The sequence below is a fragment of the Ruegeria sp. CDSC052 genome (assembly GCF_059610685.1).
This window is the reverse complement of record NZ_JBXWOB010000018.1, coordinates 1-57671: the sequence shown is the minus strand read 5'-3', so window position 1 is coordinate 57671 and position 57671 is coordinate 1. Positions and strand designations below refer to the sequence as shown.

Sequence of the window (57671 nt, the reverse complement as noted above, 5' to 3'; positions counted from 1 at the left end):
GTGGCAAGCTGATCGTGATGGACCCACGTGGTGTCGGCATGCGTAAATTTGCTGATGAGATGCTGCAATTCCGCCCCGGTGCCGATGTCTCGATGCTGAACGCGATCATGAACGTGATCGTCGATGAAGAGTTGTATGACAGCCAGTATATCCACCGCTGGACCGAAAACTGGGAAGCCGAAAAAGAGCACCTGCGCGCTTTCACGCCTGAGGCGATGGCCCCGATCTGCGGTATCGAACCCGATCAGCTGCGCCGCGTGGCGCGCATCTTTGCACAGGCCAAGGCCGGGCTTATTTTCTGGGGTATGGGTGTCAGTCAGCATATCCACGGCACCGACAATTCGCGCTGCCTGATCTCGCTGGCGTTGATGACCGGCAACGTTGGTAAACCCGGCGCGGGCCTGCACCCGCTGCGCGGTCAGAACAATGTGCAGGGCGCGTCGGACGCGGGCCTGATCCCGATGTTCCTGCCCGATTACAAAACGGTGACCGATGACAACATCCGGGCACAGTTCACCTCGGTCTGGGGATCTGAGGATTTCTCGAACGAAAAAGGCCTGACCGTCACTGAAATCATCGATCAAGCATATGCGGGCAATATCAAGGGCATGTATATTCAGGGTGAAAACCCAGCCATGTCCGACCCCGATGTAGGCCACGCGCGGGACGCGCTGGCCAAGCTGGAGTTGATGATCGTGCAGGACATCTTCCTGACCGAAACGGCGAACTACGCCGACATCATCCTGCCTGCCTCGGCGCTGTATGAAAAGAACGGCACCGTGTCGAACACCAACCGTCAGGTACAACGAGTGCGTCCGGCTGTGGCGCCTCCGGGTGAGGCGCGCGAGGATTGGAAAATCACCGTCGAACTTGCGCAGCGCATTGGTCTGAACTGGTCTTATTCGGATGTGTCCGAAGTGTTTGCCGAGATGAAGCTGACCATGGCGTCGCTCGACAACATCACCTGGGAGCGGCTGGAGACCGAAACAATCACCTACCCGTCGCTGTCTGAGACCGATCCGGGCCAAGCGATTGTGTTTGGTGATGGCTTCCCTCGTGCCGATGGGCGGGCCAAGTTCACTCCTGCCAGTGTGATCCAGCCGGATGAAGCGCCGGATGAGGAGTATCCGATGATCGCCACCACGGGTCGTCAGCTTGAACATTGGCACACAGGGTCAATGACCCGCCGGGCCACGGTGCTGGATGCGGTTGAACCAGAGGCCAACTGTTCGATGAACCCACGTCAGCTAAAGCTGATGGGAATCGAACCGGGCGAGACCATTCGCCTGACCACCCGTCGCGGCTCGATCGAGATCATGGTGCGTGCCGACCGGGCGATTGCAGAGGACATGGTGTTCATCCCCTTTGCCTATGTTGAGGCGGCAGCGAATATCCTGACCAACTCGGCCATCGACCCTTATGGTAAAATCCCTGAGTTCAAATTCTCGGCCATTCGCGTTGAAAAGATCGAAGGCGTAATCGCGGCTGAGTAAGAGTGTCGGAGTAGAGTTTTTGAGGGCGGCCTTGCGAGGCCGCCCTTTTAGGTTTCCGTAACGTCAACGGGGAAATAGGCATTTCCCACTCAGCTTTGCGCCATTTGCGCCATATTTCTCTGGTTTCAGCAATTTTAAACCTAAGAAAACGCCACCAAGCGCCCATTTTGCGGTCGTGAGGTTAGGTCTTGATTGGGTTTGGAAACGAAATTGGGGAACCGATTGCGCAGGGCCCGAACCTGTGGGCAGTCGGGCCTAGGCGCCGAAGCCGAAATAGATGGTAGTAGTGCGATCAGAGCAACAAGGGCTGAATGAAACCGCAAGACGTGTATAACGATTTGAAACAGGCTGAGCTTTCGTTTGTCGTATTGCCGGGTATGTCGGTTGATGCGATCCTGAGCGAAGTCCTTAGTTTTTTCCTGTCCAGAAACTTCCTGATGTTTCTGCCCGCTTTGATGCTGTTGCTCCTTGGTGCGACGCCGTCATTGTTTGCTGAACCGCTAAACGGGCTGGGGCGATCGATCTATTGGATGTTCGGATTGCTGGGGTATATGGGTTCGGTGGTTCTGATGTTGCTTTTTGAGGCAGTCTGCAGCCGATATCTGGGCATCAAACGGTTTTTCACCCCGCTGACATGTTTTCCCGTTGCGTATGGGGCGATGAAGTTTGCCCAATTCGCAACGACAATGGTTTTCAGTACGTTTCTGTCTTTCAGCTTTGAAAACTCGCCGCTTTTGCTGCCTCAGTACTTTCTCGTCGTTGGAATTGAAGTGATCGTAATCGTTTGGGTTTTTCCACCTTATCTGGCCCGCCTGCGCGCCGGCGATCCGCAACCCGAGGACGAGCCGGATAGCAGAGTGGAATCCCGTGTTCCTGTGGCCAATGGTTTAGTGTCCGCCAATGGGCAAAATTTTTTGGCCAAGGATATCTTGTTCGTTCAGGCTCAGCAGCACTATGTCACCCTGCGTGTAGATGAAAAAGAAGTGCTGGTGCGTTCAACGTTCAAAGGCATCCTATCGCAAATGCCAGAATGCTATGGCCTACAGGTGCATCGGTCCTTTTGGGTTGCTAATCGGTGTGTGGATATTGCTAAAAGCCTGAATGAAGTCGGATATCTGGTTCTGGGCTGCGGCAAAAAGATCGCGATCGCCCGTAGCCGGCACGGCGCCGTGCGTGATTGGCTGTCCGAGATGGCGTCAGCGGAAAGCCCGGCAACAGTTAAAGCTTCACAACAACAAACCTGACATCGTTCGGCGGAAACATCCGGCTTATCGGTTCGTTTAGATAATCCACCTTCCCATCGCTGCTGGGTACAGAATACGCAGTGGATGGGAAGGTGGGCAGTTCAATATTTTTAGTAATGAAAAGATTTGAATTTTGATCTTTTGCTTTCCCCGATTTTGAGTTTTTCCCCCTCTATAATCAGGTCGTACTGGTCAACAAGTCACTCGATAAAGACGCCGCAAAACCAGGCGCTGCCTTCTTTTCCTGCATAGGCACGGACCTGGCAATGAAATTGGTACGAAACGTCAAAAATTCGAAACGAACGGCAATGAAAATTCGTGTCGCACGAAATGAATAGAGCGACTTGTGCATTCGCTGTCATGTTAAGAAATTGATAGTAAAGGGGTTAATGAAATTCCCTGCCTTCCTGTGATTTGGCCCGAAACTGTTGTCACAGATGCAGAGTTTCGCGCAGGATTAGTAGTCGCGCTCGAAAAAGACACCCAATCCCGTTTCCCCCCGCCCGTCAACGGTTCCGCGCATTGTGATATTATCGGTGACGTCCAGATTGAGGTTCACTTCGGTATTTCCTTCGGTGTTCACGTTGAAATCGGTATAGAGATTGTCACCCAGATACGCCCCGGCGCCCAAAATTCCGCCGCTTGACGTTGCTCCGATATCGACTGTGTCGACACCGGTCGACTCCCTCAGACCCTTGGTCGCATCCCCTCCTGCACCGCTGAGCTGCGCCAGCGAAGCCGCCATCTGGGCAATGACAAAGGGCGACAGCTCAGAGAAACGGTTGCCAAACAACAGCATGGCCAGCGCCTCTTCTGCTGGCCGTTCCGGATCCGAGAACACGTTGACCTCGGGGGCGTCCAGCGGCCCGGCGATTTCGATTGTAGCGGTCCCGTCCGAGGTGCTGTTTGATGATTCAAATTCGATATAGGGTGTCAAGTCGCCTTGTAGGGTCACGATCCCTTTTGTCAGGGCCAGCCTGCGGCCCAGAATGTCGAAATTGCCTCGGATTAGAGCGATCTGGCCCGAAGGAATGATCGAGGTTGTTGTTCCGCCTATGTACAGCTGTCCGCCGAGTTCGGCATTCACGCCTCGACCTCGGACAAACACGGCCTTGGGGGCGAGCAGAGCGATGTCCAGCGCAATACGGGAATCGCTTTGGGTGGCATCGTCCTGTTTTACCAAACGGGCACGTTCCCGAGTCCTATAGCTGGCCGCGTTTTCGTTGATATGTTCGATCTCTGGTATGGGCGCAGCGCCAACCGCACCCGAGGCGGCGGCGAGGTTAATATTGGTTTCTTCGAATGTAATTTGCCCGACTATTGTGCTGTTGCCGGCCAAAGCTCCGGTCATTGCGATTTGCCCGTTCAGGATCGTCTCGTACAAAAGCTGATCCGTCAGCACGAGACGATTGAGCGTGGTCGTAATTTGCGCATTGAACGGAGGCGTCAGGTCAATCGGGCCCGCGACGGTGAAATTACCCCCGGCGCGGGTTCCACCATTTAGGGAGATGTTGGCGCGGTTGTTGGCCAACTCGACCGCGCCGCTGATGCCGGTAATGGTCTGACCGGCACCCGGTATCGCCAACGAGGTTCCAGAGGTCGTGATCGACCCGCTGAGCGCCTCAAGCGAGGGTTGGCCATTCAAGCTAAGGTCGTACCGCGCAGTCCCGTCGATTTGGTTGGGGGTGATGAACAGGTTTGCGATACCGATATTAACCCCGCCTTGCGCCTGCAGATCGGCGTTTCCTGTGGTTTCATCGAACGTGCCCGAGATTTCGCCGGTGATCTGTGCCGGACCCTGCGCCGAAGAGTTGATGGTCCAGACGCCTGCCTCGCGCTTTGCGGTCCCATTGGCGGTGATTGTACCTGGAAAATCTGGGGCGAAACGCTCGACCTTGTTTAGCTCGGCGTCAAAGTCCAAGTCTGCCGATCCGTCAGAGCCGACCGACCCCGTCAGCGACGCGTATGAACTGTCCGGCCCACGCAAGCTGACTCTTCCTTCAAGGCCCGAAGCTGTTGGCGCGGCGTTGCCTTCCAGCGTCAGTGGTCCTGACAACGTCTTGGAAATCCGCGCCAGATCGTCCAGCTCTACCGAATAGCTCAGCCCTCCGGTCTCTTTGCTGACCTGACCCGAAGCGTCTGCGGTCAAGGCGGTGCCCCGCAGTTTGAAGTTTTGGACATTCAGACCCTGATCACTGTTTTCGGCATCGACACGCAGCGTCGTTCGACCTTCGATCAGTTTGTCGACGAGGCTGATGCCAATCTGGACGTCCTGCGCATCGACATCGCCGGCTATGTCGAAGGTCTGGCTGGACAAAGCTCCGTTGCCATTGATATCCGCGGTAACCGACCCGGCAAGATCCCGGCCCGCGAGATCCGAAAATAGCGAAAGATCAGGGACAGTCACCTGTGCCTGACCATCAAGAACTAGATTGTCGGTTGGGTCATTGATCGACGCGCTTACTTGTGCTGTCACGGCCCGTCCGTTGATGGTGGCTTTGCGTATGTCGATAAGGTCTCCCGTTTTCGCACCATCCCAGGTGATCACGGTTTTGCCTGCAAGCAGAGGATCGACTTCGGACATACCTGTCTGCAGATCCTGCGTCGTAATGCTGGCCGTGCCATCAAACTCTTGCGTCTGCAGGGTGCCTTTGCCGTCCATTTGTGCGCTGAGCGACCCGCCAAGCTGCCGCTGGGCCAGCCCGGAAAAGACCGAGAGGTCGGGCGCGTTGAGGCTGGCCTGACCGTCGATTGTCAGATTGCCATCAGGCGTGGTCACTTCGCCACTGGCCTGTGCCTGCGCGGCCTGACCGTTCAGTTTGAACTCGCGTATGGATATTCCATCCGCCCCACGACGAGCATCCAGAGCGATGGTGGTCTGGCCGGTGATTACGGGGTCGATATCGTCGCGACCGGTCGACAGGTTGTTGCCCTGAACAACAATTTTTCCGTCAAAGCTGCCCTCAAGCGGAGAGCCCTTGCCCTGAACCTCTGCCGACGCCGACCCTGCCAGTTCCAACTGGGCAAGGCCAGAGAACCGGGACAGGTCGGTGGCGTCCAGCGTAGCCTTGCCATCAACAGCCAATCCGCTGGTCAATCCACTGATCAGCGTGTCCAGCGACAGAGTGTAATCCGACCCGACCAGTTCGAAACCGGACAATGTCAACGACTGGTCGTCACCATACTCAAATTGCCCGTCCAGCGTGATGCGATCTCCGACGGCTGTATTCAGGTTCGGATCGGTCAGATCAATGCCCGTGACGCTGGCTTGCAGATCGCCGTTCACCGTAAATCCAAGGGTCTGATCGAGCACGCCTTGCGCGATAATTTGCATGCTCTCAAGTTCGGCTTGGGGGGATTTGAACTTATCTGCTGTCAGGCTAAGATCCCAGAGATTGCCATTTTTCTGATCAAACAAGGTCGAGATCTGCGCGGACTTGATCGTTTTGTCACCACCGCCAACCGGAAGCGTGACCGCCTGTCCCTGCGGAGGGGTAATGCGTCCCTGCAAGGCGGCAAACTGCAATGTGCCACCTTCGGCAAGGGCCAACTTCCCTTCAAGGTTCAGGGCCTGCGTTGCAAGCTGAAGATCGGACAGGTCCAGCGCCCCTTCGGGCAGGGTCTGACCCTGCACGAACAGCCGCGAGTCCGTCCCGAAAAACGGGTCGATGGCAGGGCCGACGAAGGGTGTCAGGTCTCCGTTCAGATCGGCGGTAAATGCTATGCCTTCCGCAGTGTCGTCAGGGGCCGAACCAAGCCGAACCTGCCCAGCCAGACGCTGCTGCCCGTCACTGCTCAGCCCGATATCGGCGGTGAAATCCGTCAGCGGTCCGGCACCTTTTGCCGTCAGCTCGATCGTTGGGCTGTCGGGAATGTTCAAAGCGGTCGAAATAAGCCCGCCGGATGCCTCGGCCACGTTCAGGTCCAGATTGATCTCGCTTGTCGAGTTGTCGAACCCGGCGGTCAGTGTGATCTCATCTCCGGCACGATCCAGCCGCACCACGTCGAGATTGGTGTCCAGCGTTCCATCAGCAAGCGACAGATTGCCGGTGACGGATAAGTCGGCGGCTACCCCAATCAGTGGCTGCCCCAGCGACAGCTGATCCACGCGGATTTCGCCGATTTCAACTGCGACAGGCAGCTCGGGCAGCTGGAATGTCTGGGTTTCCGCAGAGGGAGGAGGGGCATCTTTGGTTGTGGTGCCCGGCGCACGGGCTACGTCGATCTCTTGCGCTGTCAGCGCATTGACCGAGAACCGCCCACGTATCAGGGCCAGTCTGTTCCAATCCAGTTCGGCATCTTTGATGGTCAGCCAGACGCCCTCATCATCCGATACCGTGATCTCTGCGATTGTGGCCCGTGCGCTGAGGGCGCCTTGCAAGCCTTTGACGGTTACGTTCTGATCATCACCGGACAGGGTATCCTGCAGAAACTGCTCTAGCATACTGCCGCCTTCGTCCTGCGCCAGAACGGGGTAGGGCACCCACAGCAGAAAAGCCGCCAAAACTGGATATGAGAAACGATGTGTCAAAATGCCTGACCAATTCCGATGTAAAACTGCAATCCGTCCCCGGTGCCGCCCTGAACGGGAAGGGCGAGATCAAGACGCAGGGGGCCAAAACCACCGAGGTCATATCTGATACCAAGCCCGGCGCCGGAATGGCTCTCTGCAGCGCTGCTGACAAAAGAGGACGTGTCGACAACGCCATAATCATAAAACCCGACCAGCGATATTGTCTCGGTGATTTTGCCGCGAACTTCGCCAGATAGACCGAGGAAAGACTTGCCGCCAGCAACCTCATTGCCAACAGGAATGCCGAGGCTTTCATAGGGCTGACCGCGCACAGTGCCCGCACCGCCCGAAAAGAACAGGAAATCGGGTGTGACCCCGTCCAAGGCGGGTCCTACAATCGACCCAATCTGGACCCGTCCGGCCAGCACGAGACGACCTTGCGTCCGCAGACTGGTATAGGCACGCGCGTCCGCAAACATCCTGAGGCCTGTTTCTGTGTCGGACAGGCCGACAAATGGCATCACACGGGCATCCAGGTAATAGCCGCTGGTGGCGCTGACCTTGCTGTCCCTCTCATCCCATTCCGATCGGAACGGCAGGATGAAATAGCGGAACTTACGCCCGTCGCCATAGGCGTCATCCGCATCCGACCACTGAAACCCGACGGATGCTTCGGCGTATAGGCGGTCTGAAAATGTGCGTCTTGCACCATAGGCCAGTGACGTCACAGTCACGTTGTAATTATCGGTGTTGCGACGTTCCAGAAGGGCGCTCCAGAACGTGCTGTCATCGGGGCCCAGCCGGTCGGGCTGATCCAGCCGCAGCCCGATGCGCCCGTCCAGATCCTCGGCCCCGCCAATATTGCGCAACGATGCCTCAAACCGCAGCCGTTGGGCGCGGCGGAACACGTTGCGATGCGTCCAGGTCGTCGACAGCTCCATCCCATCGCGCGAGGCCACTTCCAAACCGAAGGTCAGGCGGCGTTTGGGCATGTCTTCAAGATAGACATCGAAATCCAGGGAGCCATCAGGGTTGGGAGTGTCGTGCTCTTCGATCGAGACAATATTAAACGTGCCGGTGCGGCGAAGCCGGGTTCCGACCTTTTGCACCTGCTGGGGGGAATACACCTCTCCGGTTGGGAAGCCGGCGATTTGTTCGACGGACCTGTGGCGAACATCGCTGTCGCCTTTGATGTACATTTTTCCAAAGCTCAGACGCGGTCCCGGGGCGAGGTCAATGCGGGAATCCAGCTTTGCCTGGGCGTGGCGGGCAATGACTTTCTGGCCGCTGACCTCGGCCTTGGCATGACCAGCGTCACGCCATCCCTGCACGCCTGCTGACGCGGCTTGCTGAATGGCGCCGGTGGTGGCCAGTTTGCCCGACGCATAGTCTTCGGGAAGAACCGTTTCGGTCGCGATTGGCCGGACCACCGCCTGGCCAAATGTGAAGGTTGGGCCGGTTTTAACAGCAATCACGATTTTGTTGATCTGATTGGGCACGTTGAGTGAACTGAGTTCCGCCGCCTCTTTCCCGTCCAGTTTAATGCTGACGACGGGACTGAAATAGCCTTCGTCATAGAGGATCTGAACAATGGTGGTATAGTCCGACAGGGCCGCTGACAAAAGTTCAAGCGGCGTGTCCAGCCCGCGGGATTCTGCGGTTGTCACCGATGCGGTATCTTCGATCCGTTCAACCAGCGCTTTCGGAGCGCCCGGTGCCGTGAGGACGGTTTCCAATGCGGCCAGCGATGTGGGCAATGTGGCGACGACTATTCCGAACAGACAATTTCTCACAAAGCTGCATTGTCTTATTCGCTGCATCTATTGGCTCCAGCTGCCCCAACTAGAAATTAATTTCGGCGCCTTTTCGGATGTGGCGGCCCCTTAAGGATAGTTAGAACATCTGTAATCGTGTAGGGGAAGCGTTTATCGTTTGGCCAAGAAAATTAACGGAACAAGTGATGGCTCAGTGCCAGTTCAAAGGCCAGCATTGCGGAACCAGCGAATGATCGCCGCGCGATCTTCCGGTTCCATATAGGTGACATTTGCGGGTGGCATGGCGTGACTGACACCGGCCTGCAGGTAAATCTGTTTCGCATTGCGGGCGATGTCACCTTGGGTTTCCAGAAGAATGCCCTTTGGCGCCCACAGGATGCCGTCCCAAACCGGTTCGCGCGCATGGCACATGGAACAGCGCCCCAGAACGACATCATGTGCCTGTTCGAACCCGTCTGCTTCAGCGTATTTCTGCTCAAAAGCGGTGAGCGGCTGCGCCTCGGCCTCCTCCAGAGGTTTGTACATAGGCGCGGTGGACAGCCACATGATGGCGATGAATAGCAGAGCGGTCACCAGCCACGTCCAGGTCGGATCACCGGCGCGGGCGTGGCGTGTATTGAAGTAGTGACGGATTGTGACACCCATCAGAAATACCAGCGCCGCAATGATCCAGTTGTATTGGGTGGCAAAGGCCAGCGGGTAGTGGTTCGAAAGCATCAGGAAAACCACAGGCAAGGTCAGATAGTTGTTATGAGTCGAACGCAACTTGGCGATCTTGCCGTATTTCGGGTCCGGGGTGCGGCCATTCTTAAGGTCGTCTACGACGATGCGCTGGTTCGGCATGATGATGAAGAATACATTCGCTGTCATGATCGTGGCGGTGAATGCGCCCAGATGCAGCATCATCGCGCGCCCGGTGAATATCTGGTTGTACCCCCAGCCCATCACCACCAGCAGGACAAACAGCAGCACCATCAGTAATGTTGGGCGCTCACCCAGACCGGATTTGCACAGGAAGTCGTAGATAAGCCAGCCCATAGTCAACGAGGCAGCCGAGATCAGAATGCCCTGCCACAGCGCCAGATCGGCCTTTTGGGCATCAATCAGATAAAGCTCTCCACCAACCCAGTAGACGATCATCAACAGCGCAGCTCCGCTAAGCCAGGTGGCATAGCTTTCCCATTTGAACCAGGTCAGATGATCCGGCATCCGCTCGGGTGCGACGAGGTATTTCTGAATATGGTAAAAGCCGCCGCCATGTACCTGCCATTCTTCCCCGTCGGCGGGGCCGGGGATATCCCGGTTCAGGCCAAGGTCCAGAGCGATGAAGTAAAAGGATGATCCGATCCAGGCGATAGCAGTGATTACGTGCAGCCAGCGCACAGCAAATGCCATCCAATCCCAGAACACGGCGAATTCAAACATGAGAGTTCTCTCCAGTAGGTTATAGTCACCCTAGGCAAACTGGCTTTTCTTCGGTATTCCCGTATATTGTCAAACTGTATCAAAAAAAACGATAAGATGTCCTATCTCGACAATATTCGCACCTTCGTTCGTGTCTATGATCTGGGCAGCATGTCTGCTGCCGGGAGGGATTTGCGTGTTTCACCGGCGGTGACTTCGGCGCGAATATCGCAGCTTGAGGATCATTTGGGCGTGCGTCTGTTTCAGCGGACTACACGTAACCTCAGCCCGACCGAGCAGGGACGTGCGTTTTACCCCGGAGCGGTTGCGGTCCTGGATGCCGTAGATGAAGCCGAGGCGCAGGTTGTTCACCTGACCGAAGCCCCCCGCGGGTCACTGTTCGTAGCCGCGCCTTTGGGCGTCGGGCGCAGGTTATTAGCCCCACATGTGCCGGATTTTCTCTCGGAATACCCCGAAATTGATGTGCGATTGCGCCTGACCGACAGGTCAGTGGACCTGACGACCGAAGGATTGGATCTGGCCTTTTTCATTGGTCAGCCCGAGGACAGCACCCTGCGTATTCGCAAGATCGCGGATTGCGCGCGGGTTCTGTGTGCCGCACCGGACTATGTAAAACGCAGGGGGATGCCGCAAAACGGAGCCGATCTTGTGTCCGACAAGCACGAGTGTCTTAACCTGCGGTATCCCGGCGCCGCAGAGTTTCAGTGGATGCTGGAAACTCCAGACGGGCCAAGACGTTATGCCGTGTCGGGCCGGTTTGAATGCGATGACGGAGATGTTTTGACCGATTGGGCGTTGTCAGGGCAGGGGATCGCGATGAAACCTGTGTTTGAGGCAGCGGAACATCTCAAGGCAGGACGTCTGGTGGTGGTTGCAAAGGAGACACCTCCTGTCTCTGTTCAGATGGCGTGTCTCTATACCCATCGACGTCACCAGGATCCCAAGGCGCGTTTGTTCATGGATTTCATGATCGCGCGAATTGGCAAGGTTGTGCAAAACTCGGACATCAACGGTTAGCAAAGGCTCCCGGCCGCGCGTAAATTTTCTCGAAGGGCTGTAACCGTCACTATCCGCGCCGCGCCCAACGGGTGCGGCGCCCGGCTCAACAGGAGGAGGCCCGGCAGGGGCGATCGACGGGCGGAAGGTTCGCCCGGTCAGTTAGCTGCCACGATACGTGGAGTAGCTGTATGGCGAAAGCAAGAGCGGCACATGATAGTGGGCGTCTGCTTCAGACATACCAAACCTGATTGGAATCTCATCCAGGAACAGCGGTTCGTCATCCGCCTGGCCAGAGGCACGCAGATAGTCACCCGCACTGAAAACAAGCTCGTATTCCCCGGTTTCAAAGTTTGCTTGCGGTAGTATTGGGCTGTCTGTTCGCCCGTCTGCATTGGTCAGCATCTCAGCCAGTTTGTGGCGTCCGTCCTGGGTAATCGCGTACAGAGCAATTTTCAGCCCCTCTGCGGGACAGCCCTTGGCGGTGTCCAGAACATGGGTTGTCAGGTATCCTGCCACGCGTTTCTCCTCATATTCCGATCACCGCAACGAGTGGCTGTTGAAAACCGCAAACTGCAATCGAGTATTGTTTGACGCAGTCTGGGGCGAAACCCGAGACTTTGGGAATGCCGAAAGAAAAGGAAACAGCGTTCGGATTGATTTGATAATACTGCATCCAATTCTGCGGTAAAGCGTAGGTAGTGTAACACAACTGAGACGGAACATTCATGCAGCCCCCTCGCTATCCCCGTGACATGATCGGATACGGAGCCAACCCGCCAAACGCCCAGTGGCCTGGCGGAGCAAATCTGGCCGTTCAGATTGTGCTGAACTACGAAGAGGGTGGCGAGAACTGCGTGCTTCACGGTGATGCCGCGTCCGAGGCCTTTCTGTCCGAGATTGTCGGCGCAGCGCAATGGCCAGACCAGCGTCATTGGAACATGGAATCGATCTATGAATATGGGTCGCGGGCAGGGTTCTGGCGTCTGCACCGCTTGATGAAGGACTTGCCCATAACCGTTTACGGTGTTGCGTCGGCGCTGGCACGGTCGCCCGATCAAGTTGCCGCCATGAAAGACGCAGGTTGGGAGATCGCAAGTCACGGCCTGAAATGGGTCGAACACAAGGATATGTCTGAGGCGGAAGAGCGCGCTCAAATAGAAGAGGCTATCCGCCTGCATACCGAGGTCGTGGGGGAACGTCCCTATGGTTGGTATACCGGCCGGTGTTCCGAGAACACCGTGCGTCTGGTGGCCGAAGAGGGGGGCTTTGCCTATGTGGCGGACACCTATGCGGATGATCTGCCCTATTGGATGCAGGTCTCTGGCCGGGACCAGTTGATCGTACCATATACGCTCGATTGTAACGATATGCGCTTTGCAACGCCGCAAGGTTTCAATTCGGGCGATCAGTTCTATTCCTATCTCAAAGACAGTTTCGACGCGCTTTATTCCGAGGGTGAAGCCGGTGCGCCCAAGATGTTGTCGATTGGTCTGCATTGCCGCCTGATCGGTCGTCCAGGTCGGGTCATGGCGCTGAAACGGTTTCTGGATTATGCGCGTGGGCACTCGGATGTCTGGTTCGCGACCCGTCTGGAGATCGCCCAGCATTGGGCAGCGCAGCACCCGCCTGTATCAGGTCCAAAGCCGTCAGAAATGGCGCGGGACGCTTTCGTAGCCGCTTATGGCGGGATCTTTGAACATTCGGCGTGGATTGCAGAGCGCGCCCATGGGCTGGAACTCGGCGCGGCTCACGATACTGCCGGCGGGTTGCACAACGCACTGACGCGCATGTTCCGTTCGGCCTCTGATGAGGAGCGGTTGGGCGTGCTGACCGCGCACCCGGATCTGGCAGGCAAGCTGGCACAGGCCAAGCAACTGACGCAGGAAAGCACGGCGGAACAATCCTCGGCGGGGCTGGATGCGTTGACGGATGCCGAACGCGATGCCTTCACCGATCTGAATAGGCGCTACACCGACAAGTTCGGATTTCCCTTCATTATCGCTGTGCGCGATCATGACAAAGCCTCTATCCAGCAGGCGTTTCAGCGGCGGATAGATCAGGACCGGGACACAGAATTCGCCGAGGCCTGCCGACAGGTCGAGCGTATTGCCGAATTCCGCCTGAGGGATGTGCTGCCTTCATGAAACAGATCCGGACTGTTCCTTTAACGCCTGACGCTTTTGCCCCGTTCGGAGATGTGATCGAGGCATCGGGCGACCCGGACAAGATCATCAACCAGGGCCAGTGCGGGCGTTTTCATGACCGGGCGGCCCTTGATTTCGCGGGCGGCCGCGCCGGGATCAGCCTGTTCAACGCCAACCCCCGAACCCTGCCGTACCAGTTGGATATGGTTGAACGGCATCCTGATGGCAGTCAGGCCTTTGTTCCCATGACCCATCAACCCTTTCTGGTCATTGTTGCACCAGATGTTGACGGGCAGCCGGGCGAGCCGTGTGCCTTTGTCACCCGGCCCGGTCAGGCGGTGAATTATCATCGTGGGACGTGGCACGGCGTTTTGACACCGTTGCATGGCCCTGGATTGTTCGCCGTTGTTGATCGGATCGGCGATGGGCCCAACCTGGAAGAATACTGGTTCGATCCCCCTTTTCAGGTGGTGTCGTAGCCAAATGAAGCCGCAGCATAAGCGGTAAGACCCCCGTGAATCTGACAGAGAGGACAGTAACTCATGGCTGACACTTCAATAGGGACACCCGAACAGCTTCGGGATCCAAATTATACCCCGGCGCTGCACAAGGCAGTTCCGCTGGGCATTCAACATGTTCTGGCGATGTTCGTTTCGAACGTGACGCCTGCGATCATCGTTGCAGGGGCCGCCGGGTTCGGGTTCGGTTCGAACTCCCCCGATTTTCCCGAACTGCTGTACCTGATCCAGATGTCGATGCTGTTTGCCGGCGTCGCGACCTTGCTGCAAACGGTGACGATTGGCCCGGTAGGAGCGGCTTTGCCTATTGTTCAGGGCACCAGCTTTGCGTTTCTGCCGATCATGATCCCGCTGGTTGCTGGCAAAGGCGTCGATGGTCTGGCCGCATTATTTGGCGGTGTCATTATCGGTGGGGTGTTCCATGCCCTGCTGGGCACGGTGATTGGCAAGATCCGTTTTGCCTTGCCACCTCTGGTCACAGGCCTTGTGGTGACAATGATTGGTCTGGCGTTGGTCAAGGTCGGCATTCAATACGCCGCCGGAGGGGTTCCGGCCATTGGAACGCCTGAATACGGCTCGGCGCTGAACTGGTCGGCTGCTTTGGTCGTGGTTGTGGTAACGCTGGGGCTGAAGTTCTTTACCCGCGGAATGCTTTCGGTTTCTGCCGTTCTGATTGGTCTTGCGGTTGGGTATGTCTATGCCCTGATGGTTGGCATGATCACGTTTGAGGCAATCGGAACAAGCTGGAGCCGCGCTGCAACTTTCGCCCTGCCTGTGCCCTTCAAGTATGGGTTCGAGTTCTCATTCGCCGCCATAATCGGGTTCTGTCTGATGGCCTTCGTCTCGGCGGTTGAGACGGTGGGCGATGTCTCGGGCGTGACCAAAGGTGGCGCCGGGCGCGAAGCCACGGACAAGGAAATCACCGGCGCGACCTATGCGGACGGCTTCGGCTCGGCGCTGGCGGGCGTGTTTGGCGGCTTGCCCAACACGTCGTTCAGCCAGAATGTCGGGCTGATCGCCATGACCGGCGTCATGAGCCGCAATGTCGTCACCATCGGTGCCTTGTTCCTGATCCTGTGCGGTCTGGTGCCCAAGGTTGGCGCTATCATTCGCACCGTTCCGATCGAAGTACTGGGCGGTGGCGTCATCGTCATGTTCGGGATGGTTGTCGCCGCGGGTGTTTCGATGTTGTCCGATGTGGATTGGAATCGGCGCAACATGGTGATCTTTGCCATTGCGCTGTCAATCGGGTTCGGCCTGCAGCTCGAGCCGGGTGCGGTGCAACACTTGCCCGATACTCTGGGCATCCTGATGAAAAGCGGGCTGCTGCCTGCGGCTCTGATCGCCATCGTGCTGAATCTGATCCTGCCGGATGAGTTGGCCGATGAGGCAACCGAAGAAGTTTCGGGCGGCATGTCGGGGCACGGGTCGGGCAGCCTTCCCGGCAAGTAACCAAATGAAAATCGGCGGATCGCGTTAGGTCGCGGTCCACCTATGTGTCGGCCATCAAACGAGCGACATCCAGCATGCGGGCTGAAAACCCCCATTCATTGTCATACCAGCCAAAAACACGAACCTGAGTTTCCCCGATCTGCCGGGTTTCTGGCCCTGCAATGATCAGAGATTCCGGCCGCGTCCGCAAATCGGACGACACCAGCGGCTCATCCGTCCAACCCAGAACGGGAGACTCTGCAACGGCTGCACGTAGGGCGGCTTCAAAATTGCAGGCGCTCAGGCCGCGCTTCAGCGTCACAATCAGATCAACCGCGGAAACGCTTGCCGTAGGCACCCTGACCGCCGCGCCCGAGATGCGCCCGGCCAGATGGGGCAGGACTTCGTCTATCAAGTGCATAGCGCTGGTGGTGGTCGGGACCATCGACAGCGCTCCGGCGCGTGACCGTGCCAGATCACCACGCGGAGCGTCGATCATCGGCTGGCTGTTGGTGTAGCAGTGGATGGTGGTCATATGGCCCGACGCGACACCAGCGATCCCGTCCAGAACCTTGACCAGCGGAGCCAGCCCGTTGGTGGTGCAAGAGGCATTTGACACGATCCGCGCATTGCCCAGATGATCCTCATTTGCGCCCAGAACGATTGTGGCCTCGGTCGCGGGCGAGGGGCCGGAAATCAGTACTTTCCTTGCCCCTGCGGTCAGGCCTTGACTGGCAACATCCGATGTCCGGGCAACGCCGGTGCAGTCCATCAGGACATCTACACCGGACAGATCAACCCGGCTTAGGTTGGGGCTGTGTGTAACAGGAATAGCGTGCCCATCGACAACCAGTTGCGCAGTTCCCTGTTCCACTTTGCCCGGATAGGGCCCAAAAGTGCTGTCGTACTTGAACAGATAGGCGCAGGTCTCTAGCGGTGCGATGTCGTTGATCAGCACCAGTTCGATGTCGTGACCGAGCGGCATCGCCAGAAGCTGCCGCAAAATCGTGCGGCCGATGCGGCCGAATCCGTTAATTGCGAGTTTCATGCGCAAGCTATGGCAGTGGCTTGGATCAACCTCAATGCCAGTTTCCTTTCCGAGTCAGTTACAGCTGACCTGTGAAAAGAACTGGCCCGAGATGTTCTGGTACATGCTGGCCACAATCGGCTTGCACCCGGTTGCCTGCTGAATAGCCGCGATGGCCTGAATAGTGCGCAGCCGGGGCGGGGGGCCGAATGGGTTGAGATTGTTGTTATCACGTGTGGCACGGTATACGACCGGAGCTTCCGAAACCTGGGTAATGGCCCAGGTGCGGCTCATGACGTTGACGGTATTTGTCTCTTTGGCGGTTGCAGGGGTCACATCCAGGGCCGTCAGGCCGATTGCAGCCGCCAGTGCCAGCGTTACATTGCGCAGTGCCATCGTACAATCTCCTGAACTAAAACCGTTTGTTATTCCACCAGATTACCGCGCTTGCCCAGTCCCGCCAAGGCCGAATTTATCCTAGCGCCCGCCTGGTGAAAGAGGCATCTGGCGGTTCACATCTTTGTATAGCAGATATCGGAACCGCCCGGGACCGCCCGCATAACAGGCCTGAGGGCAAAAGGCCCGCAGCCACATAAAGTCTCCGGCTTCGACCTCGACCCAGTCCTGATTCAGCCGGTAGACGGCTTTTCCTTCCAGCACGTACAGCCCGTGCTCCATCACATGCGTTTCGGCAAATGGGATCACGCCACCGGGTTCAAAAGTCACGATGTTGACATGCATATCGTGGCGCAGGTCTTGCGGATCCGCGAAACGTGTTGTGGCCCAGCGACCCTCGGTGCCCGGCATTTCGTTCGGGGCGACCTCTTGTTCATTGGTGATGATCGGGTCCGGCTTGGGCAGGCCGGGCACTGCCTCATAAGCCTTTCGAACCCAATGAAACCGCGCTGGCTGCTCCGTATGGTTGCGCAACGCCCATTTGGAACCAGCTGGGATATAGGCATATCCACCAGTTTCCAAAACGTGAACACTTCCCTCAAGCGTCAATGTGACCGCCCCTTCGACAACGAACAACACCGCCTGCGCTGCGGGGTCCGTTTCGGGCGTATCGCTACCGCCACCGGGCTGGACCTCCATGATGTATTGCGAAAAGGTTTCGGCGAACCCGCTAAGGGGACGTGCCAGAACCCACAGGCGGGTGTCTTCCCAGAAGGGCAGATAGCTAGTGACGATGTCGCGCATCGTACCCTTGGGTATAACGGCATAGGCCTCGGTGAACATGGCGCGATCAGTTAACAGGGTGTCCTGTCCGGGGTGTCCGCCATGGGGCGCATAATAAGTCGGGTGTGCCATCAAATGCCTCTGGTTCGTGTTTCGTGCACTATGCGAGGGACGCTCGGCATGGCCTAGCGTCAGAGTCGCAATAGGTTTCTTCGGGATAATTTGAAGGTTGCAGACTAGGGCTTGGCCCAGTGCCTTCCCGGGTATATCCTTGAATGTAAATTGGTTGCAGAATTGCGAGGCGGTATGAGAATTTGGGGATCACTATTAGTTGCAGGTGTTCTGGTGCTGAGCATTGGTGTTGCCGGCAGCGCGAAACCGCTGTCTCGCATCATCGCAGAGTCGGGGTTGAGCCCGGATGATTTCACATTGCTGAGTGCAACCACAGACACCATGCTGGGCAGTGGTTTGCCGCAGGTTGGTGCCGAAAGTGAATGGATCAGCACCGAGACCGGGGCCAAGGGCACCGTCCGTGTGCGCGAGGTCCGCGATAATTGCGTGCATCTGCAGCATTTTATCCGACCTCCGAGTTCCGAGCAGACCCGTGAGATCAGATCCCGCAGGTGCCAGGATGCCAATGGTAACTGGATTTTCACACCCTAATTGGGTTGCTACACCCGCGCGCGACGCAGGTTATTGACGGCTATACGGTCGCCAGTCTCCGGTTACTGCACCCGTTTAATCTCATATGGGGTGGGTGACGTCCCGTCACCCAACTGGACATCATGACGGTGGCTAAGTCATTCTCGGCCCAAAGGTAATGCCCGCGTGTCGGGGCGGAGGAGAAAACTCATGAACATGTCATTCGGCCTGCGCGAGGAAAACCGCGAACTGCTGACCCGCGTAACAGAGATGATCCGAAATGAAGTCATGCCGCTGGAAGAAGAGTTCCATGCTGAAATCAACAAAGGTGACCGCTGGCAATATACCGACCGGCAGGCGGATATCCTTGAAGGGTTGAAAGCCAAGGCCAAGGCGGCGGGATTGTGGAACTTCTGGCTGACCGACAGTGAAAAAGGGCTGGGTTTGACAACTGTGGAATACGCCTTTTTTGCTGAAGAAATGGGAAAGACCCCGCTGGGTGCAGAAATCTTCAACTGTTCAGCCCCAGATACGGGCAACATGGAAGTATTCGAGCGGTACGGGTCCGAAAAGATGAAGCAAGAGTGGCTCAAGCCGCTGCTCGATGGGCAAATCCGTTCGGCCTATCTGATGACCGAACCGGATGTCGCCTCTTCCGATGCCACCAATGTTTCGATGTCCTGTGTGCCGGACGGCGAATCCTACGTTCTGAATGGCGAGAAATGGTGGGCCTCAGGCGCCGGTGATCCGCGGTGCAAGGTCTATATCGTCATGGTCCGGACTGGCGGTGATGACCTGCCTGTTCACAAACGCCAGTCGATGATCGTGGTGCCGGCGGGAACGCCGGGGATCGAAGTGCTGCGCCCGATGGAAGTCTACGGCCATGATGATGCGCCGCACGGGCATATGCATATTCGCTTTACCAATGTCCGGGTGCCTGCCGAGAATATCCTGCTGGGCGAAGGGCGTGGGTTCGAGATCGCTCAGGGTCGATTGGGGCCGGGACGTATTCACCACTGTATGCGTGCTATTGGACAGGCAGAGATGGCCCTGGAGCAGATGTGCAAACGGTCGCTGCAACGCGAAGCATTTGGCAAGAAGCTGGCGCAGCTTGGGGCGAATTTCGATATCATAGCCGAATGCCGGATGGAGATCGAAATGGCCCGGCTACTTTGCCTCAAGGCTGCTTGGTACATGGATCAGGGCGATGCGCGTGCGGCGGCCCCGTGGATCAGCCAGATCAAGGTCGTGGCCCCGCGGGTCGCATTGAAGGTGATTGATGAGGCGGTGCAGATGTATGGCGGGCAAGGGGTAAGTCAGGACACGCCGCTGGCGACCGCGTGGACGCATGTACGGACCCTGCGGCTAGCCGATGGGCCGGACGCGGTGCATCGTCGCCAGGTCGCACGGACCGAACTGAAAAAGCATACACAGGAAAAGGTCTGAGGTCCCAAGTGGTCTTGAAATCTGATATGTCCAGGTTGCCCTATTTCAGACTACGCGCGGACGGGGTTTTTGTCGGCAATGACCCGGCGCGGGGTCCGTGGTCTGCCGAACATTGCCATGCTGGTCCGGTCAGCGGTCTGATCGTGCGCGCCGCGGAATCTGAAATTGGTCCGGACAAGATGCTGACCCGGCTGACGGTCGATCTGCTGCGTCCGCTGCCCCTGTCCGGGTTGCGGGTTGCGGCCGAGACGACGCGGCACACCAGAACGCTGGCGACCACTCGGGTTACTGTGCACGATCTGGACAACACTTTATGTGCCGTAGCCACAACTATGCACCTTGCCCGCCGCGACCTTGGCCCGGTTCCCAATGTCGCTCTCTCATCTCCGCAACTGGCGGACTCGGTGGACGGCCCATTTCCCATCGGCGAAATTCGGCACGATCTTCCTGGGTTCGCGACCTATTCCGATGTCCTCTATCCCAAGGGTGGAAATCAGGGCGTCGGTCCCAAAACGATCTGGATGCGCACGCCTCCGCTGCTTGGGGACGAGGTGCAATCTCCGATTCAGGCGCTGTGTCCACTGGCTGATTGCGGCAATGGCATTTCGTGGAATGCCCCCACAACCGAGATGGGGTTCATGAATACCGATCTGACGGTTCAAGTGCACCGCGAGCCGGTCTCGGATTGGCTGGCCTCCGAGTCTGTCTGCCATTGGCAACCCTCGGGTATCGGCATGTCGCAATCGGTTTTGTATGACACCCAAGGGCCGGTTGGAACAGCCCTGCAGACCCTTGTGTTGTTCCCACCTGCCTGAGCCATCGGCCAGCTTCTGCGCGCCCGGCCCAAATGGGATTGCCGGGCGCAGGCCGACACCCTATCTTTCGCCCATGCGCTGGCTTGTGACCCTAGTGACCTGCTGTTTGCCGATCCCGGCGATGACGCACCCGCATGTCTTTATCGACACGGGGCTGGAATTCGTCGTGGACGCTTCGGGGCAGCTGACCCATGTCCGTGTGACCTGGGCCTATGACGAGTTTTACTCTTTGCTTGTCCTCGAGGACATGAAGCTGGATCAGGATGGCGACGGTATCCTCAGCAAAAGTGAACAGGATCATCTGTCCGGGTTCGATGCACAGTGGGATCAAGGCTATAACGGCGATCTGGTCGTCTGGTCCGAGTCTGAGGTATTGCCGCTTTCTGGCCCACTGGAGCCGAAAGCATTGATGGAGGACGGGCGCATCGTGACCTCGCATCTGCGCAGTGTCGAAGGTGGGCCTGTACCGGCCACCGCCTTATCGGCGAAGGCGTTTGATGAGACATATTATACCGCATATGACCTGACGCGCCCGGTGACGGTTTCGGGGAGTAAGACCTGCCAGATTGACCGCGTCGAGCCAGATGTCGACGGACAGCTTGCCCAAATGCAGGCGTTTCTGCTGACGCTGGATGCCAATTACGACCTTGAGGAAAATGACATCCCGATGGTGGGCGAAAACTTTGCAACCGAGATCCGAATTTCATGTCCAAATACCTGATTGTCCCGTTTGTTCTGGCGGTCGGAGTTCTGCTCTGGTTCTGGTTCAGCGGCGGGTTTGACCAACTTGCGGCATGGGCTGCCGGTGAACAGCGTGCATTTCAGAACCAGATTGCGCGGTCTCTGCGCGCTGCCCGCGCCGAACAACCTCAGGCGGTCATGACTTTGTTGACGGTGTGCTTCGCTTACGGGTTCTTCCACGCCATCGGTCCTGGGCATGGCAAAGTCCTGATCGGTGGCTATGGGCTTGGCCGGCGTGTGGCGTTCTGGCGGCTTTCAGCGATCAGTGTGTTGTCCAGCCTTGGACAGGCCGTAACCGCGATTGTTCTGGTCTATGCCGGTGTGCTGGTGTTCCAGATGTCTCGGGAAAGACTGGTCGACACAACGGAGCAAATCATGGCCCCAGTCAGCTATGGGGCGATCACTGCGATCGGGCTTTGGCTAGTGTTTCGCGCCTTGCGCAGCTTTGCCAAACGCAGCCGGGATCACGGTGCAAATCATCATCACCACGACCACGAAACCTGTTCGGATTGCGGCCACCGGCATGGTCCGTCCGCGGATGAGGTGGCGCAGGTCGGTAGCCTGCGCGAGGCGGCGTTGCTGATCGCTGGAATCGCCGCACGCCCCTGTACCGGGGCGCTGTTTGTGTTGATCCTGACCTGGCAGATGGGCATCGCCATCGTTGGCATCGCCGGGGCGTTCTGCATGGCGCTGGGCACTGCGACTGTCACCACTCTGGTAGGGTGGACCTCTTTCGGTCTGCGCGGCGGGATGCTGGCCTCGGCCTCAGCGACGCGGTTTGCACAGGTGCTGGCCCCAACCATCGAACTGGTCGCCGGGTTGCTGATAGCGGTGATAGCTGGTGGCCTTTTACTGCGCGCGCTTTAGTCGAACACCGGGTTCGGGTAGCCGACCCGCGCAAGATACAACCCCTGCGGCGGACAAACCGGCCCGCAGGCGGCGCGATTCTCAGCTTGCAGTGCCTCTCGCACATCTTCAGGCGTCCAGGGCCCGGCGCCGACACGTTCCAGAGTGCCGACAAAGCTGCGCACCTGATTGTGCAGGAACGACCGTGCCCGGACGTGGAAATGAACCTCGGGGCCTGAAAAGCCCTGCACCTGTTCCACCCGCAACTCATCCAGCGTTTTGACCGGGCTGGCCGCCTGACAGATCGTGGACCGGAACGTGGTGAAATCATGCCGTCCGATCAGCATGTCCGCCGCGGCCTGCATCGCATCAATATCCAACGGGTGATTGACTTGCCAAACTTGCCCCGCGTCATGGGTTGCAGGCGCGCGGCGCATCAGGATGCGAAACAGATATTGCCGTTCAAGCGCCGAGAACCGTGCATGCCAGTCATCGTCCACCCGTGCGGCTTTCACGATGGCCACTGGTTGCGGCTTGAGGTGATAGTTCAACGCTTCGGACAGTCGGAAAGGGTCCCATTCCTTGATCAGGTCGCAATGGGCGACCTGTCCTAGCGCGTGGACACCGGCATCGGTGCGACCTGCCGCAGCGATCGTGTGGTCCCCGGGTTGTATCCGCGACAATGCCTCTTCGATCGCCCCCTGAACCGAGGGCTGATCTTTCTGCCTCTGCCACCCGGCAAACGGCTTTCCGTGATATTCGACTTTCAACGCGTATCTGGGCATGGGCTGCTGGTACCGTGCTGCGCGGCGGCGGGCAAGGGGCCGGAAAGCGCTGGCATGTCGGACGGTGGCTACCTATCTTGAGCGAAACGATAAAAGCGGGGCGACGGCTTGGTCATCTCATCTATGGCAGACAGTCTTGTGCGCGGCATGGAATCCGTGGGCGACAGCGTTTCCGAAGCTCTGTTCGAGCCGGTCATCCGCCTTGGTGTCACCGGGTTGGCGCGTTCGGGCAAAACGGTGTTCATCACCTCGCTTGTTGCAAATCTGCTGGACCGTGGGCGAATGCCGGGCCTTGTTGCGCAGCATGAGGGACGGATCAACGCAGCTTACCTTCAGCCGCAGCCGGATGATACCGTGCCCCGGTTCGACTATGAAAACCATCTTGCTGCGCTGACCGGGCCAAACCCGCATTGGCCCGAAAGCACCCGCGCCGTGTCCGAGTTGCGCCTGTCGTTCAAGGTTCGCCCTGCCGGTCTGCTGTCTGGCCTGAAGGGGCCGCGAACCGTGCATCTGGATATTGTAGATTATCCGGGCGAATGGTTGCTGGACTTGGCCCTGCTGGACAAATCATATGACGACTGGTCAACCGAAACGCTGAACCGCATCACAGAGCGGGCCGAAGCACAAGAGTTTCTGGCGCAGGCCAAAGCGGTCGCGCCAGAGGCAAAACATGATGAGCCGGTGGCGCAATCTTTGGCGCAGGCGTTCTCGGGCTATCTGAACACGGCGCGCGATGCCGGGTTTTACGATTGTACCCCGGGACGGTTCCTGTTGCCGGGTGATCTGGCGGGATCACCGGTTCTGACCTTCGCGCCGCTGCCAGTCGAAGGGGTCGCCACCCGTAAAAGCCTGCACCGCGAAATGGCGCGGCGCTACGAAGCCTATAAAATGCGCGTGGTCAAACCGTTCTTTCGCGAACATTTTGCCCGGATCGATCGACAGGTTGTTCTGGTCGACGCGCTGGGTGCGATTCACAAAGGGCCGAAAGCGGTTGAGGATATGCGCCGGGCGATGGGAGATATCCTGTCGGCCTTCCGTCCGGGGCGCAACGCGTGGCTCAGCCAGTATCTTCTGGGCAAACGGGTCGAGCGCATTTTGTTTGCCGCCACCAAGGCCGATCATTTGCACCACCTGCAGCATCCACGTCTGACCAGCATCATGGAGGCGTTGACACGCGACGCCCGTGACCGCGCCAGTTTTGCCGGGGCCGAGACCTCGGCTGTGTCACTGGCGGCTTTGCGGGCAACAACCGAAGAGATGCGAACCCATGAAGGAGTGCCGCTTGCCTGCGTGCGGGGCACTTTGCTTGATGGCAAGCAGGCGGCCTTCTACCCCGGTGAGTTGCCCGAAGACCCGGCTCATTTGTTGGGGGCAGCCCGCAGCGGAGCAGAAAGCTGGCTGGGCGAAGACTATGGGTTCATGAGTTTTGCGCCTGCGAACCTGACCCTGCGATCGGGTGACGGCCCGCCCCATATCCGGCTTGATCGCGCGGCCCAGTTCCTGATCGGAGACCGGCTATGACCGTAACGCTCCGCCCTGCGCGCAGCACGGATGCTGGCGCGACGGGGAAAATCCTGCATGGTTTTGCTTGTGAAAATGAGTGGATGCCAGAGCTGCATTCCTGTGCCGAAACCATCGCCTTTTGCGGCGTGATGATTGATCGCGACTGGATCACCGTTGCTGAAAACGAGGATGGTGTAGTTGGTTTTCTGGCATTGAATGGTTCAGAGGTCCATTCGCTTTACCTGCGTGCGTCAGCGCGCAATCAGGGCATCGGGCAGCGCCTGTTGGATCAGGCGAAATCTGGCCGACAAAAGCTGTCCCTGTTCGCCTTTCAGGCCAACCATGGCGCGCGAAGATTCTACGAGCGCAACGGATTTGCAGAGATTGCCCGCGGTGACGGGGCCGATAATGACGAAAACCTGCCGGACATCAAATTTGTCTGGAACAGAGAAAGAGCTTCTGATGGCTAAGGGTCCAGTTCTGATCGATCTTGATCCCGAGGAACCTGTTGCGGATGTCGCTTTGGCACCGCCCGTTCCGGATGCGGGCGAACCACAGGGGAAGGCGATGCAGGCCGCCGCGCGTCTGGCTGTACGGAAACCGTCGGCCCTGTCACGCTGGTTCTGGGGACTGGCGGCGGCGGTCATCGGCGCGGTTGTCTCGGTGGCGGCATGGGATTTTGTGACCGCTTTGCTGTTGCGCGCGCCGGTTTTGGGATGGGTCGTAACTGGCCTGATTGGCGCGTTGCTGCTGGTTGCCCTGATCATCGCTTTGCGAGAACTTGCCGCGATCGGGCGGCTTTCGCGTGTTGATGGAATCCGTCGCGCCGCAGACACCGCGTTGGCAGAGGCGGATCTGACGCAAGCCCGCGCCGTAACCAACCGGTTGTTGGCATTTTACAACGGGCGCGAGGACGTTCGATGGGGCCGCGATAGGCTGGCCGAACGTATCGCCGAGCCTTTCGATGCCTCGGATCTGATGGCTCTGGCCGAGGACGAGCTGCTGGCCCCTCTGGATGCTGCGGCCAGTCGAGAAGTCGAGGCCGCAGCGCGTCAGGTCGCGACGGTGACCGCTCTGGTTCCTTTGGCTCTTGCGGATGTGGCGACGGCTTTGGCAGCCTCGTTGCGAATGATCCGGCGCATAGCTGAGATCTATGGTGGAAGGGCCGGTTTTCTGGGCAGCTGGCGCCTGACCCGGGCGGTCTTTGTGCATCTGGTCGCAACCGGCGCGGTGGCAATGGGCGACGACTTGCTTGAACCGGTGCTGGGTGGGTCTGTCCTGAGCAAACTGTCGCGGCGGTTTGGCGAAGGCCTGGTTAACGGGGCGCTTAGCGCGCGCGTCGGCGTGGCCGCGATGGAGGTCTGCCGTCCTTTACCGTTCTCGGACCGTCACAAGCCCTCGACCCGGTCGATGATCAAGCGTGCGCTGGCGGGGCTGTTTTCGAAAACTTGACCTGAGACAAAGCGTTCCTGCCAGCCGCGCATCATAACAAAGCAGGAGGCACCCATGACAGACCATGGACACAGCCAGCAAGAAATCGCGGCACGTATCAACGCGCCGCCGGGGCGTGGCGTTTTGCGTGATGTGGTTTACGGCGGGATCGATGGATCAGTCACCACTTTTGCCATCGTTGCGGGCGTTGCCGGGGCGGGGCTGTCACCGTTCATCATCATAGCGCTGGGGCTGGCCAATGTGCTGGCTGACGGGTTTTCGATGGCGGCGGGGAATTACTCGGGCACCAAGGCTGAACTGGATAACATCCGGCGCATTCGCGCGATCGAGGAGCGTCATATACATCTTTACCCCGATGGTGAACGGAACGAGGTGCGCGAGATTTTAGCCCAGAAAGGACTGTCGGGCCGTGTGCTGGACGAAGCCACCGATGCGATCACGGAAAACCATGACAACTGGATCGACCTGATGATCGAGGGAGAATATGGCCTGGGCAGCGTCGATCCGCATCCGCGCAAAGCTGCGGTGGCGACGTTTTTTGCCTTTCTTGTGGCCGGCATGGTTCCGCTTTTGCCGTTTCTGTTTTCGGTGGACCGGGCATTTGCTGCTTCGGCCTGGATGACGATGGGTGTTTTCTTTGCCATTGGTGCCCTCAAAAGCCGCTGGTCGCTGGCTCCGTGGTGGCGGTCAGGGATCGAAACGCTGCTGATTGGTGGGGCCGCTGCCGCAATCGCCTATTTCGTCGGTTCACTGTTTCACCCCTAGCGGTCGGAATTGTCGCAGTTTGCCCGGTGCCGCAGACGGCTGCCGCTCGACCCGCTAGGTTGGGGCGCAACTTCAGCAGGTTAGGTGCCCGATGCAAGGTTCTGGGAAAAATATACTTGTTCTAGGCGCTTATGGGTTTATCGGCGCGGCGATGATGCGGTCTCTTTCGGATCGAGGTGCCAATGTATGCGGCCTTGTGCGCGATACAAACCTGGGTGAGAAAATCCTGCCTGGGATGTCTTTGGCTCAGGGAGATTTGCGCCAGCTCACGAACCCACACGATTGGCGGGAAATTCTGTCAGGTTTTGATTGTATCGTGAACTGCGCCGGGGCGTTGCAGGACGGACCAAAGGACGATCTTGAGGCGGTGCATCACACTGCGATTGCCGCCCTCGGGCAGGCCTGCGCCGCGCGCGAGATTGCTTTGGTTCAGATTTCTGCAACCGGAAGCAGCCCAGAGGCAGACACGGAATTCATGCGCACCAAAGCCTCCGGGGATGCCGCCTTGCAGGCCAGTGGTGTGCCGCTGTGGATTCTAAGGCCGGGCCTTGTGATCGGACAGACTGACTATGGTGGAACGACCTTGTTGCGCATGCTGGCCGCAATTCCGCTTGTGCAACCGATCGCCTATCCGCAGACGCTGGTTCAATGTGTTGAAATGGCCGATTTGTGCAGCGCCGTGGCGGCGGCCGTTGATGAGACGTTGCCACAGGGTACCTATGATCTGGTCGAGGATCAGGCTCATTCGCTGTCCGAGGTTCTGGACGAAACCCGCCATTGGATGGGGTTCCCTAAGGCACGTGTTCGGATAACGGCACCGGCTGTGGTTGCTAAGCTCGCCGCCGGTTGCGCCGATCAACTTGGGCGCTTGGGGTGGCGTTCGCCCCTTCGCAGCAACGCAATGACGGTCATGGCTACCGGAGTTCTTGGCGACCATGGGCAGAACGCGCCTGCATCGCTCAACTTTGTGTGGCGGTTTTCTACCTGTTGGCGGCCTCATTTATGGTTCCTGCCTTGTGGCTCGACCCGCTTGGACCGCTTGTTAAGGTCATGCCCGCGATCATGTTGTCTCTGGTCGCACTGCCAATGGTGAAAAGCCGATGATGGACCCGGATCTGATCTTGCGCTGGTTTCATGTGATCGGGGCCTGCGTCTTGTTGGGAACCGGGGCCGGAATCGCATTCTTCATGCTGATGGCCCATCGGTCACGCGACCCGCGTTTCATCGCCCAGACGGTGGCAATCGTGGTGCTGGCCGATATGCTGTTCACCACAACCGCCGTTGTTTTGCAGCCAATTTCAGGTGGCTTGCTGGCCTTCAGATTGGGCTGGTCACTGGTCGAAGGGTGGGTGCTGCTGTCACTATTGCTGTATGTCCTGACCGGTGTCTTCTGGCTGCCGGTCGTCTGGATGCAGATAAAGATGCGGAACCTCGCGCAAGAGGCGGCAGATCGCGATACTGCTCTGCCGCGTTCGTATTTCATATTGTTCCGGCTTTGGTTTGCATGTGGGATCCCCGCATTTCTGGCCGTTTTGGCCATAGTCTGGCTGATGGTTTCCCGCCCTTCAATAGACCTGTTTTGATTTCAGGCCATGTCGCGGTATGCAGGACGGTATTCCGGACTGTTTCTACCTGATGCATCAGGTTAGCCTGCAGAGAATTTGATAGGAGAAACAGGTTGGAATCCCTTCTGGTCCTTCTTGCGTTGGTTGCGCTGGCTATTCCTTTGACCATTGTGCTGCTGCTTGTCAGTCAGGTTCGGTTGCGGCGGCGGGTCGTCCAGTTAGAGGCGGACATCCTGTCACTGAAACAAGGCACCAATACTGAACCAGAACTCGCAACAGAGCCCGAGTCCAAGGCGCAGACTATTCCGGCCAAAGCGCCTCCAGTGTGGCCGATAGCCGACCAACCTGAGACCGAACAGCCAATCCCCCCGCAATCTCCTCAAGAAGCACTGGTTTTCAGCTCTGACCGTTTCGCGTTGCTGCAGGAATGGCTGCAGGAAAACTGGTTCTATGTCGTTTCGGCACTGTCGCTGGCACTGGCGGGAATTTTTTTGGTGCAATACGGCGTCGAGAACGGGTTACTGCCGCCGTCGGCACGTGTCGTTGCCGCATTGCTGTTTGGCGCGGCGCTGATTGTCAGCGGAGAGGTCATTCGCAGGCGCTATGGCGATGGCGTGGACTCCGCGAGCGCCTATTTGCCCTCGGTGTTCTCAGGCGCGGGGCTGGTCACATTGTTTGGCGGCGTTCTGGCGGCGCGGCAACTATATGGCTTGATCGGCCCTGAATTTGCGCTTGTCGCCATGATTGGCGTTGCATCTGTCGGGTTGGTTTTGGGTTGGTTCCATGGTCCGCTATTGGCAGCTGTCGGACTGACAGGTGCCTTTGCCTCCCCATTCTTGGTCGGTGGCTCTTCGGATGATCCGACCTGGTTATATGGCTACTTCCTAACCATAACGGTTCTGGGCCTGGGCATAGACACCGTCCGCCGATGGGCGTGGATTTCGGTTCTGACACTGGTCGGAGGTTATTCTTCGTGTCTGCTGCTGGTCCTGTCGGAACCGATGACAGAGCCGGGCTATCTGACCTGCATCACCGCCTTTGCGCTCATCACTATTGCGATTCCGGTCCGGCGAATTCGGCCTGATCACACCGGCCCGATGGTCAGCGAAATGATCCGACGCCAAAGCGGCGAGGCATGGCCCGAGTTTCCGACGCGTCTGGCATTTGGTGCGGTTGCGGTCAGCTCGGCCATCCTGGCGCTGCACTGGCCGGATTCTGCCGGTGAGTTCTGGTTGAGCCTGACGCTTTTGGCTGGTCTGACCTTTGCGATGATCGTTTGGACAAGCGGGGCGAGGGCACTTCAGGACATCAGTGTTTTCCCGATTGTTGGCCTTGTCTGGCTCGTATTTCTCCAGGGTTGGGAGCGGGGCAAAGTCGCACAGCGTTTTGCTGAGACCTATGCCGAAACCCCCGAGGCGGATTTTCCCTTTGTCGTGACATTGCTTGTGGCACTAGGTGCTGCCCTGTCGGTTGCGGCGGCGTGGCGGTCGATGCAGCAGGGGCGCTATGGCGTGGTCTGGGCGGCTGGGGCGGTAATAACCGCACCGATACTTGCCATCGCTCTTGAGATCGCTTGGCGCCCGGCCGAGGTTTTGGGCGCGTATTTTTGGGGGCTGCACGCAATGGCTCTGGGTGCCTTGATGGTGGTCTTTGCCGAACGCTATGCGCGCGTGGATGGTGAACAACGTATACGTCCTGCGCTGGCCACGTTATCCGCGCTGTCCTGTCTTGCATTTGCCTGTGTCATCGTGCTGAGTTCTGGCGCCTTGACGATTGCGTTGGTTGTGACCGTTGTAGCCGCTGCCGCGCTGGATCGTCGGTTCAACCTGCCTCAGCTCAGTTGGTTTATCTGGGCCGGGGTCTTCACGGTGACTGTGCGGCTGATCCTGAACCCGGGCCTGTACTGGGCCAATACGGTGCCGGTCGGTGAAATGACGTTGGTCTATGGCGCCGCCACCCTTGGATATGTTCTCGCCTGGGGCCTGATCCGGGGATTGAACCGCCCCGTTGCAATCTTGCTGCTGGAAAGCGCAGCCTGGGCAACCGCGGGGATATTGCTGTCATTGCTGCTGCTGCGCTGGCTGGAAGGGTTCGGTCAAGGCGGGATGGAGGATAGCCATTGGGGGTTGGGCCTGATGGCGGTGATCTGGCTGCTGTTGGCGGCGGCACAGATACGGCGGTTCGATTTGGGCGGGCCGTTGAACTATGTCCGCTATGGGCTGGCGGCGTTCTTTGCCGCCCATGCCCTGTTCCGACTTGCGCAAGCGCTGACCGAGGCAAATCCCGTTCTTTATGTGCACAGTGATCCCGTGTTGGGGCCTGCGCTGATGAACACGCTTGCCATAGCCTACCTTCTTCCTGCCGGGGTCCTTGCCATGTCAGCCTGGCGCATTGAACAGATGCCGGTTTGGTTGCGGCAGGGCTGTTTCGGTCTTGCGGGTGCGCTTGCAGCATATTGGCTGGGTGCTTCTATTCGTCATTTCTGGCAGGGTCCCGGTGGCATGTATGTCGGGGCTGGGGTCAGCCAACCAGAGCTTTACACCTATACCTTGGCCCTTTTGATTGCAGGCGCGGCGCTGTTTTATCAATCTTTGGCCCGTCGGTCCGACCTGTTGCGCAAAGTGGGGCTGGCTGTGATCGGACTGGCCGTGGCTAAGGTATTTCTGATCGACATCGCCGGGCTGGGCGGCCTGATCCGGGTCTTTTCGCTGCTGGCGCTGGGGCTTGCACTGGCCGGTTTGGCGTGGCTGAATCGCTGGGCAAAGCTGCGCCAATCGCCACAAGGGGCGGAACCTCTGGACCATTAGCTGTCGGCGTCCTATAAGCGCGGCCATGTATGCCCGTCTGGCCATCATTATTCGAATTATTTCCCCGGCGCTCTGACCACTGAGACGCCGGGCAAAGGTGTTTGAGAACTCGCACCGACCGCTTCGATCCCAATACGACCAGATCATTCAAAGGACGCCCCCAATGTGCGCCGACACGACCCAAACACCTGATTACAAAGACACGCTGAACCTGCCGAAAACCGATTTCCCCATGCGCGCAGGCCTGCCCAAGCGCGAACCCGCATGGCTGGAACGCTGGGAAGAGATCGGTGTCTATGACCGCCTGCGTGAAAAACAGGGCCGCACGCCCTTTACCCTGCACGATGGCCCTCCGTATGCGAACGGTCACCTTCATATCGGTCACGCGCTGAACAAGACGATCAAAGACATGATCGTGCGCAGCCATCAGATGATGGGCCACGACGCGCGCTATGTGCCAGGATGGGATTGTCACGGTCTGCCGATCGAATGGAAGATCGAGGAACAGTATCGCAAGAAGGGCAAGAACAAGGACGAGGTGAACGTTGTCGACTTCCGTCAGGAATGCCGCAAGTTCGCCGAGGGCTGGATCGACATCCAGCGTGAAGAGTTCAAGCGTCTGGGCATCACCGGCAACTGGGCCGATCCCTACATCACCATGGACTATCACGCCGAGGCTGTGATCGCGGATGAGTTCATGAAGTTCCTGATGAACGGAACGCTCTATCAGGGGTCCAAGCCAGTCATGTGGTCGCCGGTTGAAAAAACCGCGCTGGCCGAAGCCGAGGTCGAGTATCACGACAAGGAAAGCTTCACCATCTGGGTGAAGTTCAAGGTTGTGAATGCGGGCAATCTGGATGACGCGTTTGTTGTGATCTGGACGACGACACCTTGGACCATGCCCTCGAACAAGGCTGTGGTCTATGGCAAGGACATCTCCTACGGGCTGTACGAAGTCACTGATGCGCCAGAGGAATGCTGGGCTGCTGTTGGCGACAAGTTCCTGCTGGCGGACAATCTGGCCGCTGACGTGCTGGGCCGCGCCCGCTTGAACGACGACCAGTGGACCCGCGTCCGTGATGTCACAGCAGATGAGCTGTCATCTGTCCAACTGGCCCACCCGCTGGCCGGGGCCGAGGGCGGTAATGGCGAATGGGATGACATCCGCGACTTCCGCGCGGCTGAGTTCGTGACCGACACAGAAGGAACGGGGTTTGTTCACTGCGCGCCGTCGCACGGGATGGAGGAATTTGAGCTCTACCGTGATCTTGGCATGCTGGAGCAGGTCATCACCTATAACGTGATGGACGATGGTTCGTTCCGCGCTGATCTGCCGTTCTTTGGCGGCAAATACATCCTGTCCCGCAAGGGCGGTGAGGGTGATGCCAACAAGTCCGTGATCGATAAGCTGGTTGAGGTTGGCGGGTTGCTGGCGCGCGGAAAGATCAAGCACAGTTATCCGCATTCCTGGCGCTCGAAGGCTCCGATCATCTATCGCAACACGCCGCAATGGTTTGCCTCGGTCGACCGCAAACTGGACGACGGCATGGGCGAAATGGGCGATAGCATCCGCGAACGCGCCCTGCGTTCGATCGACGAGTTGGTGAAATGGACCCCGCAGACCGGCCGCAACCGCCTGTATTCCATGATCGAGGCCCGGCCAGACTGGGTTCTGTCGCGCCAGCGCGCCTGGGGCGTACCGTTGACCTGCTTTACCAAGAAGGGCGCTTTGCCGACCGATCCCGATTTTCTGCTGCGCGACCCTGGCGTGAATGCGCGCGTCAAAGAAGCGTTTGAACAGGACGGGGCCGATTGCTGGTATCTTGACGGCGCGAAAGAGCGCTTCCTGGGCAATGACTATAACCCGGATGACTGGGATCAGGTGTTCGACGTTCTGGATGTTTGGTTCGATTCGGGCTCGACCCATGCCTTTGTGCTGCGCGACCGTGAGGACGGCACCGAGGACGGCATCGCCGATGTATATATGGAAGGCACCGACCAGCATCGTGGGTGGTTCCATTCGTCCATGCTGCAGGCCTGCGGCACCAAGGGCCGCGCGCCCTATCGCAACGTGGTGACCCATGGCTTTACGCTCGATGCCAAGGGCAACAAGATGTCCAAATCGCTGGGAAACACCATCGTGCCCGAAGAGGTCATCAAGCAATACGGTGCCGATATCCTGCGCCTGTGGGTGGCTCAGACCGATTACACCGCTGACCAGCGGATCGGACCTGAAATCCTGAAGGGCACCGCCGACAGCTATCGTCGGTTGCGCAACACCATGCGGTTCATGCTGGGCTCGCTGGCTGATTTTTCTGAGGCCGACCGGGTGGACCCTGCGGATATGCCGCGCCTGGAACGCTGGGTGCTCAGCCGTCTGGCCGATTTGGATGAACAGGTGCGAAAAGGATATGCGTCTTTCGACTTCCAGGGCGTGTTCAGTGCGGTGTTCACCTTTGCAACTGTTGATCTGTCGTCCTTCTATTTCGACGTCCGCAAGGATGCGCTGTATTGCGACGGCGACAATCTGCGCCGTCGTGCCGCGCGCACCGTGCTGGATATACTGTTCCACCGTCTGACCACATGGCTGGCCCCAGTTCTGGTCTTCACTATGGAAGAGGTCTGGCTGGAGCGGTTCCCGGGTGACGACAGCTCGGTCCATCTGGTGGACTTCCCGGAGACGCCTGCTGACTGGCGCAATACCGAGCTTGAGGCTGGCATGGCCAAGATCCGCCGGGTCCGCCGCGCTGTGACTGCCACGCTCGAAGTTCAGAGACAGGATAAGGCCATCGGTTCCAGCCTTGAGGCCGCACCGATCGTGCATGTCGAAGATGGTGAAACCCGCAATCTTCTGGCAACGTTTGACGTCGATGACATGTGCATCACGTCCGGTTTGACCGTCACCGGAGATCCGGCCCCGGCCGAGGCGTTCCGCCTGCCGGAAATCGAGGGCGTGGCCGTGGTGTTCGAAAAGGCTGAGGGCGAGAAATGTCAGCGCTGCTGGAAAATCCTGCCTGATGTGGGGCGCCATGCACATGACGGCGTGTGCGGGCGCTGTAACGACGCGCTGAACTAGTCGACGTTCTGCGGCAGAGGCGGAGTCTTTTGCGAGGCTCTGCCTCGCGCTCCGAGGTATTTTTGGCCAGATGAAGATCCGGATCCGCAGAATTCGGGTTGTGATGCGCGCGGTTTCTGTCAGCCTGTTCGCATGGGAATGATTGCGGTTGAGACCCGTTTCGGGACTTTGGGTGTTGAAGAAACAGATGGCGCGGTGACGCGTCTGATCTGGAATGGCGGCAATCAGGGCGAAGTCACGCCCCTGTTGCAGGAGGCCGCCGCGCAGCTGCGCGCCTATGATCAGGGGCGTTTGGACAGGTTCGATCTGCCTTGCCGTATCGAGGGGTCGGAATTCCTGCGTCAGGTTTGCGACCTGATGTTTGCCATTCCGCTGGGCGAAACCAGAACTTATGGTGATCTCGCGAAGGAACTCGGTCAGCCCCCGCAACCTGTGGGGCAGGCCTGTGGCGCCAATCCCATTCCGGTGATTATCCCCTGCCACCGGGTGCTGGCCGCAAACGGGCTGGGCGGGTTTTCAGGTGATGGCGGGATTGAAACCAAAGTCGCGCTGTTGCGCCATGAACGCGCCGCCGGTCTGCTGATCTAGAAAGCGGAATTCTGTTGCAATCCCGCTGGTTGATGCCCAATTTGTTTCAAATAGAGATTTCAAAGGATCGCATGGTATGACCGATCAACCAGACTTGGCAGTTCGTAAAAAGGCCATCATCGACCGCCTTATGTCGCTTGAGGAGCAAGAGCTTGCGACCGCACAGGCGCATTACGACGCTTTCCTGAAAGATTCGCAGCTTGATGACCGGGAAGGGCATGACAAGGATGACATCGCAGCCTCGCGCGAGAATGCCGATCTGGCAGCAGCCTTCGATGCGCCGGTGCATGCGCATCATGCCAAGATCGATGTAATCGAGAATACGGATTTTGATCTGACCGACAGGGTGCAACCGGGTGCGGTGGTCAAGTTCAACAACCGGCGCTTTGTGGTCTGCGTCTCGACCATGCGGTTCGAAGTGGACGGCAAAACCTATATGGGCATCTCAACCCAAAGCCCGATTTACCTGGCGATGGCCGGCCTGCAACAGGGTGATGTGTTCGCTCATAACGGAACCGAGTTCGAGGTGCAGGAGGTCCTGTGACCTTATGCTTTGCGTGGCGGGATCACCTGCTGGGCAATTCCTGCGAACACCAGATACAAGCTGGTGATCACCAGACCCCAATGGGCCCAGCTTTCGGGGTGGAAATCGACCCAGGCAGCCCATCCGGCGAAGAAGGTCCAGGCAAATGCCATCGGCAATGACACATTGCGCCAACGTTCCGTGCGCACCGGGTGGATGAACTTCAATGGCAGGAACATCGCCAGCGAAAGCAGCGTCACCAGCAGCAGGATAACCCAGAAATTGGGCTCGAGCGCGAAGATCACAATGACGAACATGTTCCAGCAGCCCGGAAAGCCGGAAAAGGAATTGTCCTTCGTCTTCATCCTAGTGTCGGCAAAATACATAGCGCTGGCAAAGGTGATGACAATGATGGCGAACCAGCCGGTCCAGCCGTCCATCAAGCCCGATTTGAACAGGGCAAAGGCCGGGATGAACACATAGGTCAGGTAATCAATGATCAGATCCAGAAGCACGCCGTCAAATTCCGGGGCGTTCTTTTTGACGTGATAGTGCCGCGCCAAGGGGCCGTCGATACCGTCCACAATGAACGAGACGACCAGCCACAGATACATCAGGCTCCATTTCTCTTCGACGGCGGCCAGCATGGCGAGCATTGCAAATACAGCGCCGGTCGCGGTGAATAGATGTACGGAAAGAGCTTTGAATCTGTGTGTCATGGTGTCTCTTGAATGATGCACGGGCCAGATGCAAACCAAAAGCCCGGTCAATATGGATAGCGTTTGCTCAGGCTTTTGGGTGGGTGCGGTTGTAAACTTCCATCAGGCGCGCCGTGTCGACCGCAGTATATGCCTGGGTGGTGGACAACGATGCGTGGCCCAGCAATTCTTGAATGGTGCGTAGATCACCGCCCGCAGACAGCAGGTGGGTCGCGAAACTGTGGCGCATGGCATGGGGTGTTACAGTGGAAGGCAGCCCAAGCTGCTGGCGCGCTTTGGCCATCACCCCCTGAATGGCTCGGGGGTTCAGGGGGCCTCCGCGAACCCCGCGAAACAGTGCCTTCTCCCTGGATTGGGGGTGGGGGCACAGCTTTACATATTGATCTACAGCTGTTTGCGCGACCGGCAGGACCGGGACGACCCTTTCTTTGTTGCCCTTGCCGGTGATCCGCAGCGAGTTGGGCAAAGGGGTATCCGCTCCGGTCAGTGAGAGAGCCTCGGAAATACGCAAACCGCAGCCATATAAAAGAGTAACGACCGCAACGTCGCGGGCAGAAACCCAGTCGCTGGCTGATTGCATCTCGACCGTTTCAATCATCGCACGTGCGGCATCCTCGGCCATGGGACGAGGGAGTTTTTGGGTAAATTTGGGGGCGCGGGTCGACAGAACTGCGGTCGGCTCAAACCCTTCACGCTCCGAAAGCCAACGGTAGAAGGTTTTTACGGCGGAAAGTTTGCGCGCAAGCGAGCGCGAGCCAACGCCGGATGCGCGCTGATCTGCCATCCATGCCCGCATGTCCGAGATTGTAATCCGTGCAATCGCCGCCATCCCCTGGCTCTCGCTATGGTGCAGTGTCATGAAGGACAGAAATTCGGACACATCCCCCCGATAGGCGGTAAGCGTGTTTTCGGACCGGCCTGACAAGGCCCCCAGGCCATCAAGCCAGTTTTGCAGTGCGTCACGACAAGCCGGAGAAATAAGGCTCACGACAGCCAATGGCGCATCGACCGTTCGAAGACACCAGCAAAGAAAGTCAGAAGATCCGTGCCCAGCTTTGGCGTAAAGTGCCTGGGGTCTTTTGCGCTCATGATGATCATGCCAGGCAGGCGGCCTTCGCCCAAATCCAGCCTCAGACAAGCTTCAGAGCGCAGGTGATCCGCATCACTGCCGAATATCCTGTGCGCGGGGTGGATGATTTCACGCAAGACGACCTCGCGTGCAGGGCCGCTGTGGTCAAAGGTCAGATAGTTGTCGACGAAACCGGGTTCGACGATGGCCAGCACGCCTGCCAGTCTTGAGATAGCCGGGTCTTTCTGGACTGCCGTCGTTTCAAGAACCAGCGTAATGCGTTCGACACGCAGTATGTCAGCCACATCTGCACCAAGTATTTGCAGGAATTCCTCAAATCCGACCGGTTCAAGTAGCCGAAGAATGGCCCGATGAACCTGATTTGTGCCTGCCAGATTTTCATAGGCTGCCGCAATGACCGAGCGGTGCGTATCCTCCAGCCGGTCCAGCCGGGCCTCGAGCCGTTGCATGGCTATGCCGCGCAGGTCGATGACGTTATTCCCGCGCGCCTGCTCATTTGCGGTGACGAGGGCCTGCATCAGGTCCTTGTCATCCAGAATGGCATCTGGTTCGGCCAGAATCGCCTCGCGCAAGGTGTCCTTGAGTATGGTGTTGCTGCTCATGTCCTGTCCGGTCTTTTTTATTTTTCGGCCTTATAGCACGGCTTGCCGGATCTGCCTCGGGAAAAATGAGCGTCAATTTGAATTTCGCGGGGAATGTGGTCGGGAAAACTCCGGTCTGCAAAGATCTGATCCGAGATCAGATTCAAAGCAGCTGGGCCGAGCGCGGCGCCAGGGGCGCCGCGCGGGTTCGCGCAGAATCAGAGGATTTTCTGACCCGTTTTCGCCCAATCGGACAGGAAGGTTTCAAGGCCTTTATCGGTCAGCGGATGATCGGCCAGCTTCTTGATCACGGCGGGTGGCGCGGTGATCACGTCGGCACCGATGCGGGCGCTGTCGGTCACGTGGTTCACGGTGCGGATCGACGCGGCGAGGATTTCGGTCTCATACCCATAATTGTCATAGACCTGACGGATATCAGCGATCAGGTCCATGCCATCTAGGTTGATGTCATCCAGACGTCCGATGAAGGGCGAGATGAAAGTTGCGCCGGCTTTGGCGGCCAGAATCGCCTGATTGGTCGAGAAACAGAGGGTCACATTGACCATCTGGCCTTCGTCACTAAGCGTTTTGCAGGTTTTCAGGCCCGCCCATGTCAGCGGGACTTTGACAGCGATATTCGGGGCGATCTTGGCCAGCTTGCGACCTTCGGCGATCATGTCGTCGGCTTCGGTTGCCACGACCTCGGCCGAGACCGGTCCGTCGACCAGATCGCAGATTTCCTTGGTCACTTCCAGAATATCGCGGCCCGATTTCAGGATCAGCGAAGGGTTGGTGGTCACACCGTCCACCATGCCCAGATCGTTCAGTTCGGCGATTGCGTCGATCTCGGCTGTGTCTACGAAGAATTTCATGCGGGCAGTCCTTTGATGGGTTGGCCTTGGTCGCGGATGGCTTTACCTCAAAGAGACCCATGCTGGAACCCCTTGCCAAGGATATGCATTGAGCACTCAGGAGTTTTTCGACCAAGGTGAGCTGGTGGCGGTGCTGACCGCCCAACCGCTGGACCGGACGCTTGACTATAAGGCGCCCGAGGGCGGGTGCTTTCTGGGCGCTTTTGTCGAGGTGCCGCTGGGCCCGCGCAAGGTCTTGGGCGTGGTCTGGGGGCCGGGGCAGGGTGGCTTTGACCTTGCCAAGGCCCGCTCGGTGATCCGGGTGCTTGAAGTCGCGCCGATGCGCGAAGAGATGCGCCTGTTTCTGGGGCGCGTCGCCGATTACACGCTGACCCCGATGCCTGCGATGTTGCGATTGGCCACGCGCGCGCCCGGATTGGGCGATCCGCCTTCGATGCGCAAGGTCTATCGGCTTGGCGACAGGGACCCTGACAGGGTGACCGACGCGCGGACCCGTGTGTTGGAGGTGCTGCGCGACTACGGCGGGTTGGCCTTTACGCTGAAGGAACTGGCCGAACAGGCGGGTGTGACCTCTTCAGTCGTGAAGGGGTTGGTCAAACTCGGTGCGGTTCGCGAAGAAGACAGCCCGCGCGATCTGCCCTATCCACATCTGGATCCGGATCTGCCGGGCAAGGCGTTGACCGATGATCAGGCCTCTGCAGTGGAAACCCTGCAATCTGGCCTGCGAACGGGTGATTATGGCACGACCTTGCTGAAAGGCGTCACCGGGTCGGGCAAGACCGAGGTTTATCTTGAGGCCGTCGCCGAAGCGTTGCGCCAGGGGCGGCAGGCGCTGGTTCTGCTGCCCGAGATTGCCCTGACCGCCGAATTCCTGACGCGCGTTGAGGCACGTTTCGGCGCGCGCCCGGCAGAGTGGCATTCGGGCGCGACGATGACCGAACGCCGACGAGTCTGGCGCATGGTGGGGCAGGGCGATGCACAGCTTGTTGTCGGCGCGCGCTCGGCCCTGTTTCTGCCGTTTCGCAATCTTGGGTTGGTCGTGGTCGATGAAGAACATGACACCTCGTACAAACAGGAAGACGGGGTGCATTACAGCGCCCGTGACATGGCTGTGCTGCGGTCCGCCATTTGCGGCGCGCGCGTTATTCTGGCAAGTGCGACGCCGTCACTGGAAAGCTGGGCCAATGCCGAAGCAGGCAAGTATGAGCGGCTCGATTTGACTTCGCGCTTTGGCGAGGCGGTGTTGCCCGAGATGAAGCCCATCGACATGCGGGCCGAGAAGATGCAGCCGGGGACGTGGATTTCTCCATCGCTGCGGCAGGCCGTCCATCAGCGGATCGAGCGGGGTGAACAATCCCTTCTGTTTATTAACCGCCGGGGATATGCGCCGGTCACCCTGTGCCGGGCTTGTGGCGAGCAGATTGCCTGTGATCACTGCGATGCGCGCATGGTTGAACACCGGTTTCTCAAGCGTCTGATGTGCCACCAATGTGGCGAGACCAAACCCATGCCCGAGGTCTGCCCCTCCTGTCAGGTCGAGGGCAAGCTGGCCCCGGTCGGGCCGGGGATCGAACGGCTGGCTGAAGAGGCTGAGGCAACATTTCCCGAGGCAAATATTGCCATGCTGTCATCCGATCTGTTTGGATCGGCGCGCGCATTGAAAGCAAAGATCGAAGAGATTGCTGCCGGTGACGCCGATATCGTCATTGGTACGCAGCTGGTGGCCAAGGGGCACAATTTTCCGAAACTGACATTGGTGGGTGTCATTGACGCCGATCTCAGTCTGCATGGGGCGGACCTGCGCGCCGCCGAACGCACATTCCAGCTGATGCGGCAGGTGGCTGGCCGCGCCGGGCGCGCGGATAAGCCCGGACAGGCGCTGTTGCAGACCTTTCAACCGGAACATCCCGTCATTCGCGCCATCCTTTCGGGCGATGAAGAAGGATTCTGGAAAGCCGAGGCCGCCGGGCGGCTGGCCGCCGGTGTTCCTCCCTATGGACGCATGGCCGGTATCGTTCTGTCTGGCCCCGAGGTCGGTCCCGTTTTTGACATCGGCAACGCCATGGCCCGCAACGACGCCCCGTTGCGGCAGATCGGTGCGCAGGTCTTTGGTCCAGCGCCTGCGCCCATTGCGCGTATCCGCGGGCGACACAGGGTGCGGCTGCTGGTCAAAGCCCCCAAAGGAGCGCCAATTCAGGATGCCATCGCCCGTTGGATAGCACCGCTGCGGCTGAAAGGTGACATCAGGCTGACCGTTGATATTGACCCGCAAAATTTCTACTGACCTCTGCATTCATGCAGAGCCAATGTGCGTGCCCTTCTTCCCACTCGCCAAAACCTGAAAATGGGCGTAGAGGGACTCTCATGCTGAAACCCATGCCACTTTCCGAGGCGCAAAGCCTTCCGTTCTGGCGCCGTCCCATCACGCTTTTATTCGTGATGGCACTGACCATGCCCATTGCTTTCAACGCATGGAGCGCGTTGTTGAACAATTTCGTTATTGAAGTGGCGAATTTCGACGGTGCCGACATCGGCCTGCTGCATACCGTGCGCGAGATCCCAGGCTTTCTGGCTGTAGGCGTAATTGCCGTGATCTTGTTTGTTCGGGAGCAGGTGCTGGCGATGATCTCGCTGATCATGCTGGGTGTTGCGACTGCGGTGACAGCGTGGTTCCCAAGCCTTGGTGGCTTGTTGTTCGTCACACTGCTGAGCTCGATCGGGTTCCACTATTATGAAACCGTGAACCAATCCCTTCAGCTGCAGTGGTTGCCCAAGGACCGAGCGCCGCAATTTCTGGGCTGGATGGTCGCCATGGGATCAGCTTCGACATTGGTTATCTATGGGCTGATTGTCCTGACGTGGGATCGGTTCGATCTGTCCTATAACACTGTATTCATGGCTGCGGGTGGGCTGACGGCTTTGCTGGCGTTGTTCTGTCTGGTCGCCTATCCGCAGTTCGACGCGCCGACTCCGCAAACCAAAAAAATTGTGCTGCGCCGCCGATACTGGCTGTACTATGCGCTTCAGTTCATGGCGGGCGCGCGTCGTCAGATCTTTGTCGTTTTCGCCGGTTTCATGATGGTCGAGAAATTCGGGTTTGAGGTCCACGAACTCACCGGTCTTTTCTTGATCAACCTGGTTATCAGCATTTCGGTTGCGCCGATGCTAGGCAAAGCTGTGTCCGTATTCGGTGAACGTCGCACTTTGATTTTCGAATATGCAGGCCTGGCCGTTGTATTTGCAGCCTATGGCGGCATTTATTGGTTCGGTTGGGGCGTTGTTCTGGCGGCTACTCTCTATGTGATTGACCATGTGCTTTTCGCTCTGGCTCTGGCGCTTAAAACCTATTTCCAGAAAATTGCCGATCCGGCAGATATTGCGCCAACCGCAGCGGTTGCCTTTACGATCAACCATATCGCCGCGGTATTCCTACCAGCGCTTCTGGGCCTGCTCTGGGTGTACTCGCCCGGAGCGGTCTTTGCGGTGGCTGCAGCGATGGCGTTGATTTCGTTATCGCTGTCGCTGCTGATCCCGCGCCACCCAGAGCTTGGGAATGAGACGATACTGTCGAAATACGCGCCCGCTCCGGCGGAATAGCTGCCAATGCTTGACCTTCGCGGGCCCGCACCCTAGGCGCTGTGTCAGCTGACACAGGAGGCTCCCATGCCCACATTCACCGCGCTTACCACCCTGACCGGCAAAAAATCAGCCGATGGTCTGGGCGAAGCCATGGAGCGTCTTGATCCCGAACCCACGGGCGTGGGCGTATTCGAAGTCGAAGATGGCTCGGGCCTGTGGGAGATTGGCGGTTACTTCACCGAAGCGCCGGATGAAACGGCACTGGCGGTTCTGGCGGCTGCGTTCGGATCCAAACCCTTTGTAATCTCGGAACTGCCCGAAACCGACTGGGTCGCCCATGTCCGCCGTGAATTGGCGCCTGTCGAGGCTGGCCGCTTTTTCGTCTATGGCTGTCACGATGCCGACAAGCTGCCCGAAGGCCGTATCCCTTTGTTGATTGAGGCTGCAATGGCTTTCGGTACCGGGCATCACGGCACCACCCTTGGGTGTCTCAAGGCTCTGGATTTTCTGCTCGATCAGGGTTTTACCGCGACAAAAGTTGCAGATATCGGCTGCGGCACCGCCGTTCTTGCGATGGCTGCAGCCCGCGTTTGGGATGGCGACATTATCGCCAGCGACATTGATGAGGTCGCCGTCGACGTCGCCGAAGCCAACCTGAAGGCAAACGGCATGTCAGGGAAGGTTCAATGTGTCGAGGCTGCGGGGTTTGATCATCCGGAGCTGAAATCTCTTGCGCCCTATGACCTGATATTCGCCAACATCCTCAAGGGCCCATTGGTGGCCCTGGCGCCCGAAATTTCAGCGAATCTGCGGGTTGGGGGTAAGGCGATTCTATCGGGAATCCTTAACGAGCAAGCCGAGGACGTTGTTTCCGTTTATCTCCAAAATGGCTTCAATGCCTCTAGAAATGACCAAATTGGTGAATGGACGTCGCTAGTCTTAACCAAACAGGGCTAAAATCGGGCCATTTGCAGGAGTTTTGTGGGGTTTCGCCTCTTTTTTGTCGCAATCTGTTTTTACCGTCAATGACGTGGAATTGGGGGGCGGTTGATTTGGAGGCTGCCATGACTGGAAAACAAATTGAATTTGATCAGCGCGTTCATCGGCTGAACAAGAAACATTCGAAGATGACCCGTGGTTATCGTGCGACTATGCGCAAAGATGGCCTGGTTGTTATGAAACCACAGCGGGTTCAGTCCGCGGTGCCTGCAAAGGCTCTGCTGATCTGCTTGGCTGGGCTGTTCGCCTTCAAAACGCTTTTGCTGACCAGCTTGGGGTCGTCGGCCTACCAGTATCGTGTCGATAGCCTTGCGCAAGGGACCGAAGTGGAGAAGGCGGGGGCATGGATCATGCAGATCGACCCGGTATCACAGGCCCTCTCGTCTCAACTCAGCAAAGTTCTCCGCTAAGTTTCTTCCGTTTTGAATAGAAACGCCGCGTATCCGGGGATACGCGGCGTTCTTCTTTGCCCCGAGGGAGAAGGGGAAAATCAACGGTAGGTTTGCTTTGCCTTAACGGCGGCCTTCAACGACGATTTCAATGTCGCCACGGCACAGGCCGATATCTTCCAGCTCGCGGTCCGACAGACCGCTCAGCGCGTTGCGTGTAACGCGGGCATCATTCCATTCGACAACGGCGTTTACGACCATTGCGAAAGTCGCGCCGATACGGCCGACGAGGCCAAATGAGCCAGTGGTGGTGCGGGTTGTGTCCAGTGCAGCCATATCCTGTTTCCTTCCGGTTTGTGTTAAACTCTGATCTTGCGATCTGACGGGCATTTAGGGATGGTTTTCTGACTGCACAAGCATAGAAATTGCATGTGTCCTATGCGTTTTTTGCAATGCTCGAAAAACATGGAAACGCCTTAATTTATTGGCAATTTTGCCTTCATCAAACTGGTCGAAACCCGACCTTTTCCGGTCGTAATCAGCCCATTCTGTCGGAGACAGGACGACCGTGTCGCAATCTGACCATCAGTCAATTCGCTTGGAAAATGTTCTTGTTTCGTGCTAGTCGGTAAAAAAGAGCACACAAACCCGAGCAGGCCGAGGCTATATATGCGAATTCTGGGCATTGATCCGGGGCTACGGACCCTGGGATGGGGCGTCATCGAATCACATGGCAGCCGTCTCAGTCATGTTGCCAATGGGTTATGTAAATCGGACGGGGATGATCTGGGAGAGCGGTTGTTATCGCTCCACAATCAGATCGTCGAAGTGATTGCCGAGCATCAGCCCGATCAGGCCGCCATCGAACAGACCTTTGTGAACAAGGACGGGGCCGGTACGCTTAAGCTGGGTCAGGCGCGGGGTGTGGCGTTGTTGACGCTGGCGCAGGCCGGATTGCCAGTGGGAGAATATGCGCCCAATCGAGTCAAGAAAACGGTTGTGGGCGTGGGCCATGCCGAAAAGGAACAGGTTCTTCATATGGTCAAGTTGCAACTGCCGGGCTGTCAGCCCAAGGGCGCGGATGCCGCGGATGCGCTGGCGATAGCGATCTGTCATTCCTTTTACGGGGCAACGCCACAGTCGCGGATGAAACAGGTGCGGGCATGATTGGCAAGCTGACAGGCCGGTTGGATTACCGCGCGCCGGATCACGTGCTGATCGACGTGCGTGGGGTCGGCTATCTGGTCTATTGCTCGGACCGTACGATGGCTGCGCTGCCGGGCGTGGGTGAGGCGATCTCGATCTACACCGACATGGTGGTGCGCGAGGATTTGATGCAGCTTTACGGGTTCCTTTCGCTGGTCGAGAAGGAGTGGCATCGCCTGCTGTGCTCGGTGCAAGGGGTCGGGGCCAAAGTTTCGCTAGCAATCCTCAGCGCCTTGGGCCCCGATGGTGTTAGCCGGGCGATTGCTCTGGGCGATTGGGGGGCGGTCAAGGCAGCCAAGGGCGTGGGCCCAAAAACCGCGCAGCGGATCGTGCTGGACCTCAAAGACAAGGCGCCCGGCGTTATGGCCATGGGCGGCACGGTGACCGAGGCAATGGATGGCCCCGCGCTGGATGTGGTGGAACTGACTGAACCGACACCTGTACCAAAGCGGCCCACCATAAGCGCATCAGGTAATGCAGCAGCATCTGCCGGGGCATTGTCGGCACTCTCCAATCTGGGCTATGGCCCGTCCGAGGCCGCGTCAGCCGTGGCCGAAGCCGCGGCAAGCTTGCCCGAAGCGGGTGAGGCGGACCTGATCCGCGCTGCGTTGAAACTGTTGGCTCCGAAAGGGTGATTGAATGGTAGATGCCGATCCCACCCTGCGCCCCGAGCCGTTGCCGGAAGACAATGACCGCGCCTTGCGCCCGCAGGGACTGGACGAATTCATCGGTCAAGCCGAGGCGCGCGCCAATCTGCGTATCTTTATCCAATCCGCTCGCCAAAGGGGTGAGGCAATGGATCATACGCTGTTCCATGGCCCTCCGGGTCTGGGCAAAACCACGCTGGCGCAGATCATCGCGCGTGAGTTGGGGGTGAATTTTCGGATGACATCTGGCCCGGTTCTGGCAAAGGCGGGCGATCTGGCGGCGATCCTGACCAATCTGGAAGCGCGCGATGTGCTGTTCATTGACGAAATCCATCGATTGAATCCAGCGGTCGAAGAGGTCCTGTACCCGGCGATGGAGGATTTCGAGCTGGATCTGGTGATTGGTGAAGGCCCGGCCGCGCGCACGGTGAGGATCGAGTTGCAGCCGTTTACTCTGGTCGGGGCCACCACCCGGATGGGGCTGCTGACCACGCCGCTGCGCGACCGCTTTGGCATCCCGACACGCCTGCAGTTCTATACCGTTGATGAATTGCACGAGATTGTCACCCGCAACGCGCGCAAGCTTGGGGCACCGGCTGATGACAGCGGCGCCCGAGAGATCGCGCGCCGGTCACGCGGAACGCCTCGGATCGCCGGGCGCCTGCTGCGGCGGGTGGTGGATTTCGCAATCGTCGAAGGCGATGGACGGATCACCCGCGATTTGGCTGATGGGGCGTTGACGCGGCTGGGGGTCGATCATCTGGGGCTGGACGGCGCGGACCGCCGGTATCTGAAGCTGATCGCCGAGAATTACGCGGGCGGGCCGGTAGGTATCGAAACCTTGTCGGCAGCTCTGTCGGAAAGCCGGGACTCGCTGGAGGAGGTGATCGAACCCTTCCTCTTGCAGCAAGGCCTGATCCAACGCACACCGCGTGGCCGGATGCTGGCGCAGAAGGCGTGGACGCATCTGGGCATGGCCGCACCCAAGGGGCAAAACGATCTGTTTGGTTGAAGCCGAGCCTGCGAGCTTTTAAGGGTTTCGCCAAACATTGTCCGATTGCCGAGGATTGCGCGTGACACCCGACGACATTCAAGCCCTGTTCACCCGCGAAAGCGGAGAGTTCCTGTTTGCGCGCTGGGGCCGCCCCATCGTGCCGATCGTCTTTGGGGTCGAAGATGAAAGTTTGGCCACGGTCAAAGGCGCGTTCGAGGCAGTGGTAACACTGGCAGGGCATCAGATGGCAGAAACCGACCCCGAGCTTGGCGCCAACTGCATGGTCTTTTTCTTCCGCGACTGGAAAGAACTGACAGAAGTGCCCGATCTGGACCGTTTGGTCCCTGATCTGGGGCCGTTGGTTGATCGGTTGATCGCGGCCGATGCCAACCAGTACCGGATATTCCGTTTTGAAGAAGACGGCGCCATTCGTGCGGCCTTTGTGTTTTTGCGGATGGACAATGAATTGTCGCAAGTCCCCGCTGAAACGCTTGCGCTCAGCCAGGTGGTGCAAACGGTGCTGCTCTGGTCCGATACCGCTTTTCGCAACCAGTCGCCCTTGGCAGTGGCGGGTGACGCGACGATATTGCGACCAGACATTGCCGGGTTGATCCGGGCGGCATACGATCCTGTCCTGCCGGGCGCGGCGCAGGATGCCTCTCATGCGCTGAGATTGTTTGCCAGATTGGATCAACCGCAATGAAGCACGTCTATTCCGTTAAAGTTTATTACGAAGACACCGATATGGGCGGCGTGGTCTATCACGCTAACTATTTGAAATACATCGAACGCGCCCGGTCGGACTATGTGCGGCGCCTGGGCAATGACCAGAATGCGATGCGTGACGCAGGTATCGTTTGGGTCGTGCGCCGGATCGAGGCGGAATACCTGGCCCCGGCCAAATTTGACGACGATCTGGAGATCGAGACCGAAATCAAGTCTCTGTCCGGTGTCCGTCTGATCATGGCGCAAGTGGTCAAACGGGGCGAAGAGGAGATTTTTCGCGCCATCGTTACCGCCGTCTGTATGAATGCGCAGGGCAAGCCCGTACGCCTTCCGGCAGAGATTCGCGCATTGTTGTAACAATTTGCAGGGCCCGGGTGGTTCTGTTGGCAATTCGCCCCCATCTGCGTTAGCGTTTGACAAAACAAGGCCGTAAGGCTGTCAGGCAAAACAAAGAGCAGGTTCATGGAAGCTGAAACGCTGGCGCTGGCGCAGGAGATCGATTTCTCCATGTGGGGGCTTTTTGCCCGCGCGACTTTTATCGTTAAACTGGTAATGCTGATGCTGATTGGCGCATCAGTCTGGTCCTGGGGGATCATCATCCAGAAACTGATCAATTACCGTGCTGCAAGGCGTGAAGCTCAGGTTTTTGATGAGGCTTTCTGGTCCGGGAACCCCCTGGATGAACTGTTCGAGCAGATCGGTACCCAACCCGATGGCAGTTCGGAGAAGATATTTGCCTCGGGCATGATCGAATGGCGCCGCTCGCACCGCACTGATGGCGGTCTGATAGCTGGTGCCACCGCACGCATTGATCGGTCGATGGATGTGGCCATCGCGAAAGAGGCCGAGGCGCTGCAAAAGGGCCTGCCCATTCTGGCCACTGTCGGCTCAACTGCACCCTTCATTGGTCTGTTCGGAACGGTCTGGGGTATCATGAATGCGTTCATCGAGATAGCCGAGCAGCAGAACACCAACCTGGCTGTTGTCGCGCCCGGTATTGCCGAGGCGTTGCTGGCCACCGGCCTGGGCCTGTTGGCCGCGATTCCGGCGGTGATTTTCTATAACAAACTCAGCGCAGATAGTGATCGGATCGTTGGAGGCTATGAAGCCTTTGCCGATGAGTTCGCCACCATTCTGTCGCGCCAGCTGGACAGCTGAGATGGGGGCTGCGGTTCAGCAATCCTCGGGCGGGAATGGACGCCGGCGGGGTCGGCGTCGCGGTCGCGCGCAGCCGATGGCTGAGATCAACGTCACACCCTTTGTGGACGTTATGCTGGTGCTGCTGATCATCTTCATGGTGGCCGCGCCCTTGCTGACTGTTGGTGTGCCTGTTGATCTGCCCAAAACGGCGGCCAGTGCGCTGCCCGGCGATAACGAGGAACCTTTGACCGTCACGCTGACCGCGGATGGCAGGGTGCAAATCCAAACCACGGATATTCTGCGCGAAGAGCTGATTGGCAAACTACGCGCCATCGCAGCAGAACGCAGTAGCGACCGAGTGTTTTTGCGCGCGGATGGTGCGATCCCTTATGCGCAGGTGATGCAGGTAATGGGCGCGCTTAATGCGGGTGGGTTCTCCAATGTGGGGCTGGTGACCGATACGGGCGGCCCGACACTGGACGACGGTGGAGAGTGAGGCCGCACGGTGGATACCGGCACCAAGATCTCGGCGATTGCCCATGTCAGTCTGATTTGTTGGGCATTTTTTGGCGGTACCTTCCGGTCCGAACCGTTGCCTATGGCCGTGCAGGACGTGTCGGTCATTTCGGCTGAGCAATTTGCGGCAATGACCGCTCAGCGGGATGCGCCCGAAGTGCCAACGCCAACAGCGCTACAGCCGCCCGAAGCCCCAACAGAAGAGGAGCCAGCGCCGGAACCGGTAGTGGAGGAGCAGCCTTCGTTGCAAGAGGCGGAACCTGCTGAACCCGACCCGGACCCGGATCCTGAGCCTGAACCGGTTGAGCCGCCGCCAGAACCGGTGGTGATTGAACAGCCACCGGTGTTGGACACGCCTGACCCCGAGATCGTCGACGTTACGGTGCCTTCTGGGCCAGAAGCACAGCCCAGCCCGGCCGAGAATGTTGCGCCGGTGCCGGTTGCGCCGCCTCCGCCCGAGGCCGCGCCTGATGAAATCGAAACCCCGGCCGTATCTTTGGACGAGGGGGCCGAGACCCAGCAGGAACAGCAGGATCAGACCGCCCCCGAGGAAAAGGCTGACGAGATTGTGACCGAAGCGGAAGAGCCCAAAGAAAACGCTCCCCGAACATCGCCGCGCCCGCGGATCCGTCCCAACCGCCCGACACCACCGGTCGAGCCCGAAGTGGCGGAGACGCCCGAGCCCGAACCCACAGAGCCCGCGCAGACGGAAACAGCCATCAACGATGCGCTGGCCGAGGCGTTGGGACAAGGGAGTGAACCCTCTGGTCCGCCCTTGACCAGTGGCGAAAAGGACGCGATGCGATTGGCCGTTTCCCAATGCTGGAACGTCGGGTCCTTGTCCACGGATGCTCTGCAGACAGTTGTTGTTGTCGGATTTTCGTTGACCCCTGATGGCAAGGTGGTTGGCGGCAGCTTGCACATGATCGACAGCTCAGGCGGTTCTGACGGCGCAGCCAGACAAGCCTATGAGGCCGCTCGACGTGCCATTTTGCGCTGTGGAGCCAAAGGATATGACCTGCCAACCGATAAATACGAGCATTGGCAGGATATTGAGATTACATTCAATCCCGAGAGGATGCGGATCAAATGATGAGATTTCTGACCAGCCTGTTGCTTGGCCTGACACTGGTGTCGGCACCTGTTCACGCCCAAAGTGGACCGCTTCGCTTGGAATTGGATCAGGGGATTATCGAACCCTTGCCCTTTTCGGTTCCGAATTTTGTGCCGGACAGCACAGCAGCTGCGCAATATGCCCAGGATATCTCGCGGGTTGTGGCCGCCGATCTAACCGGAACAGGGCTGTTCCGCGAAATTCTGTCTGATGCTTTCATCAGCCAAGTGGCCAGCTTTGAAGATCCCGTTCGGTTCGCGGATTGGAAAGCCATCAATGCCGAGGCTTTGGTGACAGGTGCTGTGAATGTGTCGGGCAATCGCCTGACGGTGCGGTTCAGGGTCTGGGATGTGTTTTCTGGGCAGGAGCTGGGCAACGGTCTGCAGTTTGCCGGGACGACTGAAGGGTGGCGGCGCATGGCCCATAAAGTGGCGGATCAAGTCTATAGCCGTGTAACGGGCGAGGGCGCCTATTTCGATAGTCGTGTTGCCTTTGTCTCTGAAAGTGGTCCCAAGGATCAGCGCCTGAAGCGCCTGGCGATCATGGATTATGACGGCGCGAATGTGCAGTACCTGACCGACAGTGCCGCCATTGTTCTGGCACCACGCTTTTCACCTGCCGGTGATCAACTGCTTTATACCAGTTACGAATCCGGTCAGCCGCGCATCTATGTTCTGGATATCGAGCGGGTCAGGCGGACTGAGTTGAACACCCAGGGCGGCACGATGAGCTTTTCGCCCCGGTTTTCGCCGGATGGACGGTCGATCGTCTATTCGCTTATTCAGGGCGGCAATACGGACCTGTGGAAAATGGATCTGGCTTCCGGGCAAAGCGTGCGGCTGACCAATACGCCTGCGATTGAAACCGCCCCCAGCTATTCGCCGGACGGTTCCCAGATCGTGTTTGAAAGCGACCGTTCGGGCACGCCACAGCTTTACATCATGCCCGCAAACGGGGGCGAGGCGACGCGGATCAGCTTTGGTCAGGGACGTTATGGAACGCCGGTCTGGTCCCCCCGTGGCGATCTGGTTGCGTTTACCAAGCAGAATAAAGGCCGATTTCATATCGGTGTCATGCGAACAGATGGCAGCGAAGAGCGTTTGCTGACCTCGTCGTTTCTGGACGAAGGACCGACATGGTCCCCTAATGGTCGCGTGATCATGTTCACCCGAGAAACCCAGGGCGCAAGTGGCCGGGCGACGCTGTATTCGGTGGATATCTCGGGACGCAACCTGCGCCCGATCCGCACCCCGGATGGGGGCAGCGATCCGTCATGGGGCCCACTGCAGAATTGATCACGGCTGCTGGCAGGAAAAGTTCACAAGGAACCTGCACTGTGCTACAGAGACGGCAATAAAGAGAAAAAACAACGAGGCACCTGAGATGAACGTATTGGGCAAAATCCTAGCACTAGGTGTGTTTGGCGCGTTGGCAGCCTGCACCAATAACGATCCGTCTGCGCTGGGCGGCGGCTTTGGCAATGGCGCAAACGGCGGGCTGGCCGCGGGCTCTCCAAGTGATCCGCGCTCGCCTGCATATTTCCAGCAAACTGTTGGTGACCGGGTTCTGTTTTCGGTCGATCAGTCGACGCTTACTCCGCAGGCGCAGTCAGTGCTGCAGGGGCAGGCCGACTGGCTGATGGCCAACCCCGACTTTGTGGCAACGATCGAAGGCCATGCGGATGAGCAGGGCACGCGTGAGTATAACCTCGCACTGGGTGCGCGCCGGGCAAATGCCGCCCGCGAGTTCCTGATTTCCCGCGGAGTAGCGGGCAACCGGCTGACAACTGTCAGCTTTGGCAAAGAGCGTCCGATCGAGATTTGCAGCACCGAGGACTGCTATTCGAAAAACCGTCGTGCAGTGACGGTGCTGACCGGATCAACTTTGGGATAAGACGATGAAACTAGCAGGATGGGTTCTGGCCGCAGTTTTGGCGACCGCCGGTTTGGCACAAGCACAGGATCAGCAAACCTTGGCGGATATCCGGCAGGAACTGACGGTGCTGCATGTGGAAATTCAGCGGCTCAAGCGCGAGTTTTCAACAACCGGCTCTCCGGCCCCGAACCTGTCCGGCAGTTCGATACTTGAACGTGTTGATGCCATAGAGGCCGAGTTGCAGCGCCTGACGCGCCAGACCGAGCAGTTGAACCAGCGTGTACAGAATATTGTATCCGACGGCACCAACCGCATCGGTGATCTTGAGTTTCGGTTGGTCGAACTGGAAGGCGGCGACCTGAGTACGCTCGGTGATACAACAACTCTGGGCGGAGAAACGGACATCACATCCGCAGCCCCTGCTGCTCCGACAGCGCCAACCGATTCCGACCTGGGTGAGTTGGCAGTAGGCGAGCAAGCGGATTTCAATGCTGCTGCTCAGGCGCTGGCCGATGGAAACTTCCAGGCCGCTGCGGATCAGTTCGCAGTATTCGATACATCATATCCCGGAAGCCCGCTTGCGCCCGAAGCACACCTAAAGCGCGGGCAGGCGTTGGAAGGCATTGGCGACACCCGCGAAGCTGCAAGGGCTTTTCTGGCCAGCTTCACGGGTGATTCCGAAGGCGCCTATGCGCCTGAGGCTTTGTTCGAACTGGGTGCTGCTCTGGGCCGTCTGGGACAGACCGAACAGGCGTGTATCACACTGAGCGAGGTTAGCGTCCGGTTCCCGGCCTCGGCATTGGCCTCCAGCGCCACGCAGGAAATGACGTCACTGGGTTGTACTTGACCACACAAGGCACACTCCTGAAATCCGAACTCCGGGCGCGATTGCCGGAAAACCTTCCGCGCCGTCTAGGCGTTGCGGTGTCCGGTGGCGGTGACTCGGTTGCTTTGCTGAGTTTGTTGAAGCACATCGCCCAAGAGGAACAGGTTGAGCTGTTTGTCGCCACGGTGAACCACAATCTGCGCCCCGAAGCGGTGGCGGAGGCAGATTGGGTGGCGCAGCTTGCCCAGGGTCTGGGCCTTCCACATGAGACGTTGCACTGGCAGGGGTGGGACCAGACAGGTAACCTGCAGGATAGGGCGCGGCAGGCCCGGTACCAGTTGCTGTCAGACTGGGCGCGTGACAGGCAGATCGGCGCGATTGCCCTGGGACACACCGCCGATGATCAAGCCGAAACCATGCTGATGCGATTGGCGCGCGCTGCTGGTGTGACGGGATTGTCCGGCATGCCCGCAATGCGGAACTATCAAGGGATCATGCTGCTGCGGCCGATGTTGGGGATCACCCGGCAACAACTGCGCGATTATCTTGCCAAGATTGGGGCAGATTGGATCGAGGATCCATCGAATCACGACCGGCGGTTTGATCGTATCAAGGCGCGCGACGCGTTGACCGGCTTGTCCGAAATTGGGATTTCGGCGCATTCTCTGTCCCGCGTTGCTGAAAACCTTGCTCAAGCCCGTGAAGCATTAGAGCAGATTACGCAGGATTCCGCCCGTCAGGTCCTGAGTGTCGATGGCGGCGATATCTGTGTCGATCGCGCGCAATTTTCCACTCTGCCTGCGGAAATTCGACGTCGTCTTCTTACAGGTTGTGTCCGCTGGATTGCGGGCCGCGGATATCCACCGCGTCAGGCTGCAACAGACCGGGCGCTGCTCGCGATTGATCAGGGTGAGGCGGCGACGATAGGTGGATGCCTCTTGATCCCAAAAGCCGATAAAATGTGGATTTGCAGAGAGCTAAATGCCGTTGAGAGCGAAACCGGCGCACCCGGTCAGATTTGGGATGGACGGTGGATCCTGTCTGGCCCGGCGATTCCCGACGCGCAGGTTCACCCGTTAGGTGCGGCTGGTTTGCAGGCCGTGCCAGATTGGCGTGCACTTGGAAAACCGCGCGCCGCGCTTCTGGCGTCTCCGTCCGTCTGGAGTGGAGAGGTCTTGGTATCTGCACCTATGGTGGGTTTCTCAAATGGTTGGCTTGCAGAACTGACGCCAGAAGAGCCCGAGTTTCACTCTTCGGTTTTATCGCATTGAACCTGCTTGAATCATCTCTATTTTAAAGAGCAACCCGGCAGATCCCCATCTGCCGAAATCTTTTGGGAGATTTTTCTTGGGCAACGCTCGTAACATCGCCTTTTGGGTCGTTCTGTTTTTGCTGATCCTTGCACTGTTCAATCTGTTCAGCGGACCAGGTGGAACGCTTCAGAGCAATGAAAGAACCTATTCTGATTTCGTGACCGCTGTTGAAGGCGGCGAAGTCAAAAACGTGACATTGGATGGCGAGCAAATTCGCTATACCACGCAAAGCGGCGCAAGCTATGTCACGATCAAGCCCGGCGATGCCGAGGTGACCAAACTGCTGATCGATGAAAGCATCCCGGTTCAGGCTGTGAAACAACAGCAATCGGGCATTCAGTCTTTCCTGGTCACTCTTCTTCCTTTCCTGCTGCTGATCGGTGTCTGGGTCTACTTCATGAACCGGATGCAGGGTGGCGGCAAAGGTGGCGCGATGGGCTTTGGCAAGTCCAAAGCCAAGATGCTGACCGAAAAGCATGGCCGTGTAACTTTTGATGATGTCGCTGGCATCGACGAGGCCAAGGAAGAACTGGAAGAGATCGTAGAATTCCTGCGCAATCCGCAGAAATTCAGTCGTCTGGGTGGCAAGATTCCAAAAGGCGCTTTGTTGGTGGGCCCTCCGGGGACCGGTAAAACGCTGCTGGCCCGCGCCATTGCGGGTGAGGCGGGTGTGCCCTTCTTCACCATTTCGGGTTCGGACTTTGTTGAGATGTTCGTCGGTGTCGGTGCATCCCGTGTCCGCGACATGTTCGAACAGGCCAAGAAAAACGCTCCCTGTATCGTCTTTATTGACGAGATTGACGCCGTTGGCCGCCATCGTGGTGCCGGTTATGGCGGGGGTAATGACGAACGTGAACAAACGCTCAACCAGTTGCTCGTCGAGATGGACGGGTTCGAGGCCAATGAGGGCGTGATTATCCTGGCGGCCACCAACCGTAAGGACGTTTTGGACCCAGCGCTGCTGCGTCCAGGCCGTTTCGACCGCAACGTGACTGTCGGCAACCCCGACATCAAAGGCCGCGAGAAGATCCTGGGCGTTCACGCACGCAAGACGCCCCTCGGACCTGATGTCGATCTGCGCATCATCGCGCGCGGGACTCCGGGCTTCTCGGGTGCTGATCTTGCCAACCTCGTGAATGAGGCCGCGCTGATGGCCGCCCGCGTCGGTCGCCGCTTTGTTACCATGGAAGATTTCGAGAATGCCAAGGACAAGGTGATGATGGGTGCCGAGCGCCGCTCCATGGTGCTGACCCAGGACCAGAAGGAAAAGACTGCCTATCACGAATCAGGGCATGCCGTTGTTGGTATGACGCTGCCGTTGTGTGATCCGGTCTATAAGGCAACGATCATTCCGCGTGGTGGTGCGCTGGGCATGGTGGTGTCACTGCCAGAAATGGACCGCCTGAACTATCACCGCGATGAGTGTGAGCAAAAGCTGGCCATGACCATGGCCGGTAAGGCGGCTGAGGTGATCAAATATGGCGAGGACCATGTCTCGAACGGTCCGGCGGGCGATATCATGCAGGCCAGCCAACTGTCGCGCGCGATGGTGATGCGCTGGGGCATGTCGGACAAGGTCGGCAATATCGACTATGCCGAAGCGCATGATGGCTATTCAGGCAACACTGCCGGGTTCTCGGTCTCGGCCCATACCAAGGAACTGATCGAGGAAGAGGTCAAGCGCCTGATCCAGCAAGGATATGAGCGTGCGCATCAGATCCTTTCAGAACAGAACGAGCAATGGGAACGTCTGGCCCAAGGGCTGCTGGAATATGAAACCCTGACCGGTGACGAGATCAAACGCGTCATGAATGGCGAGCCGCCCAGCGAAAGCGATGACGAGGGCGATAAACCTGATGAGGGCAGCGCCCCCAGCGTGACAGCCATTCCGAAAACCAAGGTTAAGAAAACTCCGCCCGATGGCGGGATGGAGCCGGAACCAACGGCTTAAACTTTCAAAGACCCGGGCCTGTCCCGGGTCTTTTTTCTTTTCAATCGCGAAGGTTTGCCCTCTATTCCGCATCAGATGTCAGTTCTGAAAAAGGGATAAATATGCCGGTATTGCGCGAAACCGAATTCACGGGAGAAGTTGTTTGGTTGGGCCACGTACCAGCAGGTGAAACTCTCCGGGCCAATGCCGTGGACAGTCTGGATTTGGGTTTCTCGGGTGATCAAGGCGCGCGTCACGAAGGCGTGAATCGTACCTCTTGCGTGCGAGTCAAAAACCTGTACCCGGTAGGCACCGAAATTCGCAATGTGCGGCAGTTATCGATCCTGTCCGCAGAAGAACTTGATGCCATCGCGCAGGAAATGGGCTTGGGTAAGCTGGACCCGTCCCATCTGGGGGTCAGCATTGTCTTGCGCGGCATTCCGGATTTCACCCATATTCCGCCCTCGTCTCGTTTGCAGGTGGAAAATGGCGTGGCGCTGACGATCGACATGGAAAACCGGCCCTGTATCCTGCCGGGGCGCGAGATCGAGGCTGACTTGCCCGGGTATGGTGCGGCCTTCAAGCCTGCAGCGCAGGGACGGCGGGGGGTCACGGCTTGGGTCGAAAGACCCGGAGAGCTGAACCTGGGCGATGAGCTTACACTGTTTGTCCCCGATCAGAGAGCCTGGACACCATAAGGGACCGCAATTTCCGATCGGAAGGTGCCGATGTGACGCTACGACGTTTCAAGGCGCAATTATGTCGGAATCCATAGCCACCAATTTGGTACACAACGGTATGGAGTGAGCAGCGCCGGCGTTCTGCGTCGGGTTTGCACGGAATTCAATCAGGGACCGAAACCCAATGAGCTATAAATCTGACATCGAAATTGCGCGTGAGGCGAAGAAGAAGCCGATTCAGGAGATTGGTGCGAAGATCGGCATCGAATCTGCTGATCTTCTGCCCTATGGCCATGACAAGGCAAAGGTGAGCCAGGACTTCATCAATTCGGTTCAGGGCCGTGAGGACGGCAAGCTGATTCTGGTGACGGCGATCAACCCGACGCCTGCGGGTGAGGGTAAGACGACGACGACTGTGGGTCTGGGTGACGGTCTGAACCGGATCGGCAAGAACGCGATGATCTGTATCCGTGAGGCTTCGCTGGGCCCGAACTTTGGCATGAAGGGCGGCGCTGCGGGTGGTGGTTACGCGCAGGTTGTTCCGATGGAAGAGATGAACCTGCACTTCACCGGTGACTTTCACGCCATCACCAGCGCCCATTCACTGCTGTCGGCGATGATCGACAACCACATCTACTGGGGCAATGAGTGCGAGATCGACATTCGCCGTGTAGCGTGGCGTCGTGTGGTCGACATGAACGACCGCGCGCTGCGTCAGATCACGGCCAGCTTGGGTGGCGTATCGAACGGTTTCCCGCGCGAGACCGGCTTTGATATCACCGTGGCCTCTGAGGTTATGGCGATCCTGTGCCTGGCCAATGATCTGAAAGATCTGGAAAAGCGGTTGGGTGACATCATCGTCGCGTATCGCCGCGACAAGACAGCCGTGTATTGCCGCGACATCAAGGCCGAAGGCGCGATGACGGTGCTGCTGAAGGACGCGATGCAGCCGAACCTGGTGCAGACGCTGGAAAACAACCCGGCCTTTGTCCATGGCGGCCCGTTTGCCAACATTGCACATGGCTGTAACTCGGTCATTGCGACCAAGACCGCGCTGAAGGTTGCTGACTATGTGGTGACCGAAGCGGGCTTTGGGGCCGATCTGGGCGCCGAGAAATTCATGAACATCAAGTGCCGCAAGGCGGGTATCGCGCCGTCGGCTGTGGTGCTGGT

Annotated in this window: 53 protein-coding genes and 1 pseudogene (1 of these 54 running past the window's edge); 41 read left to right on the top strand and 13 right to left on the bottom strand. The window is 58.3% G+C overall.

The window, feature by feature from the left end:
- Positions 1-1493 carry the 3' portion of a formate dehydrogenase subunit alpha gene (fdhF, locus tag AC2FIM_RS19305; protein ID WP_496732282.1) on the top strand. The gene continues 1291 nt to the left of window position 1, outside the view, so the window shows 1493 of its 2784 coding nt (coding positions 1292-2784); its start codon lies beyond the left edge, outside the window; the stop codon is at positions 1491-1493.
- 311 nt (positions 1494-1804) lie between these two features.
- Positions 1805-2737 carry a LytTR family DNA-binding domain-containing protein gene (locus tag AC2FIM_RS19300; RefSeq protein ID WP_271952328.1) on the top strand — a complete coding sequence of 311 codons (933 nt, stop codon included), beginning with the start codon at positions 1805-1807 and terminating at the stop codon, positions 2735-2737.
- A gap of 457 nt (positions 2738-3194) precedes the next feature.
- On the opposite strand, the gene AC2FIM_RS19295 is transcribed toward AC2FIM_RS19300, so the two are convergent.
- The 3 genes from AC2FIM_RS19295 to AC2FIM_RS19285 all read right to left on the bottom strand — a co-directional run bounded on the left by AC2FIM_RS19295 (position 3195) and on the right by AC2FIM_RS19285 (position 10450).
- Complete coding sequence (locus tag AC2FIM_RS19295; RefSeq protein WP_496708347.1) at positions 3195-7268, bottom strand: translocation/assembly module TamB domain-containing protein; 4074 nt, start codon at positions 7266-7268, stop codon at positions 3195-3197.
- Positions 7265-9070 (bottom strand): autotransporter assembly complex protein TamA, encoded by a 1806-nt coding sequence (locus tag AC2FIM_RS19290; RefSeq protein WP_496732280.1) that lies wholly within the window; start codon positions 9068-9070, stop codon positions 7265-7267. Before AC2FIM_RS19290 ends, AC2FIM_RS19295 begins: the two co-directional genes overlap by 4 nt.
- A 156-nt stretch (positions 9071-9226) precedes the next feature.
- Positions 9227-10450, bottom strand: coding sequence for a urate hydroxylase PuuD (locus AC2FIM_RS19285; RefSeq protein WP_281973832.1), 1224 nt, complete (start codon positions 10448-10450; stop codon positions 9227-9229).
- 96 nt (positions 10451-10546) lie between these two features.
- Here AC2FIM_RS19285 and AC2FIM_RS19280 point away from each other — a divergent pair, with 96 nt between their 5' ends.
- Positions 10547-11467, top strand: a complete 921-nt coding sequence (locus AC2FIM_RS19280) for a LysR family transcriptional regulator (RefSeq protein ID WP_281973831.1) — start codon at positions 10547-10549, stop codon at positions 11465-11467.
- 141 nt (positions 11468-11608) lie between these two features.
- On the opposite strand, the gene uraH is transcribed toward AC2FIM_RS19280, so the two are convergent.
- Positions 11609-11965 (bottom strand): hydroxyisourate hydrolase, encoded by a 357-nt coding sequence (gene uraH / locus AC2FIM_RS19275; RefSeq protein ID WP_142640109.1) that lies wholly within the window; start codon positions 11963-11965, stop codon positions 11609-11611.
- A gap of 209 nt (positions 11966-12174) precedes the next feature.
- Between uraH and puuE the strand changes: the two genes are divergently transcribed.
- The 3 genes from puuE to AC2FIM_RS19260 all read left to right on the top strand — a co-directional run bounded on the left by puuE (position 12175) and on the right by AC2FIM_RS19260 (position 15563).
- A complete protein-coding gene (gene puuE, locus AC2FIM_RS19270; protein WP_496708345.1) occupies positions 12175-13593 on the top strand; it encodes an allantoinase PuuE in 1419 nt (472 codons plus the stop codon).
- Positions 13590-14072: an ureidoglycolate lyase gene (locus AC2FIM_RS19265; protein ID WP_496708344.1), complete on the top strand. Its 483-nt coding sequence runs from the start codon at positions 13590-13592 to the stop codon at positions 14070-14072. The genes puuE and AC2FIM_RS19265 overlap by 4 nt, the downstream gene beginning before the upstream one ends.
- 63 nt (positions 14073-14135) lie before the next feature.
- Positions 14136-15563 (top strand): nucleobase:cation symporter-2 family protein, encoded by a 1428-nt coding sequence (locus tag AC2FIM_RS19260; RefSeq protein WP_142640116.1) that lies wholly within the window; start codon positions 14136-14138, stop codon positions 15561-15563.
- Between the two features lie 40 nt (positions 15564-15603).
- On the opposite strand, the gene AC2FIM_RS19255 is transcribed toward AC2FIM_RS19260, so the two are convergent.
- The 3 genes from AC2FIM_RS19255 to AC2FIM_RS19245 form a co-directional block, all read right to left on the bottom strand.
- Positions 15604-16590: a type I glyceraldehyde-3-phosphate dehydrogenase gene (locus AC2FIM_RS19255; RefSeq protein ID WP_496708343.1), complete on the bottom strand. Its 987-nt coding sequence runs from the start codon at positions 16588-16590 to the stop codon at positions 15604-15606.
- A gap of 54 nt (positions 16591-16644) precedes the next feature.
- A complete protein-coding gene (locus tag AC2FIM_RS19250) occupies positions 16645-16965 on the bottom strand; it encodes a hypothetical protein (protein ID WP_142640120.1) in 321 nt (106 codons plus the stop codon).
- A gap of 81 nt (positions 16966-17046) precedes the next feature.
- Positions 17047-17880, bottom strand: a complete 834-nt coding sequence (locus AC2FIM_RS19245; protein ID WP_496679189.1) for a bifunctional allantoicase/(S)-ureidoglycine aminohydrolase — start codon at positions 17878-17880, stop codon at positions 17047-17049.
- Positions 17881-18054: 174 nt separating this feature from the next.
- Between AC2FIM_RS19245 and AC2FIM_RS19240 the strand changes: the two genes are divergently transcribed.
- The 5 genes from AC2FIM_RS19240 (at position 18055) to AC2FIM_RS19220 (ending at position 22259) form a co-directional block, all read left to right on the top strand.
- Positions 18055-18411 (top strand): hypothetical protein, encoded by a 357-nt coding sequence (locus AC2FIM_RS19240; protein ID WP_142640124.1) that lies wholly within the window; start codon positions 18055-18057, stop codon positions 18409-18411.
- A gap of 189 nt (positions 18412-18600) precedes the next feature.
- On the top strand, positions 18601-19836 hold the full coding sequence (locus tag AC2FIM_RS19235; protein ID WP_142640126.1) for an acyl-CoA dehydrogenase family protein: 1236 nt from the start codon (positions 18601-18603) through the stop codon (positions 19834-19836).
- Between the two features lie 26 nt (positions 19837-19862).
- Positions 19863-20651 carry a thioesterase family protein gene (locus AC2FIM_RS19230; RefSeq protein WP_142640128.1) on the top strand — a complete coding sequence of 263 codons (789 nt, stop codon included), beginning with the start codon at positions 19863-19865 and terminating at the stop codon, positions 20649-20651.
- A 73-nt stretch (positions 20652-20724) separates the two neighbouring features.
- On the top strand, positions 20725-21372 hold the full coding sequence (locus AC2FIM_RS19225) for a DUF1007 family protein (RefSeq protein WP_142640130.1): 648 nt from the start codon (positions 20725-20727) through the stop codon (positions 21370-21372).
- Complete coding sequence (locus AC2FIM_RS19220; protein ID WP_496679194.1) at positions 21357-22259, top strand: nickel/cobalt transporter; 903 nt, start codon at positions 21357-21359, stop codon at positions 22257-22259. Before AC2FIM_RS19225 ends, AC2FIM_RS19220 begins: the two co-directional genes overlap by 16 nt.
- On the opposite strand, the gene truA is transcribed toward AC2FIM_RS19220, so the two are convergent.
- Complete coding sequence (gene truA, locus AC2FIM_RS19215; protein WP_271952303.1) at positions 22256-23023, bottom strand: tRNA pseudouridine(38-40) synthase TruA; 768 nt, start codon at positions 23021-23023, stop codon at positions 22256-22258. The two genes, AC2FIM_RS19220 and truA, sit on opposite strands and share 4 nt — an antisense overlap.
- 108 nt (positions 23024-23131) lie before the next feature.
- Here truA and AC2FIM_RS19210 point away from each other — a divergent pair, with 108 nt between their 5' ends.
- The 11 genes and pseudogenes from AC2FIM_RS19210 to AC2FIM_RS19160 all read left to right on the top strand — a co-directional run bounded on the left by AC2FIM_RS19210 (position 23132) and on the right by AC2FIM_RS19160 (position 35323).
- Positions 23132-24544 carry a YcjX family GTP-binding protein gene (locus tag AC2FIM_RS19210; RefSeq protein ID WP_496679202.1) on the top strand — a complete coding sequence of 471 codons (1413 nt, stop codon included), beginning with the start codon at positions 23132-23134 and terminating at the stop codon, positions 24542-24544.
- Positions 24541-24996: a GNAT family N-acetyltransferase gene (locus AC2FIM_RS19205; protein WP_271952301.1), complete on the top strand. Its 456-nt coding sequence runs from the start codon at positions 24541-24543 to the stop codon at positions 24994-24996. The genes AC2FIM_RS19210 and AC2FIM_RS19205 overlap by 4 nt, the downstream gene beginning before the upstream one ends.
- Positions 24989-25978, top strand: coding sequence for a YcjF family protein (locus AC2FIM_RS19200; RefSeq protein ID WP_271952300.1), 990 nt, complete (start codon positions 24989-24991; stop codon positions 25976-25978). The genes AC2FIM_RS19205 and AC2FIM_RS19200 overlap by 8 nt, the downstream gene beginning before the upstream one ends.
- Positions 25979-26032: 54 nt before the next feature.
- A complete protein-coding gene (locus AC2FIM_RS19195) occupies positions 26033-26743 on the top strand; it encodes a VIT1/CCC1 transporter family protein (protein WP_281973820.1) in 711 nt (236 codons plus the stop codon).
- Positions 26744-26834: 91 nt separating this feature from the next.
- Positions 26835-27248 (top strand): annotated as a pseudogene (locus tag AC2FIM_RS19190) (NAD-dependent epimerase/dehydratase family protein); the annotation flags it as partial.
- A gap of 368 nt (positions 27249-27616) precedes the next feature.
- Complete coding sequence (locus tag AC2FIM_RS19185; RefSeq protein WP_334223326.1) at positions 27617-27847, top strand: DoxX-like family protein; 231 nt, start codon at positions 27617-27619, stop codon at positions 27845-27847.
- On the top strand, positions 27847-28326 hold the full coding sequence (locus tag AC2FIM_RS19180; RefSeq protein WP_271952334.1) for a DUF2269 family protein: 480 nt from the start codon (positions 27847-27849) through the stop codon (positions 28324-28326). Before AC2FIM_RS19185 ends, AC2FIM_RS19180 begins: the two co-directional genes overlap by 1 nt.
- Positions 28327-28421: 95 nt before the next feature.
- Entirely contained in the window at positions 28422-31115 is a 2694-nt protein-coding gene (locus AC2FIM_RS19175) for a DUF2339 domain-containing protein (RefSeq protein ID WP_271952295.1), read from the top strand.
- A 163-nt stretch (positions 31116-31278) separates the two neighbouring features.
- Complete coding sequence (gene ileS, locus AC2FIM_RS19170; protein WP_496679208.1) at positions 31279-34191, top strand: isoleucine--tRNA ligase; 2913 nt, start codon at positions 31279-31281, stop codon at positions 34189-34191.
- Between the two features lie 132 nt (positions 34192-34323).
- Positions 34324-34779 carry a methylated-DNA--[protein]-cysteine S-methyltransferase gene (locus tag AC2FIM_RS19165; protein WP_496732277.1) on the top strand — a complete coding sequence of 152 codons (456 nt, stop codon included), beginning with the start codon at positions 34324-34326 and terminating at the stop codon, positions 34777-34779.
- A 76-nt stretch (positions 34780-34855) separates the two neighbouring features.
- Positions 34856-35323: a hypothetical protein gene (locus AC2FIM_RS19160; protein WP_496708341.1), complete on the top strand. Its 468-nt coding sequence runs from the start codon at positions 34856-34858 to the stop codon at positions 35321-35323.
- A 2-nt stretch (positions 35324-35325) separates the two neighbouring features.
- Here the strand turns inward: AC2FIM_RS19160 and AC2FIM_RS19155 are convergent, their stop codons facing one another.
- The 4 genes from AC2FIM_RS19155 to fsa all read right to left on the bottom strand — a co-directional run bounded on the left by AC2FIM_RS19155 (position 35326) and on the right by fsa (position 38564).
- On the bottom strand, positions 35326-36021 hold the full coding sequence (locus AC2FIM_RS19155) for a CDP-alcohol phosphatidyltransferase family protein (protein ID WP_271952286.1): 696 nt from the start codon (positions 36019-36021) through the stop codon (positions 35326-35328).
- Between the two features lie 67 nt (positions 36022-36088).
- Positions 36089-37009, bottom strand: a complete 921-nt coding sequence (locus AC2FIM_RS19150) for a tyrosine recombinase XerC (RefSeq protein WP_142640159.1) — start codon at positions 37007-37009, stop codon at positions 36089-36091.
- Positions 37006-37713 carry a DUF484 family protein gene (locus AC2FIM_RS19145; protein ID WP_142640161.1) on the bottom strand — a complete coding sequence of 236 codons (708 nt, stop codon included), beginning with the start codon at positions 37711-37713 and terminating at the stop codon, positions 37006-37008. Before AC2FIM_RS19145 ends, AC2FIM_RS19150 begins: the two co-directional genes overlap by 4 nt.
- A 197-nt stretch (positions 37714-37910) precedes the next feature.
- Positions 37911-38564, bottom strand: a complete 654-nt coding sequence (gene fsa, locus AC2FIM_RS19140) for a fructose-6-phosphate aldolase (protein ID WP_142640163.1) — start codon at positions 38562-38564, stop codon at positions 37911-37913.
- 88 nt (positions 38565-38652) lie between these two features.
- On the opposite strand from fsa, the gene AC2FIM_RS19135 reads away from it, so the two are divergent.
- From AC2FIM_RS19135 to AC2FIM_RS19120, 4 genes are all read left to right on the top strand, one after another.
- Positions 38653-40848, top strand: coding sequence for a primosomal protein N' (locus AC2FIM_RS19135; RefSeq protein ID WP_496679217.1), 2196 nt, complete (start codon positions 38653-38655; stop codon positions 40846-40848).
- Positions 40849-40928: 80 nt separating this feature from the next.
- A complete protein-coding gene (locus AC2FIM_RS19130; protein ID WP_496679220.1) occupies positions 40929-42161 on the top strand; it encodes an MFS transporter in 1233 nt (410 codons plus the stop codon).
- A 66-nt stretch (positions 42162-42227) separates the two neighbouring features.
- A complete protein-coding gene (locus tag AC2FIM_RS19125; RefSeq protein ID WP_142640169.1) occupies positions 42228-43100 on the top strand; it encodes a 50S ribosomal protein L11 methyltransferase in 873 nt (290 codons plus the stop codon).
- Positions 43101-43207: 107 nt separating this feature from the next.
- Complete coding sequence (locus tag AC2FIM_RS19120; RefSeq protein ID WP_142640171.1) at positions 43208-43552, top strand: hypothetical protein; 345 nt, start codon at positions 43208-43210, stop codon at positions 43550-43552.
- A 102-nt stretch (positions 43553-43654) separates the two neighbouring features.
- Here AC2FIM_RS19120 and AC2FIM_RS19115 read toward each other — a convergent pair whose 3' ends face one another.
- The gene (locus AC2FIM_RS19115) at positions 43655-43867 is read right to left on the bottom strand and encodes a DUF1127 domain-containing protein (RefSeq protein ID WP_142640173.1); all 213 of its coding nucleotides are present in this window, start codon (positions 43865-43867) and stop codon (positions 43655-43657) included.
- A 333-nt stretch (positions 43868-44200) separates the two neighbouring features.
- Here AC2FIM_RS19115 and ruvC point away from each other — a divergent pair, with 333 nt between their 5' ends.
- From ruvC to AC2FIM_RS19040, 15 genes are all read left to right on the top strand, one after another.
- Positions 44201-44698, top strand: a complete 498-nt coding sequence (gene ruvC / locus AC2FIM_RS19110; protein WP_142640175.1) for a crossover junction endodeoxyribonuclease RuvC — start codon at positions 44201-44203, stop codon at positions 44696-44698.
- Entirely contained in the window at positions 44695-45372 is a 678-nt protein-coding gene (gene ruvA / locus AC2FIM_RS19105; protein ID WP_142640177.1) for a Holliday junction branch migration protein RuvA, read from the top strand. Before ruvC ends, ruvA begins: the two co-directional genes overlap by 4 nt.
- A gap of 4 nt (positions 45373-45376) precedes the next feature.
- The gene (gene ruvB / locus AC2FIM_RS19100) at positions 45377-46396 is read left to right on the top strand and encodes a Holliday junction branch migration DNA helicase RuvB (RefSeq protein ID WP_142640179.1); all 1020 of its coding nucleotides are present in this window, start codon (positions 45377-45379) and stop codon (positions 46394-46396) included.
- 61 nt (positions 46397-46457) lie between these two features.
- The gene (locus tag AC2FIM_RS19095; RefSeq protein ID WP_142640181.1) at positions 46458-47081 is read left to right on the top strand and encodes a hypothetical protein; all 624 of its coding nucleotides are present in this window, start codon (positions 46458-46460) and stop codon (positions 47079-47081) included.
- A complete protein-coding gene (ybgC, locus tag AC2FIM_RS19090; protein WP_142640183.1) occupies positions 47078-47461 on the top strand; it encodes a tol-pal system-associated acyl-CoA thioesterase in 384 nt (127 codons plus the stop codon). Before AC2FIM_RS19095 ends, ybgC begins: the two co-directional genes overlap by 4 nt.
- Before the next feature lie 105 nt (positions 47462-47566).
- Positions 47567-48262 (top strand): protein TolQ, encoded by a 696-nt coding sequence (gene tolQ / locus AC2FIM_RS19085; protein ID WP_142640185.1) that lies wholly within the window; start codon positions 47567-47569, stop codon positions 48260-48262.
- Between the two features lies 1 nt (position 48263).
- A complete protein-coding gene (tolR, locus tag AC2FIM_RS19080) occupies positions 48264-48740 on the top strand; it encodes a protein TolR (RefSeq protein WP_142640204.1) in 477 nt (158 codons plus the stop codon).
- 9 nt (positions 48741-48749) lie between these two features.
- Positions 48750-49853, top strand: coding sequence for a cell envelope integrity protein TolA (tolA, locus tag AC2FIM_RS19075; RefSeq protein WP_496679237.1), 1104 nt, complete (start codon positions 48750-48752; stop codon positions 49851-49853).
- A complete protein-coding gene (tolB, locus tag AC2FIM_RS19070; protein ID WP_496708339.1) occupies positions 49850-51169 on the top strand; it encodes a Tol-Pal system beta propeller repeat protein TolB in 1320 nt (439 codons plus the stop codon). The genes tolA and tolB overlap by 4 nt, the downstream gene beginning before the upstream one ends.
- Positions 51170-51257: 88 nt before the next feature.
- Positions 51258-51767 (top strand): peptidoglycan-associated lipoprotein Pal, encoded by a 510-nt coding sequence (gene pal, locus AC2FIM_RS19065; RefSeq protein WP_281973807.1) that lies wholly within the window; start codon positions 51258-51260, stop codon positions 51765-51767.
- Between the two features lie 4 nt (positions 51768-51771).
- Positions 51772-52596, top strand: a complete 825-nt coding sequence (gene ybgF / locus AC2FIM_RS19060; protein ID WP_496708338.1) for a tol-pal system protein YbgF — start codon at positions 51772-51774, stop codon at positions 52594-52596.
- Positions 52593-53846 (top strand): tRNA lysidine(34) synthetase TilS, encoded by a 1254-nt coding sequence (gene tilS / locus AC2FIM_RS19055; RefSeq protein ID WP_496694666.1) that lies wholly within the window; start codon positions 52593-52595, stop codon positions 53844-53846. Before ybgF ends, tilS begins: the two co-directional genes overlap by 4 nt.
- A gap of 76 nt (positions 53847-53922) precedes the next feature.
- Positions 53923-55839: an ATP-dependent zinc metalloprotease FtsH gene (gene ftsH, locus AC2FIM_RS19050; RefSeq protein ID WP_142640196.1), complete on the top strand. Its 1917-nt coding sequence runs from the start codon at positions 53923-53925 to the stop codon at positions 55837-55839.
- A gap of 101 nt (positions 55840-55940) precedes the next feature.
- Positions 55941-56516 carry an MOSC domain-containing protein gene (locus AC2FIM_RS19045; RefSeq protein ID WP_271952269.1) on the top strand — a complete coding sequence of 192 codons (576 nt, stop codon included), beginning with the start codon at positions 55941-55943 and terminating at the stop codon, positions 56514-56516.
- 166 nt (positions 56517-56682) lie between these two features.
- On the top strand, positions 56683-57671 hold a 989-nt coding region (locus AC2FIM_RS19040), incomplete at its 3' end, for a formate--tetrahydrofolate ligase (protein WP_496732274.1).

Bases quoted from the DNA above. Each gene is read 5' to 3' on its own strand.
- AC2FIM_RS19300 (WP_271952328.1), top strand. From the start codon at position 1,805: ATGAAACCGCAAGACGTGTATAACGATTTGAAACAGGCTGAGCTTTCG.
- AC2FIM_RS19290 (WP_496732280.1), bottom strand. From the start codon at position 9,070: ATGCAGCGAATAAGACAATGCAGCTTTGTGAGAAATTGTCTGTTCGGA.
- AC2FIM_RS19285 (WP_281973832.1), bottom strand. From the start codon at position 10,450: ATGTTTGAATTCGCCGTGTTCTGGGATTGGATGGCATTTGCTGTGCGC.
- AC2FIM_RS19280 (WP_281973831.1), top strand. From the start codon at position 10,547: ATGTCCTATCTCGACAATATTCGCACCTTCGTTCGTGTCTATGATCTG.
- puuE (WP_496708345.1), top strand. From the start codon at position 12,175: ATGCAGCCCCCTCGCTATCCCCGTGACATGATCGGATACGGAGCCAAC.
- AC2FIM_RS19265 (WP_496708344.1), top strand. From the start codon at position 13,590: ATGAAACAGATCCGGACTGTTCCTTTAACGCCTGACGCTTTTGCCCCG.
- AC2FIM_RS19260 (WP_142640116.1), top strand. From the start codon at position 14,136: ATGGCTGACACTTCAATAGGGACACCCGAACAGCTTCGGGATCCAAAT.
- AC2FIM_RS19255 (WP_496708343.1), bottom strand. From the start codon at position 16,590: ATGAAACTCGCAATTAACGGATTCGGCCGCATCGGCCGCACGATTTTG.
- AC2FIM_RS19250 (WP_142640120.1), bottom strand. From the start codon at position 16,965: ATGGCACTGCGCAATGTAACGCTGGCACTGGCGGCTGCAATCGGCCTG.
- AC2FIM_RS19245 (WP_496679189.1), bottom strand. From the start codon at position 17,880: ATGGCACACCCGACTTATTATGCGCCCCATGGCGGACACCCCGGACAG.
- AC2FIM_RS19240 (WP_142640124.1), top strand. From the start codon at position 18,055: ATGAGAATTTGGGGATCACTATTAGTTGCAGGTGTTCTGGTGCTGAGC.
- AC2FIM_RS19235 (WP_142640126.1), top strand. From the start codon at position 18,601: ATGAACATGTCATTCGGCCTGCGCGAGGAAAACCGCGAACTGCTGACC.
- AC2FIM_RS19230 (WP_142640128.1), top strand. From the start codon at position 19,863: ATGTCCAGGTTGCCCTATTTCAGACTACGCGCGGACGGGGTTTTTGTC.
- AC2FIM_RS19225 (WP_142640130.1), top strand. From the start codon at position 20,725: ATGCGCTGGCTTGTGACCCTAGTGACCTGCTGTTTGCCGATCCCGGCG.
- AC2FIM_RS19220 (WP_496679194.1), top strand. From the start codon at position 21,357: ATGTCCAAATACCTGATTGTCCCGTTTGTTCTGGCGGTCGGAGTTCTG.
- truA (WP_271952303.1), bottom strand. From the start codon at position 23,023: ATGCCCAGATACGCGTTGAAAGTCGAATATCACGGAAAGCCGTTTGCC.
- AC2FIM_RS19205 (WP_271952301.1), top strand. From the start codon at position 24,541: ATGACCGTAACGCTCCGCCCTGCGCGCAGCACGGATGCTGGCGCGACG.
- AC2FIM_RS19200 (WP_271952300.1), top strand. From the start codon at position 24,989: ATGGCTAAGGGTCCAGTTCTGATCGATCTTGATCCCGAGGAACCTGTT.
- AC2FIM_RS19195 (WP_281973820.1), top strand. From the start codon at position 26,033: ATGACAGACCATGGACACAGCCAGCAAGAAATCGCGGCACGTATCAAC.
- AC2FIM_RS19180 (WP_271952334.1), top strand. From the start codon at position 27,847: ATGGACCCGGATCTGATCTTGCGCTGGTTTCATGTGATCGGGGCCTGC.
- ileS (WP_496679208.1), top strand. From the start codon at position 31,279: ATGTGCGCCGACACGACCCAAACACCTGATTACAAAGACACGCTGAAC.
- AC2FIM_RS19165 (WP_496732277.1), top strand. From the start codon at position 34,324: ATGGGAATGATTGCGGTTGAGACCCGTTTCGGGACTTTGGGTGTTGAA.
- AC2FIM_RS19160 (WP_496708341.1), top strand. From the start codon at position 34,856: ATGACCGATCAACCAGACTTGGCAGTTCGTAAAAAGGCCATCATCGAC.
- AC2FIM_RS19155 (WP_271952286.1), bottom strand. From the start codon at position 36,021: ATGACACACAGATTCAAAGCTCTTTCCGTACATCTATTCACCGCGACC.
- AC2FIM_RS19145 (WP_142640161.1), bottom strand. From the start codon at position 37,713: ATGAGCAGCAACACCATACTCAAGGACACCTTGCGCGAGGCGATTCTG.
- fsa (WP_142640163.1), bottom strand. From the start codon at position 38,564: ATGAAATTCTTCGTAGACACAGCCGAGATCGACGCAATCGCCGAACTG.
- AC2FIM_RS19130 (WP_496679220.1), top strand. From the start codon at position 40,929: ATGCTGAAACCCATGCCACTTTCCGAGGCGCAAAGCCTTCCGTTCTGG.
- AC2FIM_RS19125 (WP_142640169.1), top strand. From the start codon at position 42,228: ATGCCCACATTCACCGCGCTTACCACCCTGACCGGCAAAAAATCAGCC.
- AC2FIM_RS19120 (WP_142640171.1), top strand. From the start codon at position 43,208: ATGACTGGAAAACAAATTGAATTTGATCAGCGCGTTCATCGGCTGAAC.
- AC2FIM_RS19115 (WP_142640173.1), bottom strand. From the start codon at position 43,867: ATGGCTGCACTGGACACAACCCGCACCACCACTGGCTCATTTGGCCTC.
- ruvC (WP_142640175.1), top strand. From the start codon at position 44,201: ATGCGAATTCTGGGCATTGATCCGGGGCTACGGACCCTGGGATGGGGC.
- ruvA (WP_142640177.1), top strand. From the start codon at position 44,695: ATGATTGGCAAGCTGACAGGCCGGTTGGATTACCGCGCGCCGGATCAC.
- ruvB (WP_142640179.1), top strand. From the start codon at position 45,377: ATGGTAGATGCCGATCCCACCCTGCGCCCCGAGCCGTTGCCGGAAGAC.
- ybgC (WP_142640183.1), top strand. From the start codon at position 47,078: ATGAAGCACGTCTATTCCGTTAAAGTTTATTACGAAGACACCGATATG.
- tolQ (WP_142640185.1), top strand. From the start codon at position 47,567: ATGGAAGCTGAAACGCTGGCGCTGGCGCAGGAGATCGATTTCTCCATG.
- tolR (WP_142640204.1), top strand. From the start codon at position 48,264: ATGGGGGCTGCGGTTCAGCAATCCTCGGGCGGGAATGGACGCCGGCGG.
- tolB (WP_496708339.1), top strand. From the start codon at position 49,850: ATGATGAGATTTCTGACCAGCCTGTTGCTTGGCCTGACACTGGTGTCG.
- pal (WP_281973807.1), top strand. From the start codon at position 51,258: ATGAACGTATTGGGCAAAATCCTAGCACTAGGTGTGTTTGGCGCGTTG.
- ybgF (WP_496708338.1), top strand. From the start codon at position 51,772: ATGAAACTAGCAGGATGGGTTCTGGCCGCAGTTTTGGCGACCGCCGGT.
- AC2FIM_RS19045 (WP_271952269.1), top strand. From the start codon at position 55,941: ATGCCGGTATTGCGCGAAACCGAATTCACGGGAGAAGTTGTTTGGTTG.